51 protein-coding genes (1 of these 51 running past the window's edge) are annotated in these 57,671 nt (G+C 35.6%); 35 read left to right on the top strand and 16 right to left on the bottom strand.

Going from position 1 to position 57,671, the window contains the following annotated elements; translation table 11 throughout:
* From CD172_RS05810 to kapB, 5 genes are all read right to left on the bottom strand, one after another.
* Positions 1–68, bottom strand: the 5' end (the start) of a protein-coding gene (locus CD172_RS05810; RefSeq protein ID WP_103345757.1) for a Na+/H+ antiporter subunit D. It extends 1,432 nt beyond the left edge of the window; 68 of the gene's 1,500 nt are visible here — the first part of the coding sequence; its start codon is at positions 66–68; its stop codon lies off the left edge, out of view.
* Complete coding sequence (mnhC1, locus tag CD172_RS05805) at positions 58–405, bottom strand: Na+/H+ antiporter Mnh1 subunit C (RefSeq protein WP_037566794.1); 348 nt, start codon at positions 403–405, stop codon at positions 58–60. Before mnhC1 ends, CD172_RS05810 begins: the two co-directional genes overlap by 11 nt.
* Positions 405–851, bottom strand: coding sequence for a Na(+)/H(+) antiporter subunit B (locus tag CD172_RS05800; RefSeq protein ID WP_081858214.1), 447 nt, complete (start codon positions 849–851; stop codon positions 405–407). Before CD172_RS05800 ends, mnhC1 begins: the two co-directional genes overlap by 1 nt.
* The gene (locus tag CD172_RS05795) at positions 814–3,231 is read right to left on the bottom strand and encodes a Na+/H+ antiporter subunit A (protein ID WP_037566798.1); all 2,418 of its coding nucleotides are present in this window, start codon (positions 3,229–3,231) and stop codon (positions 814–816) included. Before CD172_RS05795 ends, CD172_RS05800 begins: the two co-directional genes overlap by 38 nt.
* 139 nt (positions 3,232–3,370) lie before the next feature.
* Positions 3,371–3,751 (bottom strand): sporulation phosphorelay system protein KapB, encoded by a 381-nt coding sequence (gene kapB / locus CD172_RS05790; protein ID WP_060550660.1) that lies wholly within the window; start codon positions 3,749–3,751, stop codon positions 3,371–3,373.
* 73 nt (positions 3,752–3,824) lie between these two features.
* Between kapB and CD172_RS05785 the strand changes: the two genes are divergently transcribed.
* The 8 genes from CD172_RS05785 (at position 3,825) to CD172_RS05750 (ending at position 11,947) form a co-directional block, all read left to right on the top strand.
* The gene (locus CD172_RS05785; protein ID WP_060550661.1) at positions 3,825–4,427 is read left to right on the top strand and encodes a peptidylprolyl isomerase; all 603 of its coding nucleotides are present in this window, start codon (positions 3,825–3,827) and stop codon (positions 4,425–4,427) included.
* Positions 4,428–4,453: 26 nt separating this feature from the next.
* A complete protein-coding gene (locus CD172_RS05780; RefSeq protein WP_103345750.1) occupies positions 4,454–4,711 on the top strand; it encodes a DUF1871 family protein in 258 nt (85 codons plus the stop codon).
* 288 nt (positions 4,712–4,999) lie between these two features.
* Positions 5,000–6,190 (top strand): formamidase, encoded by a 1,191-nt coding sequence (fmdA, locus tag CD172_RS05775; protein WP_103345749.1) that lies wholly within the window; start codon positions 5,000–5,002, stop codon positions 6,188–6,190.
* Positions 6,190–6,456 carry an FmdB family zinc ribbon protein gene (locus CD172_RS05770; RefSeq protein WP_103345748.1) on the top strand — a complete coding sequence of 89 codons (267 nt, stop codon included), beginning with the start codon at positions 6,190–6,192 and terminating at the stop codon, positions 6,454–6,456. Before fmdA ends, CD172_RS05770 begins: the two co-directional genes overlap by 1 nt.
* Positions 6,457–6,631: 175 nt before the next feature.
* Complete coding sequence (gene ygs, locus CD172_RS05765) at positions 6,632–7,021, top strand: S1 domain-containing post-transcriptional regulator Ygs (RefSeq protein WP_037566809.1); 390 nt, start codon at positions 6,632–6,634, stop codon at positions 7,019–7,021.
* A 550-nt stretch (positions 7,022–7,571) separates the two neighbouring features.
* Positions 7,572–9,116 carry an L-glutamate gamma-semialdehyde dehydrogenase gene (pruA, locus tag CD172_RS05760; RefSeq protein ID WP_037566811.1) on the top strand — a complete coding sequence of 515 codons (1,545 nt, stop codon included), beginning with the start codon at positions 7,572–7,574 and terminating at the stop codon, positions 9,114–9,116.
* Between the two features lie 225 nt (positions 9,117–9,341).
* Positions 9,342–10,544, top strand: a complete 1,203-nt coding sequence (locus CD172_RS05755) for an ornithine--oxo-acid transaminase (RefSeq protein ID WP_103345747.1) — start codon at positions 9,342–9,344, stop codon at positions 10,542–10,544.
* Positions 10,545–10,702: 158 nt separating this feature from the next.
* A complete protein-coding gene (locus CD172_RS05750; RefSeq protein WP_037566815.1) occupies positions 10,703–11,947 on the top strand; it encodes a Glu/Leu/Phe/Val family dehydrogenase in 1,245 nt (414 codons plus the stop codon).
* A gap of 125 nt (positions 11,948–12,072) precedes the next feature.
* Here CD172_RS05750 and CD172_RS05745 read toward each other — a convergent pair whose 3' ends face one another.
* The 3 genes from CD172_RS05745 to CD172_RS05735 all read right to left on the bottom strand — a co-directional run bounded on the left by CD172_RS05745 (position 12,073) and on the right by CD172_RS05735 (position 15,734).
* Positions 12,073–13,014, bottom strand: a complete 942-nt coding sequence (locus CD172_RS05745) for a glycerophosphodiester phosphodiesterase (RefSeq protein WP_103345746.1) — start codon at positions 13,012–13,014, stop codon at positions 12,073–12,075.
* Between the two features lie 148 nt (positions 13,015–13,162).
* Positions 13,163–14,536, bottom strand: a complete 1,374-nt coding sequence (gene argH / locus CD172_RS05740) for an argininosuccinate lyase (RefSeq protein ID WP_103345745.1) — start codon at positions 14,534–14,536, stop codon at positions 13,163–13,165.
* Entirely contained in the window at positions 14,529–15,734 is a 1,206-nt protein-coding gene (locus tag CD172_RS05735; protein ID WP_103345744.1) for an argininosuccinate synthase, read from the bottom strand. Before CD172_RS05735 ends, argH begins: the two co-directional genes overlap by 8 nt.
* A gap of 193 nt (positions 15,735–15,927) precedes the next feature.
* Here CD172_RS05735 and CD172_RS05730 point away from each other — a divergent pair, with 193 nt between their 5' ends.
* From CD172_RS05730 to CD172_RS05700, 7 genes are all read left to right on the top strand, one after another.
* The gene (locus tag CD172_RS05730; RefSeq protein WP_037566821.1) at positions 15,928–17,259 is read left to right on the top strand and encodes a glucose-6-phosphate isomerase; all 1,332 of its coding nucleotides are present in this window, start codon (positions 15,928–15,930) and stop codon (positions 17,257–17,259) included.
* A 190-nt stretch (positions 17,260–17,449) separates the two neighbouring features.
* On the top strand, positions 17,450–17,950 hold the full coding sequence (gene lepB, locus CD172_RS05725; RefSeq protein WP_082624710.1) for a signal peptidase I: 501 nt from the start codon (positions 17,450–17,452) through the stop codon (positions 17,948–17,950).
* A gap of 11 nt (positions 17,951–17,961) precedes the next feature.
* A complete protein-coding gene (lepB, locus tag CD172_RS05720) occupies positions 17,962–18,534 on the top strand; it encodes a signal peptidase I (RefSeq protein ID WP_037566865.1) in 573 nt (190 codons plus the stop codon).
* Positions 18,535–18,683: 149 nt separating this feature from the next.
* Positions 18,684–22,136: a helicase-exonuclease AddAB subunit AddB gene (gene addB, locus CD172_RS05715; protein WP_103345743.1), complete on the top strand. Its 3,453-nt coding sequence runs from the start codon at positions 18,684–18,686 to the stop codon at positions 22,134–22,136.
* Positions 22,133–25,774 (top strand): helicase-exonuclease AddAB subunit AddA, encoded by a 3,642-nt coding sequence (gene addA, locus CD172_RS05710; RefSeq protein ID WP_103345742.1) that lies wholly within the window; start codon positions 22,133–22,135, stop codon positions 25,772–25,774. Before addB ends, addA begins: the two co-directional genes overlap by 4 nt.
* 78 nt (positions 25,775–25,852) lie before the next feature.
* Positions 25,853–26,755 carry a fumarylacetoacetate hydrolase family protein gene (locus CD172_RS05705; protein ID WP_037566832.1) on the top strand — a complete coding sequence of 301 codons (903 nt, stop codon included), beginning with the start codon at positions 25,853–25,855 and terminating at the stop codon, positions 26,753–26,755.
* 250 nt (positions 26,756–27,005) lie between these two features.
* Positions 27,006–27,395, top strand: a complete 390-nt coding sequence (locus CD172_RS05700; protein WP_037566834.1) for a YisL family protein — start codon at positions 27,006–27,008, stop codon at positions 27,393–27,395.
* Positions 27,396–27,610: 215 nt separating this feature from the next.
* On the opposite strand, the gene CD172_RS05695 is transcribed toward CD172_RS05700, so the two are convergent.
* Entirely contained in the window at positions 27,611–28,933 is a 1,323-nt protein-coding gene (locus tag CD172_RS05695; protein WP_103345741.1) for a CoA-disulfide reductase, read from the bottom strand.
* A 12-nt stretch (positions 28,934–28,945) separates the two neighbouring features.
* The gene (locus CD172_RS05690; protein WP_103345740.1) at positions 28,946–29,770 is read right to left on the bottom strand and encodes a Cof-type HAD-IIB family hydrolase; all 825 of its coding nucleotides are present in this window, start codon (positions 29,768–29,770) and stop codon (positions 28,946–28,948) included.
* A gap of 112 nt (positions 29,771–29,882) precedes the next feature.
* Here CD172_RS05690 and CD172_RS05685 point away from each other — a divergent pair, with 112 nt between their 5' ends.
* Both CD172_RS05685 and clpB read left to right on the top strand, forming a co-directional pair.
* Positions 29,883–30,191 carry a metal-sulfur cluster assembly factor gene (locus tag CD172_RS05685; RefSeq protein WP_037566840.1) on the top strand — a complete coding sequence of 103 codons (309 nt, stop codon included), beginning with the start codon at positions 29,883–29,885 and terminating at the stop codon, positions 30,189–30,191.
* A gap of 233 nt (positions 30,192–30,424) precedes the next feature.
* Positions 30,425–33,034 (top strand): ATP-dependent chaperone ClpB, encoded by a 2,610-nt coding sequence (clpB, locus tag CD172_RS05680; RefSeq protein WP_103345739.1) that lies wholly within the window; start codon positions 30,425–30,427, stop codon positions 33,032–33,034.
* Between the two features lie 350 nt (positions 33,035–33,384).
* Here the strand turns inward: clpB and CD172_RS05675 are convergent, their stop codons facing one another.
* Positions 33,385–33,585, bottom strand: coding sequence for a YjzD family protein (locus CD172_RS05675; protein WP_037566844.1), 201 nt, complete (start codon positions 33,583–33,585; stop codon positions 33,385–33,387).
* A 150-nt stretch (positions 33,586–33,735) separates the two neighbouring features.
* Here CD172_RS05675 and CD172_RS05670 point away from each other — a divergent pair, with 150 nt between their 5' ends.
* Both CD172_RS05670 and fabF read left to right on the top strand, forming a co-directional pair.
* Entirely contained in the window at positions 33,736–34,677 is a 942-nt protein-coding gene (locus CD172_RS05670; RefSeq protein WP_037566847.1) for a beta-ketoacyl-ACP synthase III, read from the top strand.
* A gap of 16 nt (positions 34,678–34,693) precedes the next feature.
* Positions 34,694–35,938 carry a beta-ketoacyl-ACP synthase II gene (fabF, locus tag CD172_RS05665; RefSeq protein WP_037566850.1) on the top strand — a complete coding sequence of 415 codons (1,245 nt, stop codon included), beginning with the start codon at positions 34,694–34,696 and terminating at the stop codon, positions 35,936–35,938.
* Between the two features lie 326 nt (positions 35,939–36,264).
* Here the strand turns inward: fabF and CD172_RS05660 are convergent, their stop codons facing one another.
* Positions 36,265–36,645 (bottom strand): DUF3899 domain-containing protein, encoded by a 381-nt coding sequence (locus CD172_RS05660; RefSeq protein WP_037566853.1) that lies wholly within the window; start codon positions 36,643–36,645, stop codon positions 36,265–36,267.
* Positions 36,646–36,892: 247 nt separating this feature from the next.
* Between CD172_RS05660 and opp3b the strand changes: the two genes are divergently transcribed.
* From opp3b to CD172_RS05635, 5 genes are all read left to right on the top strand, one after another.
* Positions 36,893–37,819, top strand: coding sequence for an oligopeptide ABC transporter permease (opp3b, locus tag CD172_RS05655; RefSeq protein WP_037566854.1), 927 nt, complete (start codon positions 36,893–36,895; stop codon positions 37,817–37,819).
* Positions 37,819–38,880 (top strand): oligopeptide ABC transporter permease, encoded by a 1,062-nt coding sequence (gene opp3C, locus CD172_RS05650; protein ID WP_060550676.1) that lies wholly within the window; start codon positions 37,819–37,821, stop codon positions 38,878–38,880. Before opp3b ends, opp3C begins: the two co-directional genes overlap by 1 nt.
* A gap of 14 nt (positions 38,881–38,894) precedes the next feature.
* A complete protein-coding gene (locus tag CD172_RS05645; protein ID WP_103345738.1) occupies positions 38,895–39,968 on the top strand; it encodes an ABC transporter ATP-binding protein in 1,074 nt (357 codons plus the stop codon).
* Complete coding sequence (locus CD172_RS05640; protein WP_060550678.1) at positions 39,968–40,906, top strand: ABC transporter ATP-binding protein; 939 nt, start codon at positions 39,968–39,970, stop codon at positions 40,904–40,906. The genes CD172_RS05645 and CD172_RS05640 overlap by 1 nt, the downstream gene beginning before the upstream one ends.
* A 68-nt stretch (positions 40,907–40,974) precedes the next feature.
* A complete protein-coding gene (locus tag CD172_RS05635) occupies positions 40,975–42,591 on the top strand; it encodes a peptide ABC transporter substrate-binding protein (RefSeq protein ID WP_103345756.1) in 1,617 nt (538 codons plus the stop codon).
* 39 nt (positions 42,592–42,630) lie between these two features.
* Here the strand turns inward: CD172_RS05635 and trpS are convergent, their stop codons facing one another.
* Positions 42,631–43,623, bottom strand: a complete 993-nt coding sequence (trpS, locus tag CD172_RS05630; protein ID WP_060550679.1) for a tryptophan--tRNA ligase — start codon at positions 43,621–43,623, stop codon at positions 42,631–42,633.
* Between the two features lie 305 nt (positions 43,624–43,928).
* On the opposite strand from trpS, the gene spxA reads away from it, so the two are divergent.
* From spxA to pepF, 4 genes are all read left to right on the top strand, one after another.
* Complete coding sequence (gene spxA, locus CD172_RS05625) at positions 43,929–44,324, top strand: transcriptional regulator SpxA (RefSeq protein WP_037565881.1); 396 nt, start codon at positions 43,929–43,931, stop codon at positions 44,322–44,324.
* Between the two features lie 250 nt (positions 44,325–44,574).
* Positions 44,575–45,294 carry an adaptor protein MecA gene (gene mecA / locus CD172_RS05620; RefSeq protein ID WP_037565882.1) on the top strand — a complete coding sequence of 240 codons (720 nt, stop codon included), beginning with the start codon at positions 44,575–44,577 and terminating at the stop codon, positions 45,292–45,294.
* 160 nt (positions 45,295–45,454) lie between these two features.
* Complete coding sequence (locus CD172_RS05615; protein WP_157950623.1) at positions 45,455–46,420, top strand: competence protein CoiA; 966 nt, start codon at positions 45,455–45,457, stop codon at positions 46,418–46,420.
* A 70-nt stretch (positions 46,421–46,490) separates the two neighbouring features.
* Positions 46,491–48,299 carry an oligoendopeptidase F gene (gene pepF, locus CD172_RS05610; RefSeq protein WP_103345736.1) on the top strand — a complete coding sequence of 603 codons (1,809 nt, stop codon included), beginning with the start codon at positions 46,491–46,493 and terminating at the stop codon, positions 48,297–48,299.
* A 268-nt stretch (positions 48,300–48,567) separates the two neighbouring features.
* Here pepF and yjbH read toward each other — a convergent pair whose 3' ends face one another.
* The 3 genes from yjbH to CD172_RS05595 form a co-directional block, all read right to left on the bottom strand.
* Positions 48,568–49,362 (bottom strand): protease adaptor protein YjbH, encoded by a 795-nt coding sequence (gene yjbH, locus CD172_RS05605; RefSeq protein WP_037565888.1) that lies wholly within the window; start codon positions 49,360–49,362, stop codon positions 48,568–48,570.
* Between the two features lie 14 nt (positions 49,363–49,376).
* A complete protein-coding gene (locus tag CD172_RS05600) occupies positions 49,377–49,748 on the bottom strand; it encodes a truncated hemoglobin YjbI (protein ID WP_060550684.1) in 372 nt (123 codons plus the stop codon).
* 84 nt (positions 49,749–49,832) lie between these two features.
* The gene (locus tag CD172_RS05595; protein WP_103345735.1) at positions 49,833–50,429 is read right to left on the bottom strand and encodes a CYTH domain-containing protein; all 597 of its coding nucleotides are present in this window, start codon (positions 50,427–50,429) and stop codon (positions 49,833–49,835) included.
* A gap of 290 nt (positions 50,430–50,719) precedes the next feature.
* Here CD172_RS05595 and CD172_RS05590 point away from each other — a divergent pair, with 290 nt between their 5' ends.
* From CD172_RS05590 to fabI, 7 genes are all read left to right on the top strand, one after another.
* The gene (locus CD172_RS05590) at positions 50,720–51,067 is read left to right on the top strand and encodes a UPF0738 family protein (RefSeq protein WP_103345734.1); all 348 of its coding nucleotides are present in this window, start codon (positions 50,720–50,722) and stop codon (positions 51,065–51,067) included.
* Between the two features lie 16 nt (positions 51,068–51,083).
* Positions 51,084–51,728, top strand: coding sequence for a GTP diphosphokinase (yjbM, locus tag CD172_RS05585; RefSeq protein WP_037565898.1), 645 nt, complete (start codon positions 51,084–51,086; stop codon positions 51,726–51,728).
* On the top strand, positions 51,728–52,537 hold the full coding sequence (locus CD172_RS05580; protein WP_037565901.1) for an NAD kinase: 810 nt from the start codon (positions 51,728–51,730) through the stop codon (positions 52,535–52,537). Before yjbM ends, CD172_RS05580 begins: the two co-directional genes overlap by 1 nt.
* Positions 52,534–53,388: an RluA family pseudouridine synthase gene (locus CD172_RS05575; RefSeq protein ID WP_103345733.1), complete on the top strand. Its 855-nt coding sequence runs from the start codon at positions 52,534–52,536 to the stop codon at positions 53,386–53,388. Before CD172_RS05580 ends, CD172_RS05575 begins: the two co-directional genes overlap by 4 nt.
* A gap of 27 nt (positions 53,389–53,415) precedes the next feature.
* Complete coding sequence (gene mgtE, locus CD172_RS05570) at positions 53,416–54,801, top strand: magnesium transporter (RefSeq protein WP_103345732.1); 1,386 nt, start codon at positions 53,416–53,418, stop codon at positions 54,799–54,801.
* Between the two features lie 10 nt (positions 54,802–54,811).
* Positions 54,812–56,647 carry a monovalent cation:proton antiporter family protein gene (locus CD172_RS05565; protein WP_103345731.1) on the top strand — a complete coding sequence of 612 codons (1,836 nt, stop codon included), beginning with the start codon at positions 54,812–54,814 and terminating at the stop codon, positions 56,645–56,647.
* A gap of 141 nt (positions 56,648–56,788) precedes the next feature.
* Positions 56,789–57,559 carry an enoyl-ACP reductase FabI gene (gene fabI, locus CD172_RS05560; protein WP_037565912.1) on the top strand — a complete coding sequence of 257 codons (771 nt, stop codon included), beginning with the start codon at positions 56,789–56,791 and terminating at the stop codon, positions 57,557–57,559.
* Positions 57,560–57,671: the final 112 nt, after the last annotated feature.

The raw sequence follows: 57,671 nt of genomic DNA, 5'->3' as shown, positions 1-57,671 counted from the left end.
AAAATAAGTAAAATCGTAGTTATGACTGGAATCGCCACAAGCATTACAATTAAATTCTCATTCATCATCATCTTGTGGCACTCCTTTCATACGTTCTACGTTGTCTGTGCCTAATTCTTTATAACTACGAAAAGCAAGTACTAAGAAAAAAGCAGTGACTGCGAATGAAATTACAATTGCTGTTAAAATTAAAGCTTGAGGAATAGGGTCTACATAATTGGTAACATTCTTTTCGAAAATAGGAACATTTCCAGTTTTTAGACCACCCATTGTTAATAAAAATAAATTTGCAGCATGTGATAACAGTGCGGTACCTATAATAATTCTTATTAAACTTTTAGAAAGAATGAGGTACACGCCAATGGATGTAAGCAAACCACAAACGACTATTAATACAATTTCCATTACTCATTCTCTCCAATCGTTAAAATAATTGTTAATACTGTACCTACAACAACGAAAAGTACGCCAGTATCAAAAAGTACAGCTGTATGAACATGCATCGGTGCTAATAAAGGTAAAGGGATATCCACAGAAGTATGTGTGAAAAAGTTCTTACCATATGTCCAACTCAACATGGGTGAAAAAACACAAAATGCTAAGCCGAGTGCGATAAGTTTTTTAAAATCCCATGGGAACACTTTACGCATTGTTTTAACATCAAAGGCCACTGCAATAATTACCAGTGCACTCGATACAAGGAGTCCACCAATAAAGCCGCCTCCAGGAGTATAATGTCCGGCTAAAAAGAGAGAGAAACCGAACATCATTATTAAGAAAAAGATAATCAGTGCAGAGTATTGTGAAATTAAATCATTTTTCTGTCTGTTCAATTTTCTCAATCCTTTCATAACCATTTTTGTGTTTTGCACGTAATTTAATGAGTGTATAAATGGCCATACCTGCGATACCTAGCACAGCAGACTCAAATAATGTATCCGTTCCACGGAAGTCTACTAAAATTACGTTGACCATGTTTTTACCTTCTGCAAGGTCATAAACATGCTTTTTATAAAATTCACTAATTGATATAAAATGACGGTTGCCATAAGCGATTAAGCCTAAAATAGTAACGATAAGACCAACGCTAATTGAAATTACGACATTGACGATCTTAAATCTAGGTGTTTCATTATAACGGCTCATATTTGGCAAGTGATAAAAACATAGTAAAAATAGGGCAGTGGAAATGGTTTCTACTACAAATTGAGTTAATGCAAGATCTGGCGCATTAAAGAAAATGAAGAAAATGGCCATCGAATACCCTACTGCACTCAGCATAATAATGCTGAAGAGTCGTGAACGTGCAAACATAATCATTACAGCCGCTATGATAATCGTAATAACAGATATAAATTCATATGGACGTATCGGTGACACATGCTTAAAGTCGAACGTAAATGGCACTAAAATAAGCGTCACAACTGTGATAATAATTAATGTAGTAAATATAATCACAATATTATTTCGACTAAAACCGGTCATATACGTACGTGTTAATTGTGTCGCATAGAAAGGTGAATAGCGTCCTGTTTGATCGTACCAATAGTTTAAAGTTAGAAATTGAGGTAACCCTTTTATAACCGGAACCCATTTCTTATGTGTTAATAACAAAATAGCACCGACAACGTATATGATGAGTGTTGCCATAAATGCAGGTGTAAAGCCATGCCATAAATGAAATTCAGCCGTGATGTTATCAATGTTAGCTATAGATTTAACAGCCGGTTCGACTAACGGTGTCGATACTAAACTAGGGAATAAGCCTATAGCGATGACTAATGTTGATAAAATAATTGGAGGGATATTCATCAATATGGATGCCTCATGTGCTTTATGTGGTAATGCATCAGGTTGATAGTTCCCTAAAAAGATTTCAGTTATAAATTTAAATGAATACACAAATGTAAATATACTACCAATTACGGCAACAATTGGTAAGAGCAAACCTAAAGTATTTAAACTGAATACGTTAGCGCTTGTGACTTCTATCATGGCTTCTAAAAATTGCTCTTTAGATAGAAAACCGTTAAAAGGTGGGACGCCTGCCATACTTAATGAAGTAATGATGGTAAGCGTAAATGAAATTGGCATAATTGTCATTAAGCCACCGAGTTTTTTTATGTCACGCGTACCTGTCGCATGGTCAACGGCACCTGTAATCATGAAAAGTGCACCTTTAAATGTCGCATGGTTGATTAAATGGAAAATTGCAGCACTATAAGCTGCGACATAAAATTGATTTTCTGCGCCATTAAAATGATAGCTGACTGCACCTATTCCAAGCATGGACATAATCATCCCTAGTTGAGAGACAGTAGAAAAGGCTAAAATACCTTTTAAATCCTGTTGCTTGGTTGCATTTAAAGATCCCCAAAAAAGAGTGACTAATCCAAATAATGTAACTGTCCAAATCCACCCTTGAGATACTGCGAAAAGGGGTGTCAAACGAGCAATTAAATAAATTCCAGCTTTAACCATCGTTGCTGAGTGAAGATATGCACTTACAGGTGTCGGTGCTTCCATCGCATCAGGCAACCATATGTAAAATGGGAATTGTGCGGACTTTGTCATTGCACCAATAATAATAAAAATCATTGCTAAAAGGAAAAATGGAGATGTATGAATATCATCAACGTGACGTACTAATTCACGAATGCTCCATGTTCCAGATGCGATATAAAGTAGAATGAATCCACCTAATAATGATAATCCACCAAATACAGTAATCATCATTGATTTCATTGCACCATATAATGATTTTTCTTTATGGCGCCAGAATGAAATGAGTAAGAAACTTGAAAATGATGTCAGCTCCCAAAATAAGTAAAGCACGAGTAAGTTATCTGAGAGTACAACACCTAACATGGCACTCATAAACATCAATAAATAGCAATAAAAATTACCTAGTTGTTCAGAACGGCTTAAGTAACTAATAGAATAAAGTACAACAAGACTCCCAATACCGGTAATTAATAAACTAAATAATAAGCCGAGACCGTCTACATATATGTCAAAATTCATTCCGATTTGTGGCATCCATTTCATAGATGCTTTTTCGTAATGACCGGACATAGTAGGTTGAAGATACGTTAAAAAGTATGCGAACAACACAACTGGAATCGGTAACACAAACCATCCTAAATGCACACGCTTATAAAAACGGTACAAAACAGGTATGATAAGTGCGAATATCAACGGCAAAATCACCGCAATATGTAACCAACTCATAAATTGTCCTCCTTCATAAAACTGCATTACTTTTATTATACATGATTATGAATGCGAAGAAAATCAACCCTTACCGTAGCCAGAGTTGATTTTTTAGGTTCTTTTAAATAAGTAGAAACTCGTCTTAAATGTCATAAAATTAATCGAATTTCATTTTGTATTGACGTTCATAATCTTTTTTTAATGCTTTTAAACACATCAGTGATTTTTGGTTATATAAAGTGTCATTAGATTTAAGTTTTGACTCTAATTGTGCTACAGCATGTTGAAGTGATTCTACGTAAGGCATGACGTCTACATCAAATGGTTTAAGTTTACTTTGTGTCGTGTAACGTTTTTCATATAAACTCAAAGCTTTACGCTCATGAAAAAAGACACCTTCAGCTTCATTAGGTGTATGCAAATCACCTTGTTTAGGATGCTTAATGACTTGCAATACTTTAACCAATATTTGATCTTCTGTTCTTTCAACAATTTCAACACCGTATACACCGCTTTTATGTGCAAATCGGTAGCGCATAAATATTCCTTCCTTTCTTAAATATGTTAAGATATGTTTATATTTTAGTTTAACACGAATGGAGAAATGACAAATGACGAAATATCCTCAACTTACTAAAGAATTACAAGATAATGAAATTAAAGCAGTAATGCATACCAATATGGGTGATATGACTTTAAAATTATTCCCTGAGATCGCCCCTAAAACAGTGCAAAACTTCGTAGAATTATCAAAGAAAGGATATTATAACGGTATCACTTTCCATCGCGTCATTAATGATTTTATGATTCAAGGTGGTGACCCAACTGGTACAGGTATGGGTGGCGAAAGTATTTATGGTAGTCCATTTGAAGATGAATTCTCTATGGAAGCCTTTAACCTGTATGGCGCATTATCAATGGCTAATGCAGGTCCAGGCACAAATGGCTCACAATTCTTTATCGTACAAATGAAAGAATTACCAGCTCAAATGTTGAATCAATTACAAGATGGCGGATGGCCAAAAGAAATTGCTGAAGCTTATCGTGAAAAAGGCGGCACACCTTGGTTAGATCAAAAACACACAGTTTTCGGTCAATTAATTGAAGGTGAAAAAACGCTTGAAGATATCGCAAGTGTAAAAGTAGGTCCTGGAGATAAGCCAGCTTATGATGTTGTAATTGAATCCATCGATATTGAAGATGACAACGCGTAATAAATTTAAATAGAAGGTGAATATGTGTGGCCAATAACGATTTAAATATTCAACTCTATCAATTGTTATCTGAATGGAATCCTATGCAATTTGATGATAAAACATTAGGGGACGCGGAAGTGTATGAAATGATGGATGCTGTACATCAATTAGGAGAACCTAGTGAAATTGCATACGCGTTTCAAAATATTTTTCGTTTTTCTTTTGAGGAAACATTATCGTATGACGCTTGCTTAGCAAAAGCACATGAAGCCGTCAATCTACAACAACAATGTAATATCTAAAAATAAACATTAATTTGAGTAAAATAATTTCATTGATACTTATTAAGTATAGCCTTCAAAATTCACTGTTTGGTGAGTTTTGAAGGCATTTTTAGTATGGAATGAGGCATAATAGGGTATCAACTTTTCAATAACATTCGAGTAAATTGTGTTTCATAAATATAATTTTACAGAGATGATAAAGTGGCAATGTAGTGTGTAAATAATGTGAAACTTCAGATTATTATAAAACTTTTAGGGTAATTTAACACTGTAGTAAAAAATATCACATTATAAGGGGGCGTATGTATGCCGAAAACGTTATTTAGTGTTGATTTAAATAAAAAAATGGATGAGCAAGTACATCCGGGTCATAACAGATGGCATCCAGATATTCCAGCAGCATTTTCAGTAAATCCTGGTGAAGCGTTTCGAATGGAGTGTTTAGATTGGACAGATGGTCAAATTTCTAATGACGATAATCCTAATGATATTAAAACGGTCAATTTAAATCGTGTGCATGTGTTGAGTGGACCAGTTTATGTGAATCAGGTTCAACCAGGCGATTTACTCGTTGTTGATATTTTAGACATTGGCACCTTTCCAGAACATGAATGGGGCTTTAACGGCATTTTCGACAAAACGAATGGCGGAAGTTTTTTAGTAGATCACTATCCTAATGCACAAAAATCTATATGGGACTTCAATGGCATTTATGCAACAAGTCGTCATGTACCTGGCGTTGAATTTGCAGGGATTATCCACCCGGGACTGATTGGTGTGGCACCATCACAAGACATGTTAAATGAATGGAATAAACGTGAGCGCGCACTTGTTGATACTGATCCCAATCGCGAACCTGTATTGGCTAACCTTCCTACAGCCGATGCTGCGGTTTTAGGAACTCTGAAAGGAAAAGATTTTGAACGTGTTGCAAAAGAAGGCGCACGTACTGTTCCACCACGTGAAAATGGTGGGAATTGTGATATAAAAAATTTATCTAAAGGATCACGTATTTATTTTCCAGTATTTGTTGAAGGGGCTAAATTGTCGGTTGGTGATTTGCACTTTTCACAAGGAGACGGTGAAATCACATTTTGTGGCGGTATAGAGATGCCTGGATGGATTGATTTACGTGTGAATGTCATCAAAAATGGAATGGAAAAATATAATATAAAGAAAAATCCAGCATTTAATCCAGGACCTGTTATGCCAAATTACTCGGATTATATTGTATTTGAGGGTATTTCCGTCAATGAATTTAGCGGGAAACAAACATACTTAGATGCGAATACAGCTTATCGAAATGCATGTTTAAATGCGATTGAATTTTTAAAAACGCGTGGTTTTACAGGTGAACAAGCGTATATGTTACTAGGTACTGCGCCTGTTCAAGGTACTGTAGCCGGGATTGTAGATGTACCGAACGCATGTTGTACCATTGCTATCCCTAGAGAGATATTTAAAACAGGGGTTCTCCCAGAAATGGATGAAGATTAATGCCAAATTATACGTATTGTTGTCCAACGTGCGGTCCATTTACTGTTCGTCAATCGATACATGACAATCATGATGTTTATTGTTGTCCGTCATGTAATATGTATGCCCAAAGACAATTTCAAGCTTTTCAAACATATCGGTTAGATGCAAATTTAAAAAAACGTATAGAACATGGTCAACAACCAAAAATCGTTAAAAAAGAGGCTATTGCGAAGAAGGCAACACAGCAAGCAACTCAGGGAAGACCTTGGATGGCTGGACATTAAAACGAGTAAAGAACGCGAAATCGTAATTGAATAAAACATGGTTGAACCATTAAAAAGTCATTGCAACATGAGACTTTTATAACGGAATTTGTTATTAACGATTTATAGTTATGATTCTAAAAAAATATGTGCTATGATGATACTGTTGAAGTTCAAAATTAATAAGGGGTTATGCATGTTGAAAAAACAGTATCGTGTTGGTCAACACATAAAAGTACGTGTGACTGGTATTCAACCCTACGGTGCTTTCGTTGAAACCCCTGACAATACTGAAGGATTAATTCATATTTCAGAAGTTATGGATGATTATGTGCATAATTTAAAAAAACTTTTATCACAAGGCCAAACGGTAAAAGCTAAAATCATTTCAATTGATGAATCAGGAAAGCTGAATTTGTCTTTAAAAGACAATGATTATTTTAAAAATTATGAGCGTAAAAAAGAAAAACGTTCAGTATTGGACGAGATAAAAGAGACCGAAACGTATGGGTTTCAAACTTTAAAAGAACGCTTACCATATTGGGTGAAACAGTCAAAGCGACGGATGCAAGACGAAGCCGAATAAAAAGAAGTGGAACATGATGTTTCCGCTTCTTTTTTTATCTTGAATGACCTATCCTATATGAATCACAAAAGCCTATAAAAGTATAAATTGCTAAAGAATGTTTAGAAAAATGAAGTTAATTCAATTATTTGTAATGAAATGATTACGTGTACAATTCGCTATTTTAGTATAGTATTACACACGAAAGTATATATGTAGAATATTACATAAAAAGCAACCTATTTAATCAGTTTTATATAACTATCTAAATGTTTGTATAGAAGGAAATATACAATTGATGTAAAGTTGCTGTTTACCACAATTGTATTTTAATGACGGTCTAAATTTACACCTTTAAAGTGGTTGAATTTACAAGCATTAAACGCTATAATGCTTGTAAATGAAAGCGCTTCAATTCGAGCAGATTACTCGCTTTAGTGTATTAAAGAGATATCACATCGTAAAAATTGCGATAATTCAGTATAGCCTGAAAAAATCTTTTACATCCTAGTTGCGATATGTCATGATAATGATAAGTGCTTTCTCAAATTAAACAAGGGAGGATTTATAAATGATTCCATATAAACACGAACCATTTACAGATTTTACAAAAGAGGAGAATCGCGAAGCTTATTTCCGCGCTCTAGAAAAGGTAGAGAGTGAATTAGGTCAAGAGTATCCTTTAATTATTGGTGGAGAACGTGTATATACGGACGATAAAACTCGTGTGTATAACCCATCTAACCGTGAAGAAACGATTGGTTACGTTTCAAAAGCTTCAAAAGAGCATGCACAAAAGGCGTTAGATGCTGCGAAAGAGGCATTCAAATCATGGAGAACAGTAGATCCTAAAGTACGCGCTAACATTTTATTCCGTGCTGCTGAAATTACACGTAAGCGTAAGCATGAATTTTCAGCTTTATTGTCTAAAGAAGGCGGTAAACCATGGAAAGAAGCGGATGCAGATACAGCAGAAGCAATCGACTTTATGGAATATTATGGTCGCCAAATGCTTGAACTTAAAGATGGAAAAAAAGTAAATAGCCGTCCAGGTGAATACAATCAATTTGATTATTTACCAGTCGGTGTGAGTGTTGTAATTTCACCATGGAACTTTGCTTATGCAATCATGGCTGGAACAACAGCTGCACCAGTTGTAACAGGAAATACTGTACTATTGAAACCATCTTCAAATACACCGATTATTTCTTATAAATTTATGGAAGTTTTAGAAGAAGCAGGTCTACCTAAAGGCGTTGTGAACTGGATCCCTGGTTCATCTAGTGAAATTGGTGACTTCTTAATTGAAAATAAAGATGTAGGCTTAATTTCATTTACTGGCTCTAAAAACGTTGGTAAAGAAATTATTCAAAAAGCAGCCGTTATCCAAGAAGGTCAAAACCATATTAAACGTGTAATTGCTGAAATGGGTGGTAAAGACGCGATCATTGTTGACAATGAAGCAGATTTACAAGTGGCTACAGATGCGATTGTTTATTCAGCGTTTGGCTTCTCAGGTCAAAAATGTTCTGCATGTTCACGTGTTATTGCGCACCAAGACATTTATGATGAGTTATTAGAGCGTGTTAAAGCTGAAACTGAAAAAATTAAAGTTGGTAATGCTGCAGAACCAGACACATATGTAGGTCCTGTAATTGACCAAAAATCTTTAGATAAAATCAAAAAATACATTGAAATTGGTAAAGAAGAAGGTCGTATTGTAACAGGTGGCAATACTGATGAAGAAAAAGGTAATTTCGTTCATCCAACAGTTATCGCAGACCTAGATCCTAACTCACGTATTATGCAAGAAGAAATTTTTGGTCCGGTTGTTGGATTTACTAAAGTTAAAGATTTTGATGAAGCGATTGATGTCGCAAATGATACTGAATATGGTTTAACAGGTGCAGTTATTTCTAATAATCGTATGAAATTAGAACAAGCACGCCGTGACTTCATGGTAGGTAATTTATACTTTAACCGTGGATGTACAGGTGCTGTAGTAGGTTACCAACCATTTGGTGGATTCAAAATGTCAGGTACAGACTCTAAAGCTGGTGGACCAGACTATTTAGTACTTCACATGCAAGGTCGTACAGTTTCTGAACATTTATAAAATTACTAAATTGAATACGATACGCATAAAGTCTCAATGTGTGCTTAAGGTACAATTACGTTATATAGACGATAGCGTTTGTTGATAACCATTTGGCGATGTAATACTTTATGTTTTTAAGGTAGGGTAAGCCATCATATATTCGATCAAAACAGTGAAATGGGTGTTTTGTTTCGTTAAATAGGTTGGTTTACCCTTTTATTAATTAAAAAAGGGGCGTTTAAAGTGACGAATCAATCAGAACAAATTATCGAACTTACAAATCATTATGGTGCACATAACTACTTGCCACTCCCAATTGTGATTTCAGAAGCTGAAGGTGTATGGGTGAAGGATCCAGAAGGCAATAAATATATGGATATGCTCGCTGCATACTCTGCAGTGAACCAAGGTCACCGTCATCCAAAAATTATTCAAGCACTTAAAGACCAAGCGGATAAAGTAACGCTTGTGTCTCGTGCATTCCACAGTGCAAACTTAGGCGAATGGTATGAAAAAATTTGTAAGCTTTCAGGTAAAGAAAAGGCACTACCAATGAACACGGGTGCAGAAGCGGTTGAAACAGCATTAAAAGCTGCACGTCGTTGGGCGTATGATGTTAAGGGTATTAAACCGAACGATGCTGAAATCATAGCAATGGTTGGAAACTTCCATGGCCGTACGATGGCACCAGTGTCATTGTCCTCTGAAAAAGAATATCAACGTGGTTATGGTCCGCTTTTAGAAGGATTCACAAATGTTGAATTTGGAAATATTGAACAATTAAAAGAAGTGATTAATGAGAACACGGCTGCAGTTTTAATTGAGCCTATACAAGGTGAGGCAGGCATTAATATTCCTCCTAAAGGTTATTTAAAACAAGTACGTGAATTATGTGATGAACATAATGTTTTATTTATTGCTGATGAAATTCAGGCAGGTTTAGGCCGTACAGGTAAGTTATTTGCGACAGACTGGGATGAAGTAAAACCTGATATTTATATTTTAGGAAAAGCCTTAGGTGGTGGCGTATTCCCGATTTCTGTTGTACTTGCTGACAAAGAAGTGCTAGACGTCTTTACACCAGGCTCACACGGTTCAACATTTGGAGGTAACCCATTGGCATGTGCGGCATCCATTGCTGCGTTAGATGTTATCGTGGATGAAGATTTACCAGGACGTTCACAAGAACTTGGAGAATATTTTAAAAATGCATTATTAGACATTGATCATCCATCCATTAAAGAAGTACGTGGACGTGGCTTATTTATTGGTGTTGAATTAAATGAAAATGCGCGACCATATTGTGAACGCCTTAAAGAAGAAGGTATTTTATGTAAAGAAACACATGATACCGTGATTCGTTTCGCACCACCTTTAGTCATTACTAAAGAAGAGCTTGATTATGCCATTGATAAAGTGAAAAAAGTATTTGCAGAATCTAAATAACATTTGTTTGCATAATGGAATTTTTTTAAAATTCCATTGATATAATAACTATTTTTTATACTTTTATACTAGACCTAAAAGGCTTTAAAAAAGTATTGCTTATGTTACAATGACTTATGTAAGCGAAAACAAAGTAGGAAAAAGAGGCGAAATGGATCATGGCTGAAAAAAACAATCTAGTGACGTCAACTCAAGGTATCATTAAAGAAGCAATGCATAAATTGGGTTTCGACGATGGTATGTATGAGTTGATTAAAGAACCTTTGAGATTTTTAACAGTTCGTATTCCGGTGAAAATGGATGATGGAACGGTAAAAACTTTTACAGGGTACCGTGCGCAACATAATGATGCTGTAGGACCTACAAAAGGTGGGGTACGTTTCCATCCAGATGTTGATGAAGAAGAAGTAAAAGCACTTTCTATGTGGATGACTTTAAAATGTGGTATCGTCAACTTACCATATGGCGGTGGTAAAGGCGGTATTGTATGTGACCCACGTCAAATGAGCATTCATGAAGTTGAACGTCTTTCAAGAGGGTACGTACGTGCAATTTCACAAATTGTTGGACCGACTAAAGATATTCCAGCACCTGACGTATTTACAAATTCTCAAATCATGGCATGGATGATGGATGAATACAGTCAAATGGACGAATTTAACTCTCCTGGTTTTATCACAGGGAAACCGATTGTGCTTGGTGGTTCACAAGGACGTGACCGTTCAACAGCTTTAGGTGTTGTTATTGCAATCGAAGAAGCTGCAAAACGTCGTGGTAAAACAATTAAAGATTCACGTATCGTAATACAAGGATTCGGTAATGCAGGTAGTTTCCTAGCTAAATTCCTATATGATCAAGGGGCTAAAATTGTAGGAATTTCAGATGCTTATGGTGCATTACACGATCCAGAAGGTTTAGACATAGATTATTTACTTGATCGCCGTGATAGTTTTGGTACCGTGACTAACTTATTCGAAGATACCATCTCAAATAAAGAATTATTTGAACTTGATTGTGACATCTTAGTACCAGCGGCGATTGCAAATCAAATCACTGCTGATAATGCTAATGATATTAAAGCCGAGATTGTTGTAGAGGCTGCAAATGGTCCTACAACACCAGAAGCAACTAAAATATTAACTGACCGCGGCGTATTACTTGTTCCAGACGTGTTAGCAAGTGCTGGTGGCGTTACAGTATCTTATTTCGAATGGGTTCAAAATAATACAGGTTACTATTGGACAGAAGAAGAAGTGAATGAAAAACTTCGTGAAAAATTAATTACTGCTTTTGATACAATTTATAACTTATCCCAAAATCGTAAAATCGATATGCGTTTGGCAGCATACATTGTTGGCATTAAGCGCACTGCAGAAGCAGCTCGTTACCGTGGTTGGGCATAATACATGTGAAAACCGCAAAGTGGAGAGAACCACTTTGCGGTTTTTTTGTCAATAAATCGCTTTTTAAGCAAACATTTGTGGAAGCATATACTAAAAATGAAGTTGCTTTTGAAAACATCATAATATTAATGTTTAATAAGGTTACTGTATAAATCAGGATAGTTAGTGAATACGCCTGTTACGCCATATTGATTTAAGCGTTTCATGTCTGGTACTGTATTAACGGTATAAGGGTGAATATAGAAACCTAAGTCTCTTAAATGTTTCGTGTTTTGCGCATTTAAGTCATGATAGTCAGGACCAATACCAACAGCATACTGTTTTACTGTTTGTAAATCTTTATCCGTCATCGCTGTTAATTGACCTACATCTGTCAATTGAATAAGTGGAATGTTCGGATTGAGTTTGTGCGTTTTTTGTAAACTTGCTTGTGAAAATGATTGAATGACAACTTTACCATTAGTAAGAAAGTTTTTCTTATCTAAACGATATTTATGCATAGTTTGTAATAATTTTTCTTCCATACCTGGATAGACTTCAGGGGATTTTGTTTCAATGTAGAAATTCGTATGCTTACCGTAGCGTTTAAAAATTTCATCGAGTGTAAGTACTTTTTGGCCAACATATTTTGGATTTTTATATTCAGGATGAGCTTGATTAAACCAACTGCCTGCGTCTAACTGTTTTAATTGAGCAAGTGTTAATTGATCAACACGACCTGTACCATTCGTTGTACGATCAACTGTTTCATCATGCATGGCAACGAGGTGCCCATCTTTAGTCATTTGTAAATCGATTTCTAAAAAGTCAGAACCCATTTCATTGATACTTTTATCATATGAAGGGATGGTATGTTCTGGTGCATAACCACTGGCACCACGGTGACCAATTGTTACATGTTTTTTGTTTAAGACGTTATGTACACTTGGAGATAAAGGAGTAGCTTGATTATGATTTGCAGCGCTTTGTGAAGAGCCCGCATCAACTTGAGAAGGTATTGCGATGCCTCCAATCATTAAAGATGCGACTAAACTTGAAGAGATAATTATTTTTGAATAATGCTTCATGATAAATCCTCCTTAATATTTATGGTAATGCTCCTTTAAATTATAGTATATAATATGCAAACACAATAGGATTTAACAATAATTATAAGTCTTAAAAATAAATTAAAAAAGCTCCGTTAACATTAACGGAGCTTTAATAATATTGATATTAAATCAAAGTTTTTGCTACAGAAATTTGATGTTTCACGGCATCCTGACCTGTAGAACCATAACTTTTTCTACGTTTTACCGCTTCAGCAGGTTGTAAATACGTATAAATATCTTTATCGATGGCGTGATGATGTTGTTTATAAACGTCAAGTGGCACATCTAATAAAAACATCTCATTTTGAATGCACCATAATACAATTTTACCTACGATTTCATGAGCTTCTCTAAATGGTATGCCTTTTACAACAAGATAATCTGCGAGTTCAGTGGCGTTGGAGAAGTCAGACTTAACCGTTTGTGTTAAGCGTTCGGTATTCACTGTCATACTTCCTACCATTCCGTCGAAGATACGTAAAGAGCCTTTAAGGGTGTGTATTGCATCAAATAGCCCCTCTTTATCTTCCTGCATATCTTTGTTATATGCTAGCGGTAAACCTTTTAGAGTCATAAACAAGCTCATTAAATGACCTGTAGTTCGTCCCACTTTACCACGTATTAATTCAGCCATATCAGGGTTTTTCTTCTGAGGCATGATAGATGAACCAGTTGAAAATGCATCAGATAGTGTAACAAATTTTGCTTCTTCAGATGACCAAAAGATGATTTCTTCCGCAAAACGAGATAAGTGTACCATAGTCAAACTGATTGCATGCAGCGTCTCAACAATATAATCTCTATCGCTTACAGCATCTAAACTGTTTTCATAAATCGACGCAAAACCTAAAAGTTGTTGCGTTTCGTGACGATCAATAGGATAGGTTGTACCACTTAAAGCTGCTGCCCCAAGAGGGGAAATGTCGATACGTTTTAAAGCGTCTTTGAAACGTCCTTTATCACGCTCTAACATCCAAAAATACGTCATTATATGATGCGCAAAAGATATCGGTTGCGCACGCTGTAAATGCGTGTAACCAGGCATAATGGTTTCGACATGTTCATCTGCTAAGTTAACAATGGTTTTTTGAAACAATTCGATCGCTTCAATGATTTGTTTTACTTCTTTTTTAGTATACAGATGCATGTCAGTGGCAACTTGATCGTTTCGGCTTCTTCCGGTATGCAATTTGCCACCAACGGCACCGATACGTTGAATGAGTTCATGTTCAATATTGAGATGGATGTCTTCTAATGAAGTTTGAAATTCAATATTGCCATCGTGATAATCTTTTTGAATGGCTTTTAAACCATTAATGATTGCTTCGCTTTCTTTTTGTGTCAGTACATTTTGATGGTAGAGCATCGTAGCATGTGCAATGCTCCCCTGAATGTCTTCATCAATTAATGTTTTATCAAAATGAATCGATGCATTGAATGCATCGACCCACGCTTCAGGTTTTTCCTCAAAACGACCGCCCCAAGCTTTTTTAGTCATTTTGATAACCTCCATTTTGCATTGCGTTGACTTGTGTAGGTAAACCATAAATATCAATAAAGCCAACAGCAGATGATTGATTGAACGCATCTTCCTTCGTATATGTTGCGAGTTGCTCATTGTATAACGTGTAATCAGATTTTCTTCCATTAGCAATTGCGTGTCCTTTAAATAATTTCACACGTACTTCACCCGTGACATTTTGTTGCGTTTGATCTACAAATACTTTCAATGCATCTGTTAAAGGTGAGAACCATAAACCATTATAGACTTGCTCAGCGAATTGTTTTTCAATAATTGGTTTAAAATGCGCTACGTCTTTTGTTAATGTAATGGATTCTAACGCTTTATGTGCAGTTAAAATGACTTCTGCACCTGGTGTTTCATAAACTTCACGTGATTTGATACCGACAAGTCTATTTTCAATGTGATCGATACGACCAATACCATGCTTACCTGCAACTTCATTTAAATGTAAAATGAGATCATCTAGTGCATAAGCTTTTCCATCTATATGAGTAGGGATACCTTTATTAAATGTAATTAATATTTCTTCAGGCGTATCTGGAGTATCTTCTAATTCATTTGTTAAATCAAATGCATCTTTAGGCGGTGCGACAAATGGATCTTCTAAAACACCACATTCATTACTACGGCCCCATAAGTTTTGGTCAATAGAATAAGGTGATTCTTTGCCAATCGGTACAGGGATATTATGTTTTTTTGCATAATCGATTTCTTCTTCACGACTCCATCCCCATTCTCTAACAGGTGCGATGACTTTAAGGTTTGGATCCAATGCTTTAATAGCGACTTCAAAACGTACTTGATCGTTACCTTTTCCAGTACATCCGTGCGCAATCGCGTCTGCATTGGTCGCATGCGCGATTTCTACTAACTTTTTAGAAATCAATGGACGTGATAGTGCAGATACTAATGGATATGTTTGTTCATACATTAAGTTCCCTTTGATTGCATAACCAACGTAATCTTCACTAAATTCTTTTGTTGCATCAATAACATGAGACTCGATAGCACCCATATCTAACGCTTTTTGGTAAACGACATCTAAATCTTTACCTTCACCAACGTCTAAACAACATGCTACAACCTCATAACCTTGATCGATAAGCCATTGAACAGCTACACTTGTATCCAATCCACCAGAATATGCTAATACTACTTTTTGTTTATTCATTTCCTATTCCCCCTACGTATGTCGTTAAATTGTATAGCACTTACTATACCACAAATGATTTATTATGCAAGTATGTAAATAAATATACATATAAAAAGTCATCGAATCGTCATTATAAACGATGTTTGAAAATTGAAAATGTATGAAAATCCTAGTAAAATAACGATAGTTAGATATTTAGGAGGCGCAGTGCATGACACATATTCAATTAGATTATCAAAAAGCGTTATCATTCTTTGAGCAACACGAAATCGATCAACAAGCTGACCTTGTTAAAAGCGTACACCGTACGATTCACGAGGGCACAGGAGCAGGTAGCGACTTTTTAGGTTGGGTCGATTTACCAGTTGATTATGATAAAGCGGAATTTGCTCGTATTCAAAAATCAGCGGAACAAATTAAATCAAATTCTGACGTATTGGTTGTCATTGGAATTGGTGGATCGTATTTAGGTGCGCGTTCAGCAATTGAAATGTTAACACCAGCATTTAAAAAAGATAAAGATACGCCTGAAATTATCTTTGCAGGACATCATTTATCGTCAACATATACACAAGAACTGATTGATTATTTAGAAGGCAAAGACTTTTCTGTGAATGTGATTTCTAAATCAGGTACAACTACAGAACCTGCAGTCGCATTCCGTCTTTTCAAAAAATTATTAGAAGATAAATATGGTAAAGAAGAAGCAGTGAAGCGTATTTTTGCTACGACAGATAAAGAAAAAGGTGCTTTAAAGCAACTCGCTACAAATGAAGGGTATGAATCATTTATTGTCCCTGATGATGTGGGCGGTCGTTTCTCTGTTTTAACAGCTGTAGGTCTTTTACCAATTGCTGTTGCAGGTATTGATATTGAGGCAATGATGTCTGGTGCAGCTTCAGCACGTGAAGAATTAAGTTCTGATGATGTAACACAAAATATTGCGTATCAATATGCAACTATCCGTAATATTCTATACAGTAAAGGCTACACGACAGAGATGCTCATTAACTATGAACCATCTTTACAATATTTCAATGAATGGTGGAAACAATTATTCGGTGAGTCTGAAGGTAAAGACTTAAAAGGTATTTATCCATCAAGTGCGAACTTTACGACAGACTTACATTCATTAGGTCAATACGTGCAAGAAGGACGTCGTTTCTTATTTGAAACGGTATTAAAAGTCGAGTCACCGAAACACAGCATTACAATTGAAAAAGATGAAGATGATTTAGATGGACTGAATTATTTAGCAGGTAAAACGGTTGATGATGTGAATACAAAAGCATTTGAAGGGACTTTACTTGCGCATACTGATGGTGGCGTGCCAAACTTAGTTGTTAAAGTACCACAATTAGATGCGTTTACGTATGGTTATCTTGTTTACTTCTTTGAAAAAGCAGTTGCAATGAGTGGCTATCAATTAGGCGTAAATCCTTTCAACCAACCAGGTGTTGAAGCTTACAAACAAAATATGTTTGCTTTATTAGGTAAACCTGGATTTGAAGATAAAAAGAAAGAACTTGAAGCGCGTTTATAGAATGTAAACTATTAAATGAAAAAAATACAGGGGGTAAGTTGACGTGAACAACGTCGATGAACCGCCTGTTTTTGTTGTTAGCGTTTCCCTTTCTCATTCTTAAGTTGGATTACACCATGAATCAAATACAGTATAATAAATAAACTTAAATTTTAGAGAGGTGCGCCAGTTGAAAAAGAGTATAAAATATATGATATCTGCGTTCTGCGCCTGTATAGTGATATTCATTATGATTCTTTTTATCATCGTACCGTTCCGAGTGACATCGCATCAATGGACACCTATGATACAGCAAGGTGATCGTTTTTTAATTAATCAACTTGCGCCACGTCTCAATACCATTGATTATAAAGATTATGTGGTTTATCGCAATAAAGACCAATTTAAAATTGGCCGTGTTATTGGTAAGCCAGGACAATCTATTGCAATACAAAACAATGAATTGTATATTGATAATCAACGTGTTAAAGATACGCACATTGAACAGTTGCATATTGGTTCATGGGCATCTCGTCGTTTATCACAACAAGAAAGTGATATTATAGCGCCCGGACAATATGTGGTATTGCAACATAATTCGAAAGGTCATAATACCGAACCATTTGGAACTGTGCGTAAAAATGATATAATAGGTACGATTTTACTTCGTTATTATCCATTTGAAAAAATAACTTTAAATTTAGAGGACTAGAGGTGTCAGGATTGAGAAAAGAAACGATGGAATGGTTGGTGTCCATAGGTTTAGCATTATTAATTGTAGGCTTGTTGTATGCCTTTGTAATAAAACCTTATAATGTTAAAGGGGATTCTATGGATCCAACATTGAAAGACGGAGAACGTGTGATTGTAAATAAACTTGGAAAAACATTCGGTCATTTGGATCGTGGTAATGTCATTGTTTTTCACGCCGATGAAAATAGTGATTATGTGAAACGAATTATTGGTGTTCCAGGAGATCATATTGAATATAAGCATGATGTGTTATATGTGAATGGCAAGAAAACAGCAGAGCCGTATTTAGATTACAATATGAAACATAAAAATTATGAAGAGATTACAGGTTCTTTTAAATCATCTGACTTACCAAATAGTGGCGGTCAATACAAAATCCCAGCAGACAAGTATCTTGTTTTAGGTGACAATCGTGAAGTGAGTAAGGATAGTCGTGCGTTTGGTTTAATCGATAAAAAGCAAATCGTAGGGAAAGTGTCATTAAGATTCTGGCCTTTCAGTGAATTTAAAGTGAACTTTAATCCAGAAAACACTAAAAATTAATACGATAAAGTGTCGGAGAGTAGGATAGAAATGAAGATGATTTCTAATCCTGCTCTTTTTATATTGAATTCATATGAATGCGGTAGAGCAAATTGAAATGAGAGTGCTATAATAAGCGTAAATGTATACGTAATAAAAGGGGTGAGGACATGTTTCGTGCATTTCTAGGTCGTGCAGGAACGGGTAAAAGTACGGCAATTCTAAATGAAATTAAAAACAAATTACAAGCACAACCATTAGGCGATCCCATCGTGCTAATCACACCGATGCAAGGGACGTATTTGTATGAGCAAGCATTAGTAAATGATAGTGCTCTAAAAGGGAGTATGCGTGCAGAAGTATTACACTTTGAAAGGTTGAGCCACCGTGTTTTTCAAGAATTGGGTGGCGTGCATGAAACACGCTTGTCAACAAATGCAATTGAAATGATGTTGTATGACATTTTACAAGAACAAAAAGAAAATCTTAAGTTATATCATGCTCAAACCGCTTATCTCGGCTTTAGCACGAAAATGAGAGAGCAAATTCAAGACTTTGAAAAATACGACGTTAGTGCTGACATGGTAGAAGCGGCTTCGAATGATGAAACTTTTGATCGTCGTACACGAGATAAATTGCACGACATTGCCCTCATCTATCATCAACTCAATCAACGCTTATCCGATACTTTTATAACACCGGAAGCGCAAATGAATCGATTTATTCAGTTGATTCCAAATTCAACGTGGCTAGCGAACGCAGATATTTATATCGATGGTTTTCACAACTTTTCAACACAAGAATATCAAATAATCGAAGCACTTGTGAAGCACACTCAATCAGTGACAATCAGTTTGACGACCAACGGAGATATGGATGCATTTAGTATGTTTCGAAAACCGTCAGAATCGTTGCAACATATAGAGGATATTGCGACAAAATTAGATGTAACGTTGCAGCACTCATATTTTAATGAAGTATATCGATTTCAAAATGATGCTTTAAGACATTTAGAAAAACATTTTGATGCTTTAATTCCTGAACAGTCATCAACGGACGCTACGTCGCTTCGCATATTAGAGTCACCAACAACTCGAGATGAAGTCAATGAAATTGCACGACGCATTTTAAAAGATGTGCGTGAAGAAGGTTATCGTTATAAAGATATTGCCATTTTATACAGGGATCCTAGCTATCCCTATTTGTTAGATGCGATTTTACCGCAATTTGATATTCCTTATAGTTTAGATATTAAAAAATCGATGACACATCATCCTGTTATGGAAATGTTACGCGCACTCATCGAAGTCATTCAAACGACATGGCAATTCGATCCATTAATGCGATTACTAAAAACAAATGTATTAACTCGTCAATATGATGATAGTTTACATCGCATTGATATACTCGAAAATTACGCTTTAGAACGTGGCATCTATGGAAAACGTTGGCTAGACCCTAAATATTTTACTATAGACCAATTTGAAAAAATGGGGATTAAACATAAAAAGTTAAATGAAGACACACGTGCGTTATTTGAACGTGTGATAGCTTTAAAAGACAATGTTTTCGAAAAATTACTTACGTTTGAATCTCGATTGACAGAAGGGCAACATGCATGTGACTATGCAACAGCATTTTATGAAGTAATGGAAAATTTCGAGTTGCCACATCAATTAATGACTGAACGCGATATACTTGATGAAATGGGAAAACATACGGAAGCTGAAGAAATAGATCAAATATGGAATGGCTTTAGCCGTGTATTAGATGATGTTGTTGCTGTATTTGGGACGCAAGCGATGTCATTATCTCGTTTTTTAGAAATATTAGATGTAGGCTTGAATGAACTTGAATTTTCAATGATTCCACAAACACTTGATCAAATTACAGTTGGCTCTATGGATTTAGCTAAAGTGGACAATAAAAAACATATTTACATGATAGGTATGAATGATGGTGTTATGCCACAAGCCTTATCTAGTAAAAGTTTAATATCAGATGATGAGAAAAAACATTTTGAAGCTGTGACACATACGCCGTTGAGTCCGACCGCTGATATTTTACAAATGGATGAGGCGTTTGTATGTTACCATGCGATGACACGTGCGACGCATGCACTTACACTTAGCTACAGTCTTATGGATAGTAGCGGTAGCGAAAAGGAAAAAAGCCCATTTCTAAACGATATGATTCAGTTATTTCAGCAATTAAACGTAACATCCATCGTACGTGAACATGAACGTAACACGTTGTCACTGGTTGCACATCCCCATCAAACGAAAGTGCATTTATTTGAGGCTTTAAAATCAGCTTTAGAAGGCGAGCTCATTTCTGATACTTGGTATGCAGTTAATGCTGTGATGGCGGCACACACTTCATTATCTCAAGGGTTAGACCATTTGAAAACAGCATTAACGTATCGTAATGAGACGGTAACCCTTAATCAAAACCTTACACAAGCGTTATACGGTAAGACAATTAATGCGAGTGTTTCAAGGTTCGAAGGCTATCAAAGTTGTCCATTTAAACATTTTGCATCACACGGGTTAAAGTTAAATGAACGTTCAAAATATCAATTACAAAGCTTCGATTTGGGTACCATTTTTCACGACGTTTTACGCTATATCGCTGAAAAAGTTGAAGGTCGATTTAGTCAACTTTCAGTTAAACAAATACAACAGCTCACTGAAGAAGCATTAGCGTATTATTTACCAGAAGTGCAATATAATCTACTCAACTCAACGTCGTATTATCAGTATTTAGCACAACGCATCGGTGCGATCATTCAAGCGACGTTACAAGCGTTAAAACATCAAAGTGAACAATCGCAATTTAGACCTATTGCATTTGAAAAGGCATTTAGAAAGAAACCGAGAAATGAGGAAGAATTGTTTGCGCAATCACTTCAAACAAGACAAGGTATTCCTATTAACATTCGAGGACAAATTGACCGAATTGATACGTATGAAACGCATGATAAAAGCTTTATCAATATTATTGATTATAAATCCTCAACATCGAGCGCTTCTTTAGATTTAGTCAAAGTGTATTATGGGCTTCAAATGCAAATGATGACCTACATGGATATCGCACTACAAAACAAAGCAAGATTAGGTTTAGCTTCAGATGTTAAACCTGGTGGCTTCTTATATATGTATGTGCATAAATTTAAAGACGATAAAAGAACATGGTCGGATTTAAGTACAGATAAATTAACGACCTCTTTCTTAAAATCGTATCAACTCAGTGGCTTATTGAATAGTGATCCTGACGTCATTGAAGCCTACGATAAACGATTAATAGGTGGGTTTAGTTCGGATGTTGTACCACTTCGTCTCAAAAAAAATGGAGAGCCATATAGTTCAAGCAAAGTGGCGGATGAAGCCACCCTTTATAAATTAATGCAACATAATAAACGTAATTTTGTAGATATCGCTTCAAATATTATGGACGGTCATACGGAAGTGGCCCCTCTAAAATATAAAGAAACACTACCATGCCGTTTTTGTAATTACCAATCAGTATGTCATGTGGATAGCTTAATAGATTCACCAAAGTATCGTACGGTAGATGAAAAAATCAATCCGTTAGACTGTTTAAGAGAGGAGGAAGATGAATGACGATACCTGAAAAGCCCAAAGATGTTCAATGGACGGATGCCCAATGGGAAAGTATCTATGCCAAAGGTAAAGATGTACTTGTAGCTGCAGCAGCAGGATCAGGTAAAACAGCTGTTTTAGTAGAACGGATTATTCAACGCATCCTTAAAGATGGTATCGATGTAGACCGTTTGCTTGTCGTAACATTTACAAATTTAAGTGCGCGTGAAATGAAGCATCGTATCGAAGCACGTATACATCAAGCCGCACTTGAAGACCCTTCCAATCAACATATTAAAAATCAATTGGCGAAAATACATCAAGCTCAAATTTCTACATTGCACAGTTTTTGTTTGAAATTGATTCAACAACATTATGATATTTTGAATATAGACCCCAATTTCCGAACGGCAAGTGAAGTTGAAAATGTACTCCTCTTAGAATCGGTGATTGATGAAGTCTTTGAAGCACATTATGCGCAACTTGACCCACACTTCGTTGATTTAACAGAACAAGTCGGCTCGGATCGTAATGATGAACGCTTGAGACAAATCGTTAAAAGTTTGTACTACTTTAGCGTCGCCAATCCTGAACCTGAAAAATGGTTGGATCAACTCGATGCCCCTTATATCGAACGGCATATGCAAAGTCATTATCTGAACATTATTAATCAATATAGTTTGCTTTACTTAAAGGCAGCTCAAGATGCCATTGAACAATCATATGCACAGTTAGAAGTATTAGGAGACCTAGATAAACACATTGTTTTTATAGATGAGCATCGGCGTGGGTTACAACAACTTTTGTCTGAATCACAAATCAATAAAAAGAAACTTCAAACGTATGAAATTGGGCGCATGCCTACGAAACCTAAAGACATTGGTAAAGATGAGATGCAAAATGACATGTATGAGACATTTAAAGCGCATTTTGATCAATTTAAATCATTTATGTCGAAAGTTAAAGATGAACTTGTAGCACGCGATGATGATGCACTTGTAGATGAACTTGCGCATTTAGCACCGCGCGTACGTTATTTAAGTCAATTAACTAAAGATGTGATTTCGACTTTTAACAAAGCCAAACGCGAACGCAATCTGTTAGATTTTACAGATTACGAACACTTTGCATTAAAAATTTTATACGATGCATCGGGGCAACCTTCAGAAATAGCAGATGTTTACCGACAAAAATTTGAGGAGATTTTAGTCGATGAATATCAAGATACAAATAGAGTGCAAGAGCAAATTATCTCAAGTTTTAAACGTGGTGATGCCTCAAATGGTAACTTGTTCATGGTGGGTGATGTGAAGCAATCTATCTATAAATTTAGACAAGCAGATCCAAGTTTATTTATTGAGAAATATCAAGCGTTTAATCAACCTGATGGGTCTAGTGGTTGGCGCATTGATTTGTCTCAAAATTTCAGATCTCGTAAAGAAGTTTTAAATACAACCAATTACTTATTTCATCATATGATGGATACTGAAATAGGCGAAATTGAGTATGATGCTGCGGCAAGATTATATTACGGCGCACCGTTTGATGATGCTGATGTCCCTTTACATTTTAATGTCCTTCTTGAAGATGAATCCAGTGACTTGACTGGTTCTGAACAAGAGGCACATTTAATTGCAGAACAGGTAACTTCTATCATTAATACAAAAAAAGTATACGATGTGAAAACGAAGCAGTATCGACCAGCGACGTATAAAGATATCGTTATATTAGAGAGAAGTTATAGTAATGCCCGCAATTTACAACACGTATTTAAAGATAGGGATATCCCATTATATGTGAATAGTAAACAAGGCTATTTTGAACAAACGGAAATAAGGCTAATGTTGTCGTTTCTAAGAGTGATTGATAATCCACTTCAAGATATTTATCTCGTTGGTTTGATGCGTTCTGTTATTTATCAATTTACGGAAGACGAATTAGCTGAAATTCGAGTCGTGTCACCGCATGACGATTATTTTTATCAATCCATCCAACATTATATGAAATCAGAAGATGCGCAACCTAACATACTTGATAAGTTATCGCGATTTATGAATGATTTGTCTATGTACCGCACATACAGTCAAAGTCACCCGGTTTACCAATTAATCGATAAAATTTACAATGACCATTATTTAATTCAGTATTTTAGTGGCTTAATTGGCGGAAAAGGGCGACGTGCGAATCTTCATGGACTGTTTAATAAAGCAGTTGATTTTGAACAATCTAGTTTTAGAGGTCTATTTCAATTTATTCGTTTTATCGATCAAATGATTGAGCGCGGGAAAGATTTTGGTGAAGAAAATGTGATAGGTCCTAATGACAACGTGGTGCGTATGATGACCATTCATAGCAGTAAAGGATTGGAGTTTCCGTTTGTAATTTACTCTGGACTCACACGTGACTTTAATATGACAGATTTAAATCAGCCTGTTATTTTAAATCAATATGAAGGTTTAGGGCTACAATATTATGATGAGACACACGGTTTGTTTTATCCATCGTTGATATCAATGAGTATAGAATTAGTGAATCGTAAAGAAATTATTTCCGAGGAAATGAGACTTATTTACGTCGCATTAACACGAGCGAAGGAACAACTCTTTTTAATCGGTCGAGAGAAAAAAGAAACTAAGTTAAACGCTTTAACCCAAGCCTCTATAGCACATGACAAGTTGACGTCATTATACCGTTTTAATGCACGGAATCCTTTCGAATTGATTTACAGTATTTTTAGCAAGTATCACAATACCTCTTTGATTAATGATTTAAGATTTAAAGATGAACAAGAGAATGACACCTCGCTTACGCCGTCAATATCAGTGCATCATATTCAAGCATCAGATGTCTTACCACAAACACAACATGAAGTGTCAGGGGTGAATCTAGAGACGCTTGAAGTAGAGACGAATCAAGCGACACAAAACGCGTCGCTCATCCAAGAGGTTGAAAACCGACTATTATTCCAATATCCTTATGAACACGCGCAGCATTTAGCATCTAAACAATCCGTATCAGAATTAAAGCGTCAACTTGATACTGAACAAGCAGACACCAATTATGATCGTGTCCGTCAATATCGGTTAGGGGTTGCAACATATCAACGTCCCGCGTTTTTAGAGTCTCAAAAACGTACAGCATCAGAAATTGGAACATTAATGCATACTGTGATGCAACATTTGCCTTTTGATGAGCATAGACTTTCTGATGAGGCGTTACAGCAATACATTGAATCACTCGTGACGCGTGCCATTATAACTGAAGATGCAGTGAAAGATATACGCATAGAAGAAGTGAAACGATTTGTTCAAAGTGATTTATATCTTACTATTGCACAAAGTGATATGCTGTATCGTGAATTACCTTTTATCGTAAATCAGCACGATATGGAAAAAGGCACGCATGAAACTGACGCAGCAATCATACAAGGGATGATAGATGTTGTCTTTGTTAAAGATGGGAAACATTATTTTGTAGATTATAAAACAGATGCTTTCGTGAGACGTCGAGGCATGACAGAAGAACAGGTAGGCGAACAGCTTAAAAACAAGTATCAAGTTCAGATGAAATATTATCAAAAAGCTTTAGAGACAATTACTGGTCAAAAGGTCTCGGGATATTTATATTTCTTTAAGTATGGCGCATTAGTAATAGATTAAATTAAAAGGTTAACTGTGTGATTTATCTGAAATTTTCGTTATAATGTGGTTAAGAAATACGTTAGGAGCTGATTATGAATGAAATTCTTATCATTCAAGCATAATGGTGAAACATCATTTGGTGTGAAAGTAAAACGTGAAGAGGCAGCATGGGATTTAACAAAAGTATTTGCTGACTTTGCTGAAGGTGACTTTCATCCCAAAACATTATTAGAAGGATTACAACAAAATCAAACGATTGAATTTCAAGAGCAAGTGCGTAAAGCTGTCGTTGCTGCTGAAGATAGTGGTCGCGGAGATGCGTATAAAGTAAAATTTGATGATATCGAATTTTTACCTCCTGTGACACCGACAAACAATGTCATCGCATTTGGGCGTAATTATAAAGCGCATGCAGAAGAGTTAAATCATGAAGTAAATCGTTTATATGTTTTTACTAAAGCAGCATCATCATTAACTGGTGATGAAACGACAATTCCAAATCATAAAGATATTACGGACACATTAGATTATGAAGGTGAACTAGGGATTGTCATTGGTAAATATGGTGAAAAAATACCAAAAGGTCTGGCACTTGATTATGTGTATGGATACACAATAATCAATGATATTACAGACCGTACAGCTCAAAAAGCGCATGATCAAGCCTTTTTATCTAAAAGTTTAACAGGGGCTTGCCCAATGGGTCCTTACATTGTTACTAAAGATGAAATGCCAACACCTGAAAATGTCAACATTGTAACGAAAGTCAACAATCAAATTCGTCAAGATGGGAATACATCTGAGATGATTTTGAAAATTGACGAATTAATCGAAGAAATTTCAAAATATGTGGCGTTACATCCTGGTGACATTATTGCGACAGGTACGCCATCTGGTGTTGGGGCTGGTATGAATCCACCGCAATATTTACAACCTGGTGATGAAGTTAAAGTAACGGTCGATAATATTGGAACGTTAACAAACTATATTGAAAAATAAACCCTCATTCACATGTATGCTGATATGACTAACGGATGGATTGATGGTTAAAATATTAATTATAAACGTCTTCAAAGGTCATTATTTAATATGAACTTTGAAGGCGTTTTGATGAATATGAGTATCATTTTATAATGGCTCTCACTGAATGTTAAATGTGTTTGAGTTTACGTCAGACGGGTTATTTAAATGAATGAATACTATTAATATGGTATAATCAATAAAGTTATGTATAAAAGGAGGGTCTATAATGGTTTTAATTAATTTGCATATTATAAGTTGGATTATATTATTGATTTTATTTTTTGCTGCTTATGAGAATTTCTCAAATAAACAAGGTCCAACACCGCTATTTAAACCGTTACATATGGCGACGCGCTTATTTATGCTATTAGTTCTAATTACGGGTGTATGGCTAATTGCAAATGCGTTCACGAGTGCAGGATCAAACCATATGTTGTTAACGTTAAAAATGTTAATGGGAATCGCTATTGTAGGATTAATGGAAGTAACCATTGCACGTAAAAAACGTAAAGCATCTAGTCGTGGTCTATTTATTGCAACATGGGTCGTTGCATTCTTAACGATCATTTTAGGCATTATTTTACCTTGGGGTCCAATCACACAGTTATTTCATTAAACTCAAACGGCTAGAGCTTGAGTTGGCCATAATGTAACAACCTTCAAAATTCATGTGTAAATGAACTTTGAAGGTTGTTTTTTGTTTAACTTAAATAGTTAAATGACGACTAACGTCTTATCCATAGCTATCTTTCATGTTTGAGCTGAAAAAATGTAAGACATTTAATCTTGTGCATGAAAATCATAAGTATTTAAGACACTGCAATCGTTTCTTTATTGACGTGCTTTATAACCGAGCATATTAATGGCATCTTTAGGATGACTATAAGGTGGTGCATAAGCGACCTCAAATTCAGTGAGATTATCAATCGTTGCCTCGTGCATCATAGCCATCGTTAAAACGTCGATGCGCTTATCTACACCGTCTTTACCAATGGCTGCTGCGCGCAACAAACGTCGGTTGTGCTTGTCATAATAAGCACGTAAATGTAATTTTGAATTATTAGGATAATACCCCGCATGCGCTGTTTGTTTCACATCCACAACGTCATAATCAAAATGTTTGAGTTCATGTGGTCCAATTCCTGTACTTGCTAACGTATAATCGAAAAACTTAACAATGTTTGCGCCTAAAAATCCTTTAAATGTCACATCTTTATGTCCAGCCAATTGTTCAGCAATCACGCTTGCACCGCGATGTGCACCCCAAGCTAAAGGCACATGTGCTTGTAAATCAACGTGGCGATAACGGTTCGTAATAATATCGCCTAGAGCATAAATATGTGGTTGATTCGTTTGAAAACGTGTGTTGACAGGAATATAACCTTTTTCATCTAGTGTAATACCGGAATGTTTAAGGAATTCAGAGTTCGGTTTCACACCAACCCCTGTAATGATTAAATCATAAGCTTCTTTTATTCCAGATTTAAATGTCACCATTTTGCCTTCTATAGATTCAATTTCTTCATTTAAACGGTAGGGTATGTCACGTGCCTCTAACGCTTCAAAAATAACTTGATTCATATCTTGGTCCATGTGCTTATTAATCGCTTCAGAACGATGGATAAGCGTAGGACATAAACCACGATGATGCATGTTTTCTAATACCTCTAAACTTACATAACCGCCTCCGACAACGAGTACGCGATTCACCTCATGTTGAGTGATATAGTTTTCAATAGCATCCGTGTCCTCCATATTGCGTAGAGTAAAGAGGTGGGGGGCATCAAAGTTTAAATGATGTGCTCGTGCACCAGGACTCAAAATTAACGTATCAAAATGATCCTTGAATAGTTCACCTGTCTCATGATTTTTGACAGTAACGTAGTTTTCATGACTATCAACAGCAATGACTTCATGTTTTACAAACACATGAATATTTTTCTTGTCTTTAAAAATTTGTGGTGTAATGGGAAGTAAAGCTTCACGTGTTTCAACTACATTTCCTAGATAATAAGGTAAGCCGCAGTTTGCAAAACTCATATCTCTATCTTTTTCATACACAGTAATGTGTGCATTTGAATCTAAACGACGAAGTTGACTTGCGGCAGTAGCACCACCTGCAACAGCGCCAACGACAATAACTTTTTGACTCATGTGTAGACCTCCTTAGTTGTTTTTAGCTATATTTAATTGGAAATAATCATTTAAATAAATACCGATACCATCTTCATTATTAGACGCGGTCGTTTCTTTTGCAACATGTTTGAGTTCAGGAATGGCATTGGCCATAGCGACGCCATGTTTAGCATATTTAATCATTTCGATATCATTATCTTCATCACCAAAAGCAATAATATGTTGACGCTCGATTTGAAGATAATCTTTTACAATATCTATACCAACGGCTTTACTAATGCCACGTTTAACAATTTCAATGACTGGAAAAGGGGCACCCCAACGACGGTGTTCAATATTTTCAGCATAAAACCGTGTGAGTATCTTTTTAATGCGTGGAATCTGATGTTCATCAGCTTCTATTAATAAACTGGTAGGATCTTCTTTCAAAAGTTTTCGTAAATCACCGACTTGTATGTTAGCTTCACCCATACTAAACCCTTCGAATAGGTTTTCATCATAGCGATCAAGATATACTTGGTCCATGACCTCAGCAATCATATTTTGAACATTCATTGTTTTTAAGGTATCAATAATGCATGTTGCAATGCCTTCATCTAAACGGGAATGTTGTGTCGGGAAATGAGTATCTTTAGGATGGTGGACATAGGCACCATTAAAATTAACAACAGGTGTATCCATATTGAGTTCATCATAATACCGTTTACTTGCACGGAAAGGACGTCCTGTTGAAATCATAATTGCATGCCCTTGGGATTGTAATGTTTTAAGTACTTTAAATGTATAGGGGGTAATATTTTTATCATCATTCAGTAAAGTGCCATCTAAATCGAGGCAAATTAAATGTTGTTTCATAACGGTCTCCTTATGCGCTAGTTTCAATGTATGCTTATCATAGCATTTTATTGTCGTAATGTCTGAATTTTGATATATTGAGAGTAGTTATTATTTAGAAGAGGTGAATCTCATGGAAGAGGCTTTAAAAGATAGTATTTTAGGCGCTTTAGAAAACGTTATCGATCCAGAACTCGGTATTGATATCGTCAATTTGGGCCTTGTATATAAAGTGGATTTAAATGATGATGGCCTTTGTACTGTTGAGATGACATTAACATCTATTGGATGCCCAATGGGACCACAAATTGTTGATCAAGTCAAAACAGCACTAGGTGAATTACCTGAAATTAAAGACACTGAAGTGAACATTGTGTGGAATCCACCTTGGACGAAAGATATGATGTCTCGTTATGCCAAAATAGCATTAGGCGTAAGTTAAAACAGAAGATAGATGTATTGAAGAACTTCCTCATATGATAAGGAGGTTCTTTTTCATTACGTGATAAAAATGTTTGAAATGACGTAAAAAAGTAAATAAGTATGACGTAGGCTAATTAGTCAAAAAAAGTCAAACTAAATTGTTGCATTTCATAACGTACGAACGTATAATATAATTAAGGTCAAAGAAAGTCAAAGTCAATTGACCGAGAATAGATAAAGGAGTGAGACATTTTGGATATTAATCAATTAACGCATTCTATTCAAAATGCGCTTCAAAAAGCCATTGAATATGCTAAAGAGTATGAATTAACAAATGTAGAAATAGAAGCCTTATTAAAAGCGATTTTAGAACAACCTGACAGTTTATATCAAAGTATATTAGAGCGTGCAAATATAGATACAGAAGCTTTAAATAAAGCCTATACAGATAAATTATCCCGTTATCCTTCTGTTAAAGGGGATAACGTACAATACGGGCAATATCTTGGTTCGAAAACGAACGAAGTGTTTAATAAAGCTGAGCAATATATGAAGGAATATGAAGATGCGTTCATTTCGATGGAGCATCTATTGAGAGCTGCTATAGACGTTGAGGACATTACACGTCAACATGTAGGCAATAAACAAGAAGTGATTAAAGAAATCATTAAGAAAGTTAGAGGAGGGAATCACGTGACTACTCAAAACCCTGAAGTAAACTACGAAGCATTAGCTAAATATGGACGCGACCTTGTTGAAGAAGTCAGAAAAGGAAACATGGATCCGGTGATTGGTCGTGATGAAGAAATTCGAAATACGATTCGTATATTAAGTCGTAAAACAAAAAATAATCCGGTGTTAATCGGTGAGCCAGGTGTAGGTAAAACAGCAATTGTCGAAGGGTTAGCGCAACGTATCGTTAAACGTGATGTGCCTGATTCTTTATTAGATAAAACAGTTTTTGAATTGGATTTAAGTGCTTTAGTTGCCGGCGCAAAATACCGTGGTGAATTTGAAGAACGTTTAAAAGCAGTTTTAAAAGAAGTCAAAGATTCGAATGGTCGCATTCTTTTATTTATTGATGAAATTCATATGTTAGTAGGTGCAGGTAAAACGGACGGTGCCATGGATGCTGGTAACATGTTAAAACCAATGCTTGCACGTGGTGAACTCCATTGTATTGGTGCAACAACTCTAAATGAATACCGTGAGTATATTGAAAAAGATTCAGCATTAGAACGTCGTTTCCAAAAAGTAAACGTTAAAGAACCTAATATTGAAGATACGATTTCTATCTTACGTGGATTAAAAGAGCGTTATGAAGTCCATCACGGGGTACGCATTCAAGACCGTGCATTAGTTGCTGCTGCAGAGCTTTCAGATCGTTATATTACGGATCGATTTTTACCGGATAAAGCGATTGATCTTGTCGACCAAGCTTCAGCAACGATCCGTACAGAAATGGGTTCTAACCCTACAGAATTAGACCAAGTGAATCGACGCGTGATGCAATTAGAAATTGAAGAAAATGCCTTGAAAAAAGAATCAGACGAAGCAAGTCAAATCCGTTTAAAAGAATTACAAGAAGAACTTGCAGAAGAAAAAGAAGTTCAGGCAAAATTACAATCACGTGTAGAAAGTGAAAAAGAGAAAATTGCTAAAGTACAAGAAAAACGAACTGAACTTGATGAAAGTCGTAAAGCTTTAGAAGACGCGGAAAATAATTATGACTTAGAAAAAGCGGCAGAATTACAACATGGTAAAATTCCTGAGCTTGAAAAAGAATTAAAAGAATTAGAAGCGTCTTTCCAAGAAGCGCAAGGAGCAGACAGTGACCGTATTATACGTGAAGTGGTTACGGATGAAGAAATCGGTGAAATTGTGAGTCAATGGACAGGCATACCGGTTTCAAAACTTGTTGAAACAGAACGAGAAAAACTATTAGGATTATCAGATATTTTACATGAACGTGTTGTAGGGCAAGACAGAGCAGTTGATTTAGTGGCAGATGCGGTAGTCCGTGCGCGTGCAGGTATTAAAGATCCGGATCGTCCTATTGGGTCATTTTTATTCTTAGGTCCAACTGGGGTCGGTAAAACAGAGCTTGCAAAATCATTAGCTTCAAAATTATTTGATTCAGAACGTCATATGATTCGAATCGACATGAGTGAATATATGGAAAAACACGCTGTATCGCGTCTTATCGGGGCGCCTCCAGGTTATGTCGGTCATGATGAAGGTGGACAATTAACAGAAGCCGTTAGACGTAATCCGTATTCAATAATTTTATTAGATGAAATTGAAAAAGCACATTCTGATGTGTTCAATGTTTTACTTCAAATTTTAGATGATGGTCGTTTAACTGACTCTAAAGGTAGAAGTGTAGACTTTAAAAATACAATTATCATCATGACAAGTAATATTGGTTCTCAAATTTTACTTGACCGTGTGAAAGATACTGGAGAAATTACAGAAGACACGGAAAAAGCGGTGATGGATAGCTTGCATAGTTATTTTAAACCTGAAATATTAAACCGTATGGATGACATTGTCTTATTTAAACCATTATCTGTTGATGACATGCAGTTAATCGTAGATAAAGTATTGAGAAACTTAAATATGCGTCTTACAGATCAACGTATCACATTAGAAATATCTGATGCTGCGAAAAAATGGATGGGCGAAACTGCGTATGAACCACAATTTGGTGCACGACCATTGAAACGTTTCGTTCAACGTCATGTTGAAACACCATTAGCACGTATGATGATTAAAGAAAACCTTCCAGAAGGTACACACGTTTATGGTGACATCAAAAATGGTGAAATGACTTTCGAAGTTCAAAAACCGCATGAGGTTTAAAAGCGATCATACCGATTAAAATTTAAATAGATTGATTGAGACGATAAGGAGAATAGCTTGTAGTTTGAGCATTCCTTATGGTCTCTTTTTTTATATGAAATAGCTTTAAGTGTTAGTGATGTCGTTAAATGTTTTCTTCCAAAATAGTGAGCCGTCTCTTAAAATTTTGATTGGGTATCTACATGAAGATTTAGCGATTAATGGACAGCACACATAGTGATGCGTATAGAACAAATAAAACCTTCAAAATTCGATGAAATGAATTTTGAAGGTTTTATTGTGATCATCTATATTCGATTTACGCCTCTACAAAACCATTTAGAAAGCATTAAATCAATGCCTTTCAAAAATTACTTTTGTGTATCTTTCACTGGATGGTATGTATCAGGTTTAATTGCGCTATCAATTAATACAACGATAAGGACCATCAATGCAGCTAAGATAAGTGGCGCGATAAAGTTAATAGGGCCACCACCATTGAGACTATTAAGTACGAAATTAACCATCTCTAATAAGAGTACCGCCCAAAAGAATGTAAAGAAGTATTTCATTGCGATATGCCTCCATTTTTACTGATAATTCTATTATAAGTGTCTTGGTTTGTTTTGTATAGTCGTGATAGTATAAGACTTGTCTTTTTTAATGTCAATATGGTAAATTAATACCTGGTATTAAAAATATATGAAGAAGGTGTTCAAACCATGAATGTAGGTATTAAAGGATTTGGGGCATACGCACCAGAACGCGTTGTTGACAATGCGCACTTTGAATCATACCTTGATACATCAGATGAATGGATTTCCCAAATGACTGGGATTAAAGAACGAAGATGGGCAAAAGATGACGAAAAAACGTCAGATTTAGCATATGAAGCAAGTGTACGTGCAATTGAAGATGCAGGTATTGATAAAGATGATATCGACATGGTTATAGTGGCAACATCAAGTGGTGATCATCGCTTCCCAACCGTTGCTAATATTTTACAACATCGATTAGGTTTAAATAAAGTAGCATCTGTAGATCAACTCGCGGCATGTACAGGTTTTATGTACGGGATTGTAACTGCAAGAGCATTTGTATTATCAGGAGACTATAAAAATGTGCTTGTCGTAGGTGCTGATCGTTTATCAGGTATTACAGATTTAGAAGATCGTTCTACTGCAATTTTATTCGGTGATGGTGCCGGAGCGGCTATCATTGGCGAAGTATCAGCCAACCGTGGTATTCTAAGTTATGAATTAGGATCTGATGGTGTTGGCGGTAAGTACCTTTACCAAGAACAAGAGACAGATTTTATAAGAATGAATGGACGTGAAGTGTTTAAATTTGCGGTACGTATTATGGGAGATTCTTCATTACGTGTAGTTGAAAAAGCAAATTTAAAGCCAGAGGATATTGATTTATTTGTGCCACATCAAGCAAATATTCGTATTATGGAATCTGCACGTCAAAGATTAAACATTCCGAAAGAAAAAATGAGCGTGTCGGTGGATAAATATGGTAATACTTCAGCGGCATCCATTCCATTAAGTATTTCTGAAGAATTAAAAGCTGGTCGAATTAAAGACGATGATGTGCTCGTTTTAGTTGGCTTTGGTGGCGGACTAACTTGGGGTTCACTAGTAATTCGATGGGGAAAATAGTAGAGGAGGAACTGAGATGACTAAAAAACAACGTGTCGTAGTTACTGGATTAGGTGCATTATCGCCAATTGGAAATGACGTACCTACGATGTGGGAAAATGCCTTAAAGGGTGTCAATGGTATTGACAAAATTACACGTATTGATACAGAACCTTATAATGTTCACATAGGTGGAGAATTAAAAGGATTTAATATTGAAGACCACATTCCTAAAAAAGAAACACGCAAAATGTCTCGTTTTACACAATATGCGGTTGTAGCAGCGAGAGAAGCATTAAAAGATTCTGGTTTAACAATTGATGAATCAAATGCTGATAGAGTGGGTGTTTGGATTGGTTCTGGTATTGGTGGCATGGAAACGTTTGAGGAAGCCTATGATTTATTAAAGAAAAAAGGACCACGTCGCGTTAGTCCATTTTTCGTACCGATGCTTATTCCAGATATGGCCACTGGACAAGTATCTATCGATTTAGGTGCTAAGGGACCAAATGGTGCAACTGTTACAGCATGTGCGACAGCGACGAACTCTATTGGTGAAGCGTTTAAATTCATTGAACGTGGCGATGCAGACGCGATGATTGCTGGTGGTACGGAAGCGCCTATTACACATATGGCAATTGCAGGATTCAGCGCGAGTCGCGCATTATCTACGAACGATGACATTGAAACTGCATGTCGTCCATTCCAAGAAGGACGCGATGGTTTTGTAATGGGTGAAGGTGCAGGGATTCTTATTTTAGAATCACTTGAATCAGCGCAAGCACGTGGTGCGAAAATCTATGCTGAAATTGTGGGTTACGGTTCTACGGGTGATGCACATCATATTACAGCACCTGGTCCAGATGGTGAAGGTGGTTCACGTGCCATGGAAGCGGCGATTAAAGATGCTGGCATCCAACCAAGTGACATTCAATATTTGAATGCGCATGGTACAAGTACGCCAGTGGGTGATTTATTTGAGATTAAAGCCATTAAAAATACATTTGGCGAAGCGGCAAAACAACTCAAAATCAGTTCAACAAAATCTATGACTGGTCATTTACTCGGCGCAACAGGTGGTGTTGAGGCAATTTTCTCTGTACTTTCAATTAGAGATAAAAAGATTGCACCAACGATTCATGTTGAGAAAAACGACCCTGAAATTGATTTAGATATTACACCAAACAAAGCAGTTGATTGTGATATCAACTATGCAATGAGTAACAGTTTAGGGTTTGGTGGTCATAACGCCGTATTAATATTTAAGAAATACGACGCATAAATACAAAATAAAATGGTTAAGAATTGAGATTATTACAGCGCGACAGTTGCGTGATAACTCAATTCTTTTTTTGTATGATTTTGAGTAATTATTCAAAAGTGTTTGTCACGTGTATACAAATTATATTTTCATTTTGATGTACATTTTGCAAATACATATATAATAGTAGAAATGCGTCACGATTCTAATAGGTCAACTTATATGACTTATTGATGTTGGTTTAACACATTGCTCATTTCTTCAAACGATTTGAATATAAATATAAAAGCACAGATGTCTTTTCTAGAAAAACATCTGTGCTTAGATATATGCACAAAAATGTATGTTTACTGTACAGTAAACGCAAGAATAAATGACAACACGATATAAAATACATGTACATATAATGCTGGCTTTATCCAAGATTGTACGACATACTCTTTTTTCTTAGGTTGTTTAGGATTAAAAAAATCATCGGATTCGTAACGCCCTTTATCCTTTTTACGCATCAACTGATACTTGAAACGTCTAAATCCGAAACTTGTGACATCTAATATCCCTTCTTGAATGACTAAAAGTGTGAATAACAAAATCGCAAAAATAATTGAAAAAGTAAAAAATAAATTAATAAAGTGGGTCCAAGTATGTGTACTCATTAACCATGAAATAATCGTAAATAAAGGGGTGATACCAATGTAAACCCAAGATCGTTGAGGTAGGTGTGACATAACTTCATTCCTTACACATTGTTTTAGATTATTGTAACCTACGACCCTATTAATTTGAAGTGTTTTCAGTTGGTTGTAAATTATTTTTTATAGAATGATGTGTTGATATAAAGCTATTTCATGTCAATTTCTTTATCACTGTAAATTGAAATGATATTGATTAATTTGAACCCTTGTGATTATAATATTGTTAATATTTCTGAAAATTTTGAAGGGAATGTTAATTACACACAAGGGGGTATGTTTGATGCTTAGATATACACTTAAGCGATTGTTATACATGGTGATATCACTATTTATTATTATTTCAATCACATTTTTCCTTATGAAATTGATGCCCGGATCACCGTTTAACGACGAAAAGTTAAGTGAAGAGCAAAAAACGATGTTAAACGAAAAGTATGGATTAAATGATCCGCTACCAATCCAATATGGAAATTATATGGCGAATGTTGTCAAAGGTGATTTTGGTAATTCATTCCAATATGACAATCAACCGGTATGGGATTTGATTAAACCGAGACTTGTGCCTTCATTTCAAATGGGGCTCTTTTCAATGATTATTGGTGTCATAGTAGGATTGTTGCTTGGAGTCATTGCGGCAACCCGACAAAATACGTGGGTGGATTATCTTGCGACCTTTATATCCGTTATTGCGATATCGGTACCGTCATTCGTATTAGCTGTATTATTACAATATGTATTTGCTGTACGTTTACAATGGTTTCCGGTTGCAGGTTGGGAAGGTATCTCAACAGCGATATTACCATCACTCGCACTATCAGCAGTTGTTGTTGCAACAGTTGCACGCTACATACGTGCTGAAATGATTGAAGTGTTGAGTTCAGATTACATATTACTGGCTCGAGCAAAAGGGAATTCAACACAACGCGTTTTATTTGGACACGCACTACGAAATGCGCTGATACCTGTTATTACAATTTTAGTTCCAATGTTAGCGAGTATTTTAACAGGGACTCTGACGATTGAGAATATCTTTGGCGTGCCTGGTTTAGGGGATCAGTTCGTACGCGCAATTACAACGAATGACTTTTCAGTCATTATGGCGATTACACTATTATTTAGTACATTATTCATTGTATCTATCTTTATCGTCGATATTCTTTATGGTCTTATCGATCCTAGAATTCGTTTGCAAGGGGGTAAAAAGTAATGACGAAAGAAGAACGTACTTTACCTAGAGATGACCATTCTGGCGCAACTGTCGCCCAAACTTCAGGTATTATGCACGAAGATTTTATTCGTACAGGCGCACCTGATAGTAGTGAACAAGATTTCCAAAGAGAGGGACGCACATTTTGGCAAGATGCATGGTCACAACTAACTCGTAACAAATTAGCAGTAGTTGGGATGATTGGGCTTATTATCATTTTAATATTAGCCATTGTAGGACCATTAATTAGTTCTCACGACTTTGCTGAACAAGATGTTGAACGTCGTAATTTACCGCCTAAAATTGCGGTTTTAGATCAAATTCCATTTTTACCATTTGATGGCGAAGGGGTAGATGGTAACGCGTATGACAAAGCACATGTAAAACAAAACTTTTGGTTTGGAACAGATCAATTAGGTCGGGATATTTGGACTAGAACATGGCAAGGTGCGCAAGTATCATTATTTATTGGCTTAGTCGCTGCTTTACTAGATATCTTTATTGGGGTTATATATGGTGCGATATCAGGCTATTTTGGTGGTCGAGTCGATGATTTTATGCAACGTGTCATTGAAATTATTTCTTCAATTCCAACTCTTATCGTAGTTATTTTATTCGTATTGATTTTTGAACCTTCAATTTGGACGATTATCTTAGCTATGGCTATCACGGGATGGATAGGCATGAGTCGTGTTGTGCGCGGAGAATTCTTAAAATTGAAAAATCAAGAATTCGTCTTAGCATCACGTACGTTAGGGACGTCTAATTTAAAATTAATCTTCAAACATATTTTACCTAATACGTTAGGCGCGATTATCGTAACGTCTATGTTTACAGTGCCAAACGCGATTTTCTTTGAGGCATTTTTAAGCTTTATTGGTATTGGTGTGCCAGCACCACAAACGTCTTTAGGTTCACTTGTAAATGAGGGACGTGCGATGTTACTAATCCATCCGCACCAATTATTTATCCCAGCATTTATTTTAAGTTTATTGATTCTATTTTTCTATCTATTTAGTGACGGTTTAAGAGATGCATTTGACCCTAAAATGCGAAAATAAAGGAGGTATGACAAATGTCAGAACGTGTAATTGAAGTAAATGACTTGCATGTCTCTTTTGATATCGAAGTAGGGGAAGTGCAAGCGGTTCGTGGTGTAGATTTTTATTTAAACAAAGGGGAAACATTAGCGATTGTAGGTGAGTCGGGTTCAGGTAAATCTGTAACGACAAAAGCTATTACGAAATTGTTCCAAGGTAAGTCAGGTCGCATAAAACAAGGCAGTATTATGTTTAATGGCGAAGACTTAACCAAAAAATCAGAAAAAGAATTAATGAAGTTGCGTGGTAAAGAAATTTCGATGATTTTCCAAGATCCAATGACATCACTGAATCCTACTATGAAAATTGGAAAACAAGTCATGGAACCTATTATTAAACATATCGGTTTAAATAAGGCTGATGCGAAAAAGCGCGCCATCGAATTGTTAGAATTGGTGGGTTTAAAACGTGTGAAAGAACGATTCAATGCATATCCACATCAATTTTCTGGAGGACAACGTCAACGTATCGTCATTGCATTAGCACTTGCGTGTGAACCAAAAATTCTGATTGCAGATGAACCGACAACCGCTTTAGATGTGACCATGCAAGCACAAATTTTAGATTTAATGAAAGAGCTCCAACATAAGATTGATACATCAATTATTTTCATCACGCATGATTTAGGTGTCGTTGCAAATGTTGCAGACCGTGTTGCGGTTATGTATGGCGGACAGATGATTGAAACGGGGGATGTGGATGAAATATTTTATGACCCGAAACATCCGTATACGTGGGGACTATTATCATCAATGCCTGACCTAGAAACAGAGGGCTCAACAGCTTTACGTGCGATTCCTGGATCGCCACCGGATTTAGTTCATCCACCAAAAGGAGATGCGTTTGCAGCTCGTAGTGAGTATGCATTGGCCATAGATTTTAAAGAAGCACCACCATGGTATCGTGTGTCACCAACGCATTATGTGCGTTCGTGGTTGTTAGATGAACGGGCACCAAAAGTGGACCCACCAGAATTAGTCAAGCGTAAACAACGTCCTATGCCTAATAATTTTGCGAAACCAGAACGTGTAGAAAGGGTGTCGTTTTAATGGTGGAAAAAGAGATTTTAGTAGAAGTCAAAAACTTAAAACAATATTTTAATCAAGGTAAACGTAATGAAGTACGCGCGATTGATGATATTTCATTTGATATTTATAAAGGGGAAACGTTCGGACTTGTTGGTGAATCTGGCTCGGGTAAATCCACAACAGGAAAGGCGATTATTAAATTGAATGATGTCACAGACGGTCAGGTGCTATACGAAGGGGTTAATATACAAAGTATTAAAAAAAGAAAAGACTTACTGAAGTTCAATAAGAAAATCCAAATGATTTTCCAAGATCCATATGCGTCGCTCAACCCAAGGCTCAAAGTCATGGATATTGTCGCAGAAGGTATAGATATTCATGGACTTGCAAAAGATAAAAAAGATAGAAAAAAACGCGTGTACGATTTACTTGAAACCGTTGGCTTACGTAAAAGTCATGCCAATCGTTATCCACATGAGTTCTCAGGTGGACAACGTCAACGTATTGGTATTGCGCGCGCTTTAGCTGTAGAACCAGAATTTATTATTGCAGATGAACCCATTTCAGCTCTGGATGTATCGATTCAAGCACAAGTAGTAAATTTAATGCAAAAATTACAACGTGAACGGAATATTACGTTTTTGTTTATTGCACATGACTTATCCATGGTGAAATATATTTCAGACCGTATTGCGGTCATGCATTTAGGTAAAATTGTGGAGCTTGGACCAGCAGATGAGATTTATAATCAACCGCTACACCCTTATACGAAATCATTACTCTCTGCCGTTCCTCAGCCAGATCCTGATAGTGAACGTTCAAGAAAACGTTTTGCGTATGAAGGTGAAAAAAATCCAGATGCATCTAGAGAATTAAAAGCCTTTTCACCAAATCATTATGTCCTCGCAACGGAAGAAGAATTAAAGGCATTTAAAAATCAACAGGAAATACACGTATAACATAGAGAAAGGGGGAATTTCAATTGAAACAAGGGAAATGGAGAATATTAATATCAAGTATTATCGCCATGTTAATTTTAAGTGCATGTGGCAACGCAGAAGGCATTTATGATAATAAAGGTCAAGTATTTCGTAAAGTCATTCCACAAGATATGTCATCTTTAGATACAGCAAAAGTGACGGATACGGTAAGTTTTGATAAATTCAATCAAGTTTATGAAGGCTTATACGTCATGAACGCAGAAGATAAAGCAGAGCCAGGTGTGGCTAAAGGCGATCCAGAAATCAGTAATGGTGGTAAAACGTGGACCATTCATTTACGTAAAGATGCAAAATGGTCTAATGGTGATCCTGTAACTGCACATGATTTTGAGTTTGCTTGGAAGCGCGTTTTAGATCCTAACACAGCTTCAGAATATGCATATATTATGTATGATATTAAAAATGCCGAGGCCGTTAATATGGGGAAAAAGGGTTTAAATGACTTAGGTGTGAAAGCGATAGACGATCATACGCTCCGTTTTGAGTTGACTAAACCTGTTCCATATTATAAAGAAATGTTAGCATTTGCGACGTTCATGCCTCAAAATGAAAAAGTTGTGAAAAAATATGGCGAACGTTATGGGACATCTGAAGATAAAAGTGTGTACAATGGTCCATTTAAAGTTAAAGACTGGGCTGTAGAAGATAAAATTATATTAGTAAAAAATGATAAATATTGGGATAAGGATGTTGTGAAACTTGATAAAGTAAATTATAAAGTATTAAAAGACGGTCAAGCAGGGGCGTCACTTTATGATACAGGATCTGTTGACGATACAACAATCTCTGCAGAACAAGTAGAAAAGTATAAAGATGAACCCGCATTGAAAAAACGTTTATTAGCATCCACATTCTACTTGAAATTAAATCAAGGCAAAGTACCTGAACTCAAAAACCGTCATATGAGACTGGCTTTTGCACAAGCGATTAATAAAAAGGACTATGTAGATTCTGTGTTGAACAACGGTTCTAAGGAAGTTGACGGTTTTACGGCTAAAGGCACAGCTGATGCACCGAATGGTAAAGACTTCACTGATCAAATTCACTCACCTTTAAAATATGATCCTAAAAAAGCAAAAGACAATTTTGAAAAAGCTAAAAAAGAATTAGGTAAAGATAAATTTACATTCACTTTAAATACTGAAGATACACCAGCATCGAAAATTTCTGCTGAATTTATTAAAGCGCAAGTTGAATCTAATTTACCGGGGGTAACGGTAAAAATTCAACAATTGCCATTTAAACAACGTTTAGCGCGTGAACAAAGTGAAAACTATGAAATTTCATTATCAGGATGGGGACCGGATTATCCAGACCCATTGACATTCTTAAATATAATGACTACAGGAAACGCTTCGAATAATACAGGATGGGGCAATAAGGAGTATGATGCGTTGCTTAAAAAAGCCAATGGTGAATTACTCCAAAAACCAGATGAACGTAATCAAATGCTCATTAAAGCTGAAGAATTACTATTGGATGAAGCGCCAATTGCACCTGTATATCAAAAAGGTGAAGCACATTTAACTAATCCACAAGTGAAAAACCTACGTTACCATAATATTGGTGGCGATACATCATTAAAGTACACATATATTGATAAATCGATTGATCGTGATACAGGTAAAAAGAAAGAAAAATAAAAAAACTGCACCCTTCATCTCAGTAAGGGTGCAGTTTTTTTATTTGCGTTTACGTCCTAGTCCCATCGCTTTTTCCATCTTTTTAAGTGTTTTATATGATGTACGATGGGCTTTTTCTCGACCTTCATCTAAAATATCATCTAAACGTTCAGATTGATAGAATTCATTATATTTGGCTTGGAAGTCTGTTAAAAAGTTTGCAACGATTTCAGCCAGATCACCTTTAAATTTACCATAACCTTCATTTGCATAACGTGTTTCCAACGTGTCAATGGATGCATTAGTAAGGCTAGAATATATTGTGAGTAAGTTAGAAATACCAGGTTTATTTTCTTTATCGTATTTTACTTGGCCATCAGAATCTGTGACTGCACTTTTGATTTTTTTTGCAGCAATATGAGGCTCGTCTAATAAAGAGATAAAATTCTTTTGGTTATCATCACTTTTACTCATCTTTTTAGTTGGGTCTTGTAAGCTCATAATACGTCCCCCAACTTTTGGCATTTTAATTTCCGGTTTAGTTAATATATCGTTATAACGACTATTGAAACGGTCAACTAAATTCCGCGTAAGTTCAATATGTTGTTTTTGGTCATCCCCAACAGGAACAATGTCTGTATTGTACAAAATAATGTCCGCTGCCATTAAAGGTGGGTACGTTAATAAACCAGCAGGAATACCGTCGTTTTGTTTTTGCGCTTTATCTTTAAATTGAGTCATACGCTCAAGCTCACCAATAGAAGAAATGGTTGTAAGCATCCAACCAGCTTGTACATGTGCTGGTACTTCAGACTGTATGAACAATGTAATTTTTTCTGGGTTAAGACCAGCAGCTAAATAAATTGCAGCAAGTTGACGTGTTTGTTGGCGTAATTTTAAACGGTCTTGAGGCACCGTGATTGCATGTTGATCTACAATACAAAAATAACAATCGTAGTCTTCTTGAATATCAACAAATTGTTTTAAAGCCCCAATATAATTCCCTAGCGTGGGGATACCGCTCGGTTGAATTCCTGAGAATAATGTTTTCATATATACAATGCCTACTTTCTTTCAAGGTAATCATTACTATTGTAACAGTATTTTCTTAGTTTGTAAGTTATGATATGATAAGTAATAAGAAATCGTAAATGAATCGTCTCATACTAAAGACTGATAATTTAAAATAAATACTATTTTTACAGATTTCTCATTTAATTTTAATGTTGATTGTCTATAATATAACTATAGCGTTAGAAAAACAGAAAAAGATTTGAGTTGTTTAAACATATATTGAGCAAACAAACTAAAACGTTAAAATTTTAATGAATTTTTATTCAATTAGGAGAGTGAGATGTATGGTAACATTATTTACTTCACCAAGTTGCACATCTTGCCGTAAAGCGAAAGCATGGTTACAAGAACATGACATTCCGTATACGGAGCGAAATATTTTTTCTGAGCATTTAACATTAGATGAAATAAAACAAATTTTAAAAATGACTGAAGACGGTACAGATGAAATTATCTCTACACGTTCTAAAACGTATCAAAAATTGAACGTCGATATCGACGCTTTACCATTACAAGATTTATATGGCATCATTCAAGATAATCCTGGCATTTTACGCCGTCCGATTATCTTAGACGATAAGCGTTTACAAGTAGGGTATAATGAAGATGAAATTCGTCGCTTCTTACCTCGAAAAGTACGTACGTTCCAATTACAAGAAGCACAACGTATGGTTGATTAATTTAAATATCATGAATCTATTTAGGTTTGTATGAGATATCGAGTAACGTCATGACGCGTTGCTCGTTTTTTGTTTTTTTACGGAAGTAATTTGAAATGTTTATGGATGATGTTTTGTGTAAAGTCAGGACATAGGGGGTAAATAAAATTACTTTTACAAAGATTGCATACTATAAACAAATAGATTGTATTTTTTGAATTTGTCTACTACAATAGGGTTACTATTCATCGACTGTGAGGAGTGAGATGATATGAGAATAGAGCGTATTGATGATATGACTGTAAAGTTATTCATCACATATAAAGATATTGAAGCACGTGGATTTAAACGTGAAGACTTATGGACGAACCGCAAACGTGGTGAAGAATTCTTTTGGTCTATGATGGAAGAAATCAATCAAGAAGAGGACTTTGTTGTTGAAGGCCCGCTTTGGATTCAAGTTCACGCTTTTGAAAAAGGTGTAGAAGTAACAATATCTAAATCTAAAAACGATGAATTAATGCAAATGTCTGAAGAAGATCATGCGTTAGATGAGTTTGACAGTCAGTTAAATGAACTTTTAGCACAGTCTTTAAAATCACATACAACGGATACTCATGATAATACAGTTGAGGATGAAGCATCATCACAACAAGCCACATCAGAAACACAAAGTCATGCGTTAGCATCAAAAACATTGGTATTTAAATTTGACAGTTTAGAAACACTTATCGCATACGCACATCAAAACAATCAAAATTTAACAACATATGAAGATTTATTATATATGGTGAATAATGAATATTACTATATGGTTCATTTTGATCAAGATGTAACTGAAGAGCCTATTCATGACTTTTATGGTCAAGTGCTTGAATATGCCGAGCCTTCAGACAAAACAGAAGTATATTTAAATGATTACGGTAAAATTATTATGAGTCACAATGTCATTGAACAAGTGAAACGTTACTTTACAGATAAATCAAGTTAAAAATAACGAGGCGCCCATAGAAATATGGGCGTTTTTTTATTGCATGGAAATGATTGTATTATCTGACTCCATCACACTACTTAATCTTAGTGTTTACTCAAAGTGAAATTTTAAAAGTAATTGGTTGTTGTTTTGCGAGTATAACCATGAGGTGATGTTCATGTTAACTGCGATGGATCTTTATAACAAACAAATCCATGCATGTGATGCGTCTAAACAAAATCAATATTTTTGTCCAATATGCAAAGCACAACTTATTTTAAAGAAAGGGGTAAAGATGGTTCCACATTTTGCTCATCACAAAAAGCCATTCCATCTGTATCATCACAGTGGTGAATCCATACATCATCATACAATGAAACAGCAAGTTTATACATTGCTAAAACAATGGTACCATGACGTTCAGTTAGAACCGTATATTGAGGAGATCCGTCAAATTCCCGATTTAACTGTAGGACGATGGGCCATTGAAATTCAATTAAGTCCGATTAACATCAATACACTTCAAAAAAGGACTGAAAAGTTATCACAACTCGGCTATCACGTCATTTGGTTAACAGAATTACCTAAGTTCAAATATGGAATGTACGAACTGTTACAACGTCATCAATCGGTAATACATCCTGACACGCACACATTATATTGTCTTAGTCAAGATGGGACGAAGATTATTGAATTGTCCCAACTTATACCTGTAAAAGCAAATCGTTTTATAGGGGTACAACAGTACGTCAACGTTAAAGATTGGTTTACACGAGTAAACAATACATGTACACCTACAGTCGTCAGGAAGCTATCTAGATCCCATATAGAGGCTTTTATTGCACAATGTCGAATGAAACATAGCGTACTTGAACCACATCTCTCTTTAATGTATCAATTACAGCTGACTGATGACCAAGTGATCAAATTAACCGGGTTTGTTTTTCCAGAACAAATCTATTTTGTGACCAATCCGATACTATGGCAATTAACGGTATTAAAAGCGTTAAACAAAGGTGTCATTCCTCATATTTCTGTTAAGCAGTGTTTAAAGCCGCGGTATTTTGCAGAAAAAAAGGTCGATTATGTGCATAAAATGAATATGATGATTCATGCATATTTAAAAATATTGAATGTAACATAGTTTAAAAGTGCAATCTGAATTTAAAAATGAGAAAATAACAGTAATATCATCTTTAGAGGAGGAAAAAACGATGACACAACAACTTACACGTTCAGAACAAGAACAACAACACCCGGAATATACTTGGGATTTAACTACGATTTTTGAAAGTGATGAAGCATGGGAAGCGGCCTTTAAAAAAGTCGAAGGTTACCTTGGTAAAGAAGAAGCTTTTAAAGGTCACTTGGGTGATGATGCTGAAACGCTTTACGAAGCACTACGTTTAGAAGATGAAATTGAAACAGAGCTTGAAGAAGTTTATGTTTATGCGCATTTAAAACAAGATCAAGATACAGCGAATGATAAATATACTGGTTTTGAAGCGCGCGCACATCAATTGGCTATAAAACTTAGTTCGGCATGGAGTTTTTTAGTTCCAGAGCTACTCCAAATTGAAGAAGCACGATTACAATCGTTTATTTCATCGCATGAAGGATTAAAGCGCTTTGAGTTCGATTTAAAATTAATTAACGAACAACGTCCACATGTATTAGATGCAGATAAAGAGAAACTGCTAACAGAAGCTCAAGACGCACTATCAACACCAAGCAATGTGTTTAGTATGTTCGATAATGCAGATTTAACATTTGAAGATGTTACAGATAAAGATGGACAGAAACACCCTTTAACACAAGGAACATTTATTAAATATTTAGAATCTGATGATCGTGTATTACGTGAATCGGCTTACAACAATGTATACAAAGCATACGGTGCATACAATAACACATTAGGTGCAACGCTTGCTGGGGAAGTTAAAAAACACGTGTTTAATGCGCGTGCACATCATTATAAAACAGCGCGTGAGCAAGCTTTAAGTCGCACGCACATTCCTGAAGAAGTGTATGACAACCTTGTTAAAACGGTACATAAATATTTACCACTATTACATCGATATACGAAACTTCGTAAAACACTACTCGGTATAGATGACTTGAAAATGTACGATATGTATACACCTATGGTGAAAGATATTCAATTTGACATGCCATATGATGAAGCAGTGGAATGGATGTTAAAAGGCCTAGAACCAATGGGTGAAGAGTATCTCAATGTCGTCAAAGAAGGTTTACAAAATCGATGGGTGGATGTTTATGAAAATAAAGGTAAACGTTCAGGTGGATATTCATCAGGGGCTCACAAAACGAACCCATTCATTTTATTGAACTGGTCTAATACTGTTTCTGATTTATATACGCTTGTTCATGAATTTGGTCATTCTGCGCATAGTTACTTTAGCCGTAAAAACCAACCTTCTAATCAAAGTGACTATACCATCTTTGTAGCGGAAGTCGCATCTACATGTAATGAAGCATTGTTAAGTCATTATATGGATAAGCACTTGGATGATAAGCGACGTTTATTACTCTTAAATCAAGAATTAGAACGTTTCCGTGCAACATTATTCCGTCAAACGATGTTTGCAGAGTTTGAACATAAAATTCACCAAATTGAAGAAGCAGGAGAACCACTAACAGCGACACGCATGAATGACGAATACGCCAAATTAAATCGTCAATATTTTGGAGACACTGTTGAAACAGACGAAAACATTAGTAAAGAGTGGTCACGTATTCCACATTTCTATATGAACTACTACGTTTATCAATATGCGACAGGATACAGTGCCGCTCAAAGTTTAAGTCATCAAATATTGACTGAAGGACAACCTGCAGTCGAACGTTATATAAATGAATTTTTGAAAAAAGGAAGCTCTAATTATCCAATCGAAATTTTAAAAAATGCGGGTGTCGATATGACAACGCCACAACCTATTGAAGATGCATGTAAGGTTTTTGAGGAAAAATTAGACGCTTTTGAAAAATTAATGAAAGCTTGAGGGGGTTGAATCCGTTTACAATTTGACGGATTTGTGAAAAGTTGCATTTTTGGGCATTAAAGGGTTGAATCGTTTGTGAACACGTGATATATTATGAGCATGAAATTAATCACATAACAAACATACCCCTTTGTTTGAAGTGAAAAATTTCTCCCATCCCCTTTGTTTAGCGCCGTGTCAGAACACGGCGTTTTTTTTATGCTTTTTTACACAAAAAAGTTGGAACAAAACAATGTTCCAACTTTATAAATATATATATATCTTTATCTTACATTTTAGACTTCCAAAATTCTCCACCAGGATACTTTATCTTTTCAATCTTCTGTTGTAAGAGCAATTTCTTTAATTCTTTTTTTAATGTCTTCTCAGGCCATTCATAAATGGTTAATAGTTCTTCTTCAGTAACTAATTGTTTTTGATGAATGTATGTTGCTAATTTTGGTGGGAGTTGTTTTTCAATTTGACATCCCATCATCTCATTAATGATATACGTATAGATGTGATACGGATACAGTCCTTCAACTTTTAATCCTTCCTCTTGAATATCCTCGTTGAAAAATACGAGGGAAGGTGCCATATCAACTTCCATTTCACGTGCAATATGCAAATCAACTTTTAAGCTTTCACGTAAATTACCATGAATTAAATCCTCCTGAAATACATCATAATCCAATCCAGCATTGACGATACATTTAGATATCATAGCTTCTGTGACAATATCTGGTTTTGGAATAATTTCATTTTGAATGAGATGCATAAAACGATGTGCACGTGCACGTCCTTGTAATTCTGCCGCTTTGAATGCTAGCGCAATATTGTCACGGTCACATGTACTCTGTGCTTGGCATTTGGTCAACACCCGTAAGGAAGGATTTAGGATATGACGAATGCGGATATATTGGCTGTATTCAATTTTTAATTTCGATAAAACGGCAGATAATTTAAAGCTATCTTTGCTAAAAGGATCGAAAAAAGAATAAATTTCAATTTTGCTCACAGGAGAAAGATTCGTATTCGCTTCTTCTTGACAACTATGAACAACAGCTCGTAATTCTTTCGTCATATTTTCACCTACAATTAATATTCTGTGTTAACCATATGTGATGCGGTTAACTTTAAACGCTCATACAAGTAATCACCCACACCATGGGGTAATTGTGCATTGTCTATAGCGATCTGCATATTTTCTAACCAAGCATTTTTCGCTGCTTCATCAATTTTAAAAGGTAAATGACGTTTTCGTAACATGGGGTGCCCGTGTTCATCAGTATATAAACTTGGCCCACCTAAAAATTGAGTGAGAAATTGCTTTTGTTTGCGACTTGTTTCGTTAAAATCCCCTGGAAATAAATGATTTATTCGATCATCTTGTTCAACTAAAATATAAAAATGGTCAATCATCTTATATAAAGCATCTTGACCAATCACTTCATACGGTGTTGGAGGCATTTCATCACCTTAATCGTTAGTTTTGATATACATAAATAATAACATGAATTTTTACATATCAAAGTAAAAACACTTATACAATGCCTATTTGTGTTCACGCTGATTTATAAAAGCTTGATATTCAAAAAAGCGTCGTACTTTATTTTTGGGTTCGATATGAATTAATTGAAATTGGTTTAGTAATGTTTCAAAAGCTTGTTTTCCTTTATCGTAATCTTTGACTTCAAATTCCAATTCAAAATCTTCTTTTCCAAGATAGAGACTATGATCTAAGACAAGTAATCCATCTTCTAAAATTTTTTCATAACGCACCGTTTTTAATGCGCCTAAGACTTTTAATGACTTAACGGAAATATGATTTTTTTGTAAAATATTTAAAATATCACTCGGAATGTGATTTTCATCAATACGCAACCCTTCTGTAGGTTCGATGGACGTCTCAAAATTGTATTCATTTAAACCGACTGACAACGGTACTTTTAACGTCATTTCATTCGGTTTGCCGTCTTTCACTCTTATCCGTAGGGCCATTTTTTGAGATTGAATTTGAAAATCAGGCGTATCAATATAATAGTTAACTTGAGTTTTAGGTTCAGTATTCGTAAAATAAGATGCTTTGAAATCTTCGTATTGGGATAAAGTTAACAACTGTTTAAATTCAATTTCTTGTTCGATTGCCATTCGTGTTCACTCCTTAATCCATATTATGCCTAAGTTTGCATGTGTTTAAAAGTATTTACAATTTGAGTGATAGTCGATGAGACGTGTTAAGAATTATGTTAAACTGTATTATGATAAGGCAGTTTGCCTCATATTAAAAAATAGCGATAGGAATCAAGGAAAGTATTGATGCTATCAACAAGTATGATATTAAGGTTGTGAATTTTTACTCGCAATTATTGAGTCATATAAAACTGAACAATGTAAATATGGGTCTTTTTGTTTTAAAGCCCCATATAGGAGGAGAACGTATGCGTATTTATGTTAATGAAATTAAAATTCAAGATAATCAAGTATTATGTTATACAGATAAGTCAACTGAAGGTTTGACTGAAGTCGGTCAAATGATTGTTGATAGTGATCATTTTTCTTTCGTTTATTTAATGGATAATGGGTCCTCGTTTTCATATCTCATATTTGTTCAGGAAACTTGGTCTATGCTTCATGAGCATAGAGATAAACAAATTGTGATAAACGATACGATAAAATTAACACAATTTAAAGATGAATTAGACTACTTACTAGATAATATCGAAGGTAACTCCAATTATGGTAATGCATTTGTATCAGCCGTTGAAGAGACTTTTGAGTTAGTATGAAGCGGAGTGAGGTAAAATGAACCAGTGGGAAATTTTTCTTGCGCCTTATCGTCAAGCCATTGATGAACTTAAAATAAAACTTAAAGGGTTACGAAAAGAGTATCAAGTGACCGAACATAATTCGCCTATTGAATTCGTTACTGGGCGTGTTAAACCGATTACAAGTATCATTGATAAGGCGAATAAAAGGGGCATTCCATTTGACCGTCTGCGTGAAGAAATGTATGACATTGCTGGATTACGTATGATGTGTCAATTTGTGGATGATATTGATAAAGTTGTGGAGCTTTTAAGACAACGAAAAGATTTTAAAGTAGTTGAAGAGCGTGATTACATTAAAGACACGAAACAAAGTGGATATCGTTCGTACCATGTGATTATTGAATATCCAATTGAAACGCTAGAAGGTCAAAAATCTATTCTAGCTGAAATCCAAATCAGAACTTTGGCGATGAATTTTTGGGCAACAATTGAACATACTTTGCGATACAAATATGATGGAGATTATCCTCCTGAAATTCAAAAGCGTTTAGAACGTGCAGCTGAAGCGGCTTTTCTACTCGATGAAGAAATGTCTGAAATTAAAGAAGAAATTAAAGAAGCTCAAAAGTTCTATTCCAAAAAACGTGCAGATAAGCATGAAAACCGTGGGGTGGAGTAATGCGTTTTGTTATTTTGTCTAAGGGCGATGCCAAATCAGAAGCGTTAAAGCATAAAATGTTGAGTCATATGCGCGACTTTAAAATGATTGAAGATCACGACAATCCTGAAATTGTCATTTCTGTTGGTGGAGATGGCACGTTATTGCAAGCCTTTCACCAATATAGTCATATGTTATCTAGATGTGCATTTGTAGGGATTCACACGGGTCATCTCGGATTTTATGCGGATTGGTTACCACATGAAGTAGAGAAACTTATTATTGAAATTAACAATTCTGAGTTTCAAGTTATTGAATATCCCTTACTTGAAATCATTGTAAGGTATAATGATAAAGGATATGAAACACGACACCTGGCGCTGAATGAAGCAACAATGAAAACTGAAAACGGTACAACGCTTGTCGTTGATTTAGACATTCGAGGGCAACATTTTGAGCGTTTTCGAGGTGATGGGTTGTGTATTTCGACACCATCAGGTTCAACAGCTTATAATAAAGCGTTAGGAGGGGCATTAATACATCCGTCTTTAGAAGCGATTCAAATTGCAGAAATTGCATCGATTAATAATCGGGTATTTAGAACGGTTGGATCACCTTTAGTGCTACCTAAGCATCATACGTGTCATATTAAGCCAGTGAATCATGATTCAATATTAACAACCATCGACCATGTGAGTATTAAGCACAAAAACGTAAACGCAATACAATACCGTGTTGCCAATGAAAAAATCCGTTTTGCGCGTTTTAGACCTTTTCCATTTTGGAAACGTGTGCATGATTCGTTTATTTCAAGTGGCGATGATGTATGATATTTACGTATACGATTCAAGAAAATATGCAACTTAAAACATTTTTATATGAGCAACAGTTTTCTAAAAAGACGATTAGCGCCATTAAACAAAATGGCGCTTTACTTGTTAATCAGCAACCTGTCACAGTAAGAGAAATGCTTACTGTAGGAGATAAAGTTGAAGTGCATTTACCTGAAGAAGTGCCGAGTGACAACTTAATCCCCTTCGATGCGCCGTTAACAATACTTTATGAAGATGCATGGCTTTTAATTGTTGCAAAACCTGCGCATCAAAATAGTGCACCCTCACGTGAACATCCGCATCACAGTTTAGTGGAGCAAGCACTAAACCATATGCAAAACTATCAAGAAAAAGGGATACCACATATTGTCACGCGTTTAGATCGTCATACGATGGGCATTGTGATATTTGCCAAATCACGTCATTTGCACCATTTAATGACACATACAGACATCGACAAATATTATGAATGTATATGTGAGGGAACTTTAACTCACTATGATGAGATTGAGGCGCCTATTGCAAGAACACAAAATAGTATTATCACACGCAGTATTTCAAACGATGGCAAATATGCGAAAACGTTGTACTGGCCTATTAAAAACTTCAAGACTTATACTTTATGCCGTGTTAAACTTGTTACGGGAAGAACACATCAAATTCGTGTGCATTTTCAACATATAGGAGCACCTATAGTGGGAGATGGATTATACGGGAACCCGCATCCTATGCATGCCACACAATTACTAAAATGTGCAGAAATTAAATTTACACATCCAATTACAAAGGCGGTCGTACATATCAAAAATAATCATCCTGATTTTCACCAATTGTTGATGACTTTGTAAGAAACATGAGAGATGGAGGTGGCCAAAATGATGGATGAAAGAGAGCAATTAGTTTTAGACGATGAAGAAATGTATGATAAAGCGTTACTTGATGAATACATTTTAAAGAATGATATTGATGGGTTTCGACACGCATTTCTTGAACTCCACTCGTATGAACAAAGTGAATATTTCGAGGAAAGTGAAAGTGATATTCGTCAGAAAATGTATCAATTCCTTTCACCTGAAGAAGTCGCAGAATTTTTCGAGCATTTAGAAATAGATGAAGAAGCTTATGAAGATTTATTCGAGGAAATGAATGCAACGTATGCAAGTCAAATTCTTGAACATATGTCATATGATAATGCCGTTGATATTTTAAACCAACTAACGAAGCGTAAAATCGCGAGTTTACTATTACTCATGAATAAAGAAGACGCTTCTGAAATTAAAGCTTTATTACATTATGATGAAGATACCGCCGGCGGTATTATGACAACGGAATTTATTTCGTTAACAATTAATACGCCAGTTCATGAAGCAATGATGCGGGTTAAAGAACAAGCACCAGACGCTGAGACAATTTACGTTATTTTCGTTGTAGATGAACAGAAAAAACTTGTCGGTGTAATTTCTTTAAGAGATTTAATTGTAGCCGAAAATGATGCCTACATTGAAGATATTATGAGTGAACGTGTCATTAGCGCAAATGTCGCGGATGACCAAGAAGATGTTGCGCAAACGATGCGAGATTATGACTTTATCGCGATGCCGGTTGTGGATTATCAAAATCATTTGTTGGGTATCATTACAATTGACGATATCGTCGATGTTATGGATGAAGAGGCGAGTGAGGACTACTCACGTTTAGCCGGGGTTTCGGATATCGATTCGACTGATGATTCAATTGTTAAAACAGCTTTAAAGCGTTTACCATGGTTAATGATTTTAACTGTGCTCGGTATGATTACAGCTTCAATTTTAGGATCTTTTGAAGAAACATTAGAAAAAGTAGCATTACTTGCTGCATTTATTCCAATTATCAGTGGGATGTCAGGGAATTCAGGAACACAATCACTTGCCGTTGCTGTACGTAATATTTCGACTGGTGAAATTGATGAAAAGAGTAAATTTAAACTTGCACTGCGTGAATCAGGTAGTGGACTGTTAACAGGTATCTGCTGTGCAACAAGTTTATTTTTTATTATTTTACTTATCTATCGTGAACCTATTCTTGGTTTAATCGTCGGTAGTAGTTTGACCATTGCGATGACAGTAGGAACAACGATAGGTTCAGTGATTCCACTTATTATGAATAAAATTGGTATTGACCCAGCTGTTGCAAGCGGGCCTTTTATCACAACGATAAACGACATTGTGAGTATGCTGATCTATTTCGGACTCGCAACTACTTTTATGACATATTTGGTATAAGGAGGGGCCTATGGAATTTGTATCGCTTGTTGTAGTGATTATCGCTGCACTACTCACGCCCATTTTAGTCAATCGACTAAGGATTTCATTTTTACCTGTTGTTGTGGCAGAAATTTTGATGGGTATTGTGATTGGTAATTCATTTTTACATTTAGTACATATAGATGATGTTCTAAATATACTTTCAACATTAGGGTTTATCTTTTTAATGTTCTTAAGTGGTTTAGAAATAGATTTTAATGCCTTCAAGAAAGAAAAAGGGAAACCTAAAAAAGAACAAACGCAAGGACCGAGTCATTTATCACTCGCATTTTATGTGTTTATATTTATAATGGCAATATCTATTGTTCTTGCATTTGGCTTTATGTGGATTGGCTTAATTAATGACGTGCTACTTATGATCATTATCATTTCTACAATTTCACTGGGTGTTGTTGTGCCCACGTTAAAAGAAATGAATATTATGAGTACGACAATCGGACAGTTTATTTTGCTTGTTGCTGTTCTTGCTGATTTGGCAACCATGTTACTACTTACTGTTTATGGTGCTATTCATGCCAAAGGTGGTGGCACGATTTGGCTAATTGGTATTTTAGTCGTGTTTACAATCGTCTTTTACGTCGTAGGTGGTTTATTCAAAAAAGCACCATTTCTGAATAAATTAATGGCTGGAACGACGCAAATCGGCATTCGTGCGGTATTTGCTCTGATTATTTTATTAGTTGCACTTGCTGAAGGTGTTGGCGCGGAACATATTTTAGGAGCATTTTTAGCCGGTGTTGTCGTTTCGTTATTGCAACCTGATAAAGAGTTAGTAGAGAAGTTAGACTCATTTGGATATGGCTTCTTTATCCCAATATTCTTTATTATGGTAGGGGTGGATTTAGACATTCCATCGTTAATTAAAAATCCAACGATTCTCATTATCATTCCAGTATTAATTTTTGCATTTTTAATTTCAAAATTAATTCCTGTACTCATCATTAAAAAGTGGTTTGATATGAAGACAACCATTGCTTCAGCATTTTTATTGACTTCAACGTTGTCATTGGTTATCGCAGCTGCCAAAATTGCGGAGCGTTTAGGAACAATTAGTTCAGATATTTCAGGGATTTTAATTTTAAGTGCTGTGGTTACGTGTGTGTTCGTACCCATCGTCTTTAAAAAGATGTTTCCATTACCAGATGAGATGCAACGCTCAATTAAAGTAGCAATGATTGGGAAGAATCAATTGTCTATTCCTATTGCACAAAGTTTACAATCGCATCTATACAAGGTCACATTATATTATCGTAAAGATTTAACAGACCACCGTATTTTATCAGACGAAATCACAATGGTCGAAATTGCAGATTACGAATCAAAAATGTTAGAGCGTTTAGGTTTGTTTGAAAGTGACATTGTGGTGTGTTCAACAAATGATGATGCGATTAATAGAAAAGTGGCATTAATGGCTAAAGAGTTCGGTGTTGAACGTGTCATTTGTCGTTTAGAAACAAATGATGAGGAACAAACATTAAAGTCACAAGGAATTGAAATTTTTAGTAATTTCCAAAGTAATCAAATTTTACTAAAAGGAATGATTGAAACACCAAACATGCTTAACTTGTTAAGTAATGTAGAAACATCCATTTATGAAATTGGGATGTTTAATTATGCGTTTGACCAAACGCAGTTACGTAATTTCCCGTTTGATGGTGATATTATCTTTGTCAGAATCATACGAAATAATGAATCTATCGTGCCACACGGGGATACGAAATTACAATATGGCGATCGCCTCATTGTGACAGGCTCTAAAGAATATGTCGATCAACTGAAAATCGAATTAGAGATGTTTAAGTAAATGAAGACAAGCAGAATGCTCTAAATCATAGTGAGTATTTTGCTTGTTTTTCATTTTAAAGAGATTTGATTTTTAAAATTTAAGACCAGATGTTAAAATTAAAGTAATATAGCAAATTTTATTTTAAAGGAGTAATTCATTGTGATGAATTTAGAAGGTAAAACATATGTCATTATGGGGATCGCCAATAAAAGAAGTATTGGTTTTGGCGTCGCGAAAGTTTTAGACGAATTAGGAGCAAATCTTGTATTTACATACCGTAAAGAACGTAGTTTTAATGAATTAGATAAATTAATCGATCAACTCAATCAAAAAGAAAAACATGTATATCAAATCGATGTACAAAGTGACGAAGACGTAGAAAAAGGATTTGAACAAATCGGTAAAGACGTTGGTAATATAGATGGCGTATTCCATTCAATCGCTTTTGCACGTGTTGAGGAATTACGTGGACGTTATTCTGAAACATCTCGTGACGGTTTCTTATTAGCACAAGACATTAGTTCTTATTCACTTACTATCGTTGCGCGTGAAGCACGCAAAATCATGAATGATGGCGGTAGCATCGTGACCTCTTCATATATCGGTGGTGAGTTTGCGGTACCGAACTACAACGTGATGGGGATTGCAAAAGCAAGTTTAGAAGCAAGCGTCAAATATTTAGCCGCTGATTTAGGTCAAGATAATATTCGCGTCAATTGTATTTCTGCTGGTCCTATTAAAACATTAAGCTCACGTGGTGTAGGAAACTTTACATCTATTTTAAAAGAAATCGAACAACGTGCACCGTTACAACGTAATGTAAACCAAGAGGAAGTTGGTAAAACGGCTGCATACTTATTGAGTGATTTTTCAAGTGGTGTAACTGGCGAAAATATTCATGTTGACGCTGGTTATCATGCGATTCGTTAATTATAAACAGTTTAAAGGGGCTGGGACATAATTCTCAGCCAAAAAAAAGAATCGATTAGGTAAAATCATTTTTACTCAATCGATTCTTTTTATATATTATTTTAAAAAAATA

Origin of the sequence: Staphylococcus agnetis, assembly GCF_002901865.1 — a bacterium.
In the GTDB taxonomy this organism is placed as follows: Bacteria; Bacillota; Bacilli; order Staphylococcales; family Staphylococcaceae; genus Staphylococcus; species Staphylococcus agnetis.
The sequence above is the reverse complement of the archived record's forward strand: the minus strand, read 5'-3'. Positions and strand labels throughout refer to the sequence as shown.

Coding starts and splice junctions, on each gene's coding strand:
- CD172_RS05735 (WP_103345744.1), bottom strand. CDS start 15,734: ATGAATAAACAAAAAGTAGTATTAGCATATTCTGGTGGATTGGATACA.
- mnhC1 (WP_037566794.1), bottom strand. CDS start 405: ATGGAAATTGTATTAATAGTCGTTTGTGGTTTGCTTACATCCATTGGC.
- CD172_RS05770 (WP_103345748.1), top strand. CDS start 6,190: ATGCCAAATTATACGTATTGTTGTCCAACGTGCGGTCCATTTACTGTT.
- CD172_RS05785 (WP_060550661.1), top strand. CDS start 3,825: ATGACGAAATATCCTCAACTTACTAAAGAATTACAAGATAATGAAATT.
- argH (WP_103345745.1), bottom strand. CDS start 14,536: ATGACTAAAAAAGCTTGGGGCGGTCGTTTTGAGGAAAAACCTGAAGCG.
- CD172_RS05635 (WP_103345756.1), top strand. CDS start 40,975: ATGTTAATTTTAAGTGCATGTGGCAACGCAGAAGGCATTTATGATAAT.
- fabF (WP_037566850.1), top strand. CDS start 34,694: ATGACTAAAAAACAACGTGTCGTAGTTACTGGATTAGGTGCATTATCG.
- pruA (WP_037566811.1), top strand. CDS start 7,572: ATGATTCCATATAAACACGAACCATTTACAGATTTTACAAAAGAGGAG.
- CD172_RS05730 (WP_037566821.1), top strand. CDS start 15,928: ATGACACATATTCAATTAGATTATCAAAAAGCGTTATCATTCTTTGAG.
- CD172_RS05600 (WP_060550684.1), bottom strand. CDS start 49,748: ATGCCTCCAACACCGTATGAAGTGATTGGTCAAGATGCTTTATATAAG.
- yjbH (WP_037565888.1), bottom strand. CDS start 49,362: ATGACGAAAGAATTACGAGCTGTTGTTCATAGTTGTCAAGAAGAAGCG.
- CD172_RS05745 (WP_103345746.1), bottom strand. CDS start 13,014: ATGAAGCATTATTCAAAAATAATTATCTCTTCAAGTTTAGTCGCATCT.
- CD172_RS05705 (WP_037566832.1), top strand. CDS start 25,853: ATGAAATTCTTATCATTCAAGCATAATGGTGAAACATCATTTGGTGTG.
- CD172_RS05640 (WP_060550678.1), top strand. CDS start 39,968: ATGGTGGAAAAAGAGATTTTAGTAGAAGTCAAAAACTTAAAACAATAT.
- CD172_RS05595 (WP_103345735.1), bottom strand. CDS start 50,429: ATGGCAATCGAACAAGAAATTGAATTTAAACAGTTGTTAACTTTATCC.
- CD172_RS05695 (WP_103345741.1), bottom strand. CDS start 28,933: ATGAGTCAAAAAGTTATTGTCGTTGGCGCTGTTGCAGGTGGTGCTACT.
- CD172_RS05580 (WP_037565901.1), top strand. CDS start 51,728: ATGCGTTTTGTTATTTTGTCTAAGGGCGATGCCAAATCAGAAGCGTTA.
- opp3b (WP_037566854.1), top strand. CDS start 36,893: ATGCTTAGATATACACTTAAGCGATTGTTATACATGGTGATATCACTA.
- CD172_RS05590 (WP_103345734.1), top strand. CDS start 50,720: ATGCGTATTTATGTTAATGAAATTAAAATTCAAGATAATCAAGTATTA.
- CD172_RS05795 (WP_037566798.1), bottom strand. CDS start 3,231: ATGAGTTGGTTACATATTGCGGTGATTTTGCCGTTGATATTCGCACTT.
- CD172_RS05685 (WP_037566840.1), top strand. CDS start 29,883: ATGGAAGAGGCTTTAAAAGATAGTATTTTAGGCGCTTTAGAAAACGTT.
- trpS (WP_060550679.1), bottom strand. CDS start 43,623: ATGAAAACATTATTCTCAGGAATTCAACCGAGCGGTATCCCCACGCTA.
- CD172_RS05670 (WP_037566847.1), top strand. CDS start 33,736: ATGAATGTAGGTATTAAAGGATTTGGGGCATACGCACCAGAACGCGTT.
- addA (WP_103345742.1), top strand. CDS start 22,133: ATGACGATACCTGAAAAGCCCAAAGATGTTCAATGGACGGATGCCCAA.
- CD172_RS05615 (WP_157950623.1), top strand. CDS start 45,455: ATGTTAACTGCGATGGATCTTTATAACAAACAAATCCATGCATGTGAT.
- ygs (WP_037566809.1), top strand. CDS start 6,632: ATGTTGAAAAAACAGTATCGTGTTGGTCAACACATAAAAGTACGTGTG.
- fmdA (WP_103345749.1), top strand. CDS start 5,000: ATGCCGAAAACGTTATTTAGTGTTGATTTAAATAAAAAAATGGATGAG.
- addB (WP_103345743.1), top strand. CDS start 18,684: ATGTTTCGTGCATTTCTAGGTCGTGCAGGAACGGGTAAAAGTACGGCA.
- lepB (WP_082624710.1), top strand. CDS start 17,450: ATGATATCTGCGTTCTGCGCCTGTATAGTGATATTCATTATGATTCTT.
- mgtE (WP_103345732.1), top strand. CDS start 53,416: ATGATGGATGAAAGAGAGCAATTAGTTTTAGACGATGAAGAAATGTAT.
- CD172_RS05645 (WP_103345738.1), top strand. CDS start 38,895: ATGTCAGAACGTGTAATTGAAGTAAATGACTTGCATGTCTCTTTTGAT.
- spxA (WP_037565881.1), top strand. CDS start 43,929: ATGGTAACATTATTTACTTCACCAAGTTGCACATCTTGCCGTAAAGCG.
- CD172_RS05690 (WP_103345740.1), bottom strand. CDS start 29,770: ATGAAACAACATTTAATTTGCCTCGATTTAGATGGCACTTTACTGAAT.
- CD172_RS05575 (WP_103345733.1), top strand. CDS start 52,534: ATGATATTTACGTATACGATTCAAGAAAATATGCAACTTAAAACATTT.
- CD172_RS05700 (WP_037566834.1), top strand. CDS start 27,006: ATGGTTTTAATTAATTTGCATATTATAAGTTGGATTATATTATTGATT.
- CD172_RS05565 (WP_103345731.1), top strand. CDS start 54,812: ATGGAATTTGTATCGCTTGTTGTAGTGATTATCGCTGCACTACTCACG.
- opp3C (WP_060550676.1), top strand. CDS start 37,819: ATGACGAAAGAAGAACGTACTTTACCTAGAGATGACCATTCTGGCGCA.
- CD172_RS05750 (WP_037566815.1), top strand. CDS start 10,703: ATGGCTGAAAAAAACAATCTAGTGACGTCAACTCAAGGTATCATTAAA.
- CD172_RS05800 (WP_081858214.1), bottom strand. CDS start 851: ATGAAAGGATTGAGAAAATTGAACAGACAGAAAAATGATTTAATTTCA.
- CD172_RS05675 (WP_037566844.1), bottom strand. CDS start 33,585: ATGAAATACTTCTTTACATTCTTTTGGGCGGTACTCTTATTAGAGATG.
- pepF (WP_103345736.1), top strand. CDS start 46,491: ATGACACAACAACTTACACGTTCAGAACAAGAACAACAACACCCGGAA.
- kapB (WP_060550660.1), bottom strand. CDS start 3,751: ATGCGCTACCGATTTGCACATAAAAGCGGTGTATACGGTGTTGAAATT.
- CD172_RS05660 (WP_037566853.1), bottom strand. CDS start 36,645: ATGTCACACCTACCTCAACGATCTTGGGTTTACATTGGTATCACCCCT.
- mecA (WP_037565882.1), top strand. CDS start 44,575: ATGAGAATAGAGCGTATTGATGATATGACTGTAAAGTTATTCATCACA.
- yjbM (WP_037565898.1), top strand. CDS start 51,084: ATGAACCAGTGGGAAATTTTTCTTGCGCCTTATCGTCAAGCCATTGAT.